44 protein-coding genes and 1 tRNA gene (1 of these 45 only partly in view) are annotated in these 43,815 nt (G+C 64.6%); 11 read left to right on the top strand and 34 right to left on the bottom strand.

Annotated features, from left to right (window positions below):
* Positions 1-86: 86 nt before the first annotated feature.
* The 7 genes from ACIQLF_RS15760 to ACIQLF_RS15730 all read right to left on the bottom strand — a co-directional run bounded on the left by ACIQLF_RS15760 (position 87) and on the right by ACIQLF_RS15730 (position 6,909).
* Positions 87-1,253: an RtcB family protein gene (locus ACIQLF_RS15760; protein ID WP_400300316.1), complete on the bottom strand. Its 1,167-nt coding sequence runs from the start codon at positions 1,251-1,253 to the stop codon at positions 87-89.
* Between the two features lie 434 nt (positions 1,254-1,687).
* A tRNA-Met gene (locus tag ACIQLF_RS15755) sits at positions 1,688-1,761 on the bottom strand.
* A 401-nt stretch (positions 1,762-2,162) separates the two neighbouring features.
* The gene (gene ccsB / locus ACIQLF_RS15750) at positions 2,163-3,197 is read right to left on the bottom strand and encodes a c-type cytochrome biogenesis protein CcsB (protein WP_400300314.1); all 1,035 of its coding nucleotides are present in this window, start codon (positions 3,195-3,197) and stop codon (positions 2,163-2,165) included.
* 8 nt (positions 3,198-3,205) lie between these two features.
* On the bottom strand, positions 3,206-4,825 hold the full coding sequence (locus tag ACIQLF_RS15745) for a cytochrome c biogenesis protein ResB (protein WP_400300312.1): 1,620 nt from the start codon (positions 4,823-4,825) through the stop codon (positions 3,206-3,208).
* Positions 4,825-5,550, bottom strand: coding sequence for a cytochrome c biogenesis CcdA family protein (locus ACIQLF_RS15740; RefSeq protein WP_400300328.1), 726 nt, complete (start codon positions 5,548-5,550; stop codon positions 4,825-4,827). The genes ACIQLF_RS15745 and ACIQLF_RS15740 overlap by 1 nt, the downstream gene beginning before the upstream one ends.
* A 65-nt stretch (positions 5,551-5,615) precedes the next feature.
* On the bottom strand, positions 5,616-6,242 hold the full coding sequence (locus tag ACIQLF_RS15735; protein WP_400300309.1) for a TlpA family protein disulfide reductase: 627 nt from the start codon (positions 6,240-6,242) through the stop codon (positions 5,616-5,618).
* A gap of 4 nt (positions 6,243-6,246) precedes the next feature.
* Complete coding sequence (locus tag ACIQLF_RS15730; protein WP_400300307.1) at positions 6,247-6,909, bottom strand: histidine phosphatase family protein; 663 nt, start codon at positions 6,907-6,909, stop codon at positions 6,247-6,249.
* 268 nt (positions 6,910-7,177) lie between these two features.
* On the opposite strand from ACIQLF_RS15730, the gene ACIQLF_RS15725 reads away from it, so the two are divergent.
* On the top strand, positions 7,178-7,954 hold the full coding sequence (locus tag ACIQLF_RS15725; RefSeq protein WP_400300305.1) for a hypothetical protein: 777 nt from the start codon (positions 7,178-7,180) through the stop codon (positions 7,952-7,954).
* 106 nt (positions 7,955-8,060) lie between these two features.
* Here ACIQLF_RS15725 and ACIQLF_RS15720 read toward each other — a convergent pair whose 3' ends face one another.
* On the bottom strand, positions 8,061-8,756 hold the full coding sequence (locus ACIQLF_RS15720) for a redox-sensing transcriptional repressor Rex (protein WP_400300303.1): 696 nt from the start codon (positions 8,754-8,756) through the stop codon (positions 8,061-8,063).
* Positions 8,757-8,854: 98 nt separating this feature from the next.
* Positions 8,855-9,109 (bottom strand): glutaredoxin family protein, encoded by a 255-nt coding sequence (locus tag ACIQLF_RS15715; RefSeq protein WP_400300300.1) that lies wholly within the window; start codon positions 9,107-9,109, stop codon positions 8,855-8,857.
* Positions 9,110-9,159: 50 nt separating this feature from the next.
* Here ACIQLF_RS15715 and ACIQLF_RS15710 point away from each other — a divergent pair, with 50 nt between their 5' ends.
* Entirely contained in the window at positions 9,160-9,975 is an 816-nt protein-coding gene (locus tag ACIQLF_RS15710; protein WP_400300297.1) for an HAD family hydrolase, read from the top strand.
* Positions 9,976-10,099: 124 nt separating this feature from the next.
* Here the strand turns inward: ACIQLF_RS15710 and ACIQLF_RS15705 are convergent, their stop codons facing one another.
* The 6 genes from ACIQLF_RS15705 to ACIQLF_RS15680 all read right to left on the bottom strand — a co-directional run bounded on the left by ACIQLF_RS15705 (position 10,100) and on the right by ACIQLF_RS15680 (position 15,424).
* Positions 10,100-10,198: a 30S ribosomal protein bS22 gene (locus tag ACIQLF_RS15705; RefSeq protein WP_003792170.1), complete on the bottom strand. Its 99-nt coding sequence runs from the start codon at positions 10,196-10,198 to the stop codon at positions 10,100-10,102.
* 144 nt (positions 10,199-10,342) lie between these two features.
* A complete protein-coding gene (locus ACIQLF_RS15700) occupies positions 10,343-10,555 on the bottom strand; it encodes a helix-turn-helix domain-containing protein (RefSeq protein WP_209999048.1) in 213 nt (70 codons plus the stop codon).
* 194 nt (positions 10,556-10,749) lie between these two features.
* Positions 10,750-11,862 (bottom strand): 3-deoxy-7-phosphoheptulonate synthase, encoded by a 1,113-nt coding sequence (locus tag ACIQLF_RS15695; protein WP_400300294.1) that lies wholly within the window; start codon positions 11,860-11,862, stop codon positions 10,750-10,752.
* 379 nt (positions 11,863-12,241) lie between these two features.
* Positions 12,242-13,585 carry an NADP-specific glutamate dehydrogenase gene (gdhA, locus tag ACIQLF_RS15690; protein WP_400300291.1) on the bottom strand — a complete coding sequence of 448 codons (1,344 nt, stop codon included), beginning with the start codon at positions 13,583-13,585 and terminating at the stop codon, positions 12,242-12,244.
* 182 nt (positions 13,586-13,767) lie between these two features.
* Positions 13,768-14,220, bottom strand: a complete 453-nt coding sequence (locus tag ACIQLF_RS15685; protein WP_400300288.1) for an ArsR/SmtB family transcription factor — start codon at positions 14,218-14,220, stop codon at positions 13,768-13,770.
* Between the two features lie 55 nt (positions 14,221-14,275).
* The gene (locus tag ACIQLF_RS15680; protein ID WP_400300325.1) at positions 14,276-15,424 is read right to left on the bottom strand and encodes an acetoin utilization protein AcuC; all 1,149 of its coding nucleotides are present in this window, start codon (positions 15,422-15,424) and stop codon (positions 14,276-14,278) included.
* A 279-nt stretch (positions 15,425-15,703) separates the two neighbouring features.
* Between ACIQLF_RS15680 and ACIQLF_RS15675 the strand changes: the two genes are divergently transcribed.
* The 3 genes from ACIQLF_RS15675 to ACIQLF_RS15665 are packed head-to-tail and all read left to right on the top strand — an operon-like array spanning position 15,704 to position 18,632.
* A complete protein-coding gene (locus tag ACIQLF_RS15675) occupies positions 15,704-17,137 on the top strand; it encodes a TrkH family potassium uptake protein (RefSeq protein WP_400300286.1) in 1,434 nt (477 codons plus the stop codon).
* Positions 17,130-17,801, top strand: a complete 672-nt coding sequence (locus ACIQLF_RS15670; RefSeq protein WP_400300283.1) for a potassium channel family protein — start codon at positions 17,130-17,132, stop codon at positions 17,799-17,801. Before ACIQLF_RS15675 ends, ACIQLF_RS15670 begins: the two co-directional genes overlap by 8 nt.
* 24 nt (positions 17,802-17,825) lie before the next feature.
* Entirely contained in the window at positions 17,826-18,632 is an 807-nt protein-coding gene (locus ACIQLF_RS15665) for a DUF2278 family protein (protein ID WP_400300280.1), read from the top strand.
* Positions 18,633-18,667: 35 nt separating this feature from the next.
* Here the strand turns inward: ACIQLF_RS15665 and ACIQLF_RS15660 are convergent, their stop codons facing one another.
* The 7 genes from ACIQLF_RS15660 to ACIQLF_RS15630 form a co-directional block, all read right to left on the bottom strand.
* Positions 18,668-19,141: a hypothetical protein gene (locus ACIQLF_RS15660; protein WP_400300278.1), complete on the bottom strand. Its 474-nt coding sequence runs from the start codon at positions 19,139-19,141 to the stop codon at positions 18,668-18,670.
* Positions 19,142-19,180: 39 nt separating this feature from the next.
* On the bottom strand, positions 19,181-20,053 hold the full coding sequence (gene proC, locus ACIQLF_RS15655; protein WP_400300275.1) for a pyrroline-5-carboxylate reductase: 873 nt from the start codon (positions 20,051-20,053) through the stop codon (positions 19,181-19,183).
* A 33-nt stretch (positions 20,054-20,086) separates the two neighbouring features.
* Positions 20,087-20,926, bottom strand: coding sequence for a sugar phosphate isomerase/epimerase family protein (locus ACIQLF_RS15650; protein ID WP_400300272.1), 840 nt, complete (start codon positions 20,924-20,926; stop codon positions 20,087-20,089).
* A gap of 22 nt (positions 20,927-20,948) precedes the next feature.
* Positions 20,949-21,974: a Ppx/GppA family phosphatase gene (locus tag ACIQLF_RS15645; RefSeq protein WP_400300269.1), complete on the bottom strand. Its 1,026-nt coding sequence runs from the start codon at positions 21,972-21,974 to the stop codon at positions 20,949-20,951.
* A gap of 42 nt (positions 21,975-22,016) precedes the next feature.
* Positions 22,017-24,800, bottom strand: a complete 2,784-nt coding sequence (gene topA / locus ACIQLF_RS15640) for a type I DNA topoisomerase (RefSeq protein ID WP_400300267.1) — start codon at positions 24,798-24,800, stop codon at positions 22,017-22,019.
* A 143-nt stretch (positions 24,801-24,943) separates the two neighbouring features.
* A complete protein-coding gene (locus tag ACIQLF_RS15635) occupies positions 24,944-25,579 on the bottom strand; it encodes an ArsR/SmtB family transcription factor (protein WP_400300265.1) in 636 nt (211 codons plus the stop codon).
* Positions 25,580-25,590: 11 nt separating this feature from the next.
* Positions 25,591-27,267, bottom strand: coding sequence for a methyltransferase (locus ACIQLF_RS15630; RefSeq protein WP_400300262.1), 1,677 nt, complete (start codon positions 27,265-27,267; stop codon positions 25,591-25,593).
* On the opposite strand from ACIQLF_RS15630, the gene ACIQLF_RS15625 reads away from it, so the two are divergent.
* From ACIQLF_RS15625 to ACIQLF_RS15615, 3 genes are all read left to right on the top strand, one after another.
* Positions 27,257-27,838: a GNAT family N-acetyltransferase gene (locus ACIQLF_RS15625; RefSeq protein WP_400300259.1), complete on the top strand. Its 582-nt coding sequence runs from the start codon at positions 27,257-27,259 to the stop codon at positions 27,836-27,838. The genes ACIQLF_RS15630 and ACIQLF_RS15625 overlap by 11 nt on opposite strands.
* 84 nt (positions 27,839-27,922) lie before the next feature.
* Positions 27,923-28,591 carry a SatD family protein gene (locus tag ACIQLF_RS15620; protein WP_400300256.1) on the top strand — a complete coding sequence of 223 codons (669 nt, stop codon included), beginning with the start codon at positions 27,923-27,925 and terminating at the stop codon, positions 28,589-28,591.
* Positions 28,588-29,352, top strand: a complete 765-nt coding sequence (locus ACIQLF_RS15615) for a hypothetical protein (RefSeq protein ID WP_400300254.1) — start codon at positions 28,588-28,590, stop codon at positions 29,350-29,352. Before ACIQLF_RS15620 ends, ACIQLF_RS15615 begins: the two co-directional genes overlap by 4 nt.
* A 173-nt stretch (positions 29,353-29,525) precedes the next feature.
* Here the strand turns inward: ACIQLF_RS15615 and ACIQLF_RS15610 are convergent, their stop codons facing one another.
* The 4 genes from ACIQLF_RS15610 to ACIQLF_RS15595 all read right to left on the bottom strand — a co-directional run bounded on the left by ACIQLF_RS15610 (position 29,526) and on the right by ACIQLF_RS15595 (position 33,815).
* A complete protein-coding gene (locus ACIQLF_RS15610; protein WP_400300251.1) occupies positions 29,526-31,037 on the bottom strand; it encodes an aldehyde dehydrogenase family protein in 1,512 nt (503 codons plus the stop codon).
* Between the two features lie 66 nt (positions 31,038-31,103).
* Complete coding sequence (locus ACIQLF_RS15605; RefSeq protein ID WP_400300248.1) at positions 31,104-32,117, bottom strand: alcohol dehydrogenase catalytic domain-containing protein; 1,014 nt, start codon at positions 32,115-32,117, stop codon at positions 31,104-31,106.
* Positions 32,118-32,123: 6 nt separating this feature from the next.
* Positions 32,124-33,557 carry a purine-cytosine permease family protein gene (locus tag ACIQLF_RS15600; RefSeq protein ID WP_400300245.1) on the bottom strand — a complete coding sequence of 478 codons (1,434 nt, stop codon included), beginning with the start codon at positions 33,555-33,557 and terminating at the stop codon, positions 32,124-32,126.
* A 57-nt stretch (positions 33,558-33,614) separates the two neighbouring features.
* Complete coding sequence (locus ACIQLF_RS15595) at positions 33,615-33,815, bottom strand: hypothetical protein (RefSeq protein WP_400300242.1); 201 nt, start codon at positions 33,813-33,815, stop codon at positions 33,615-33,617.
* 256 nt (positions 33,816-34,071) lie between these two features.
* Between ACIQLF_RS15595 and ACIQLF_RS15590 the strand changes: the two genes are divergently transcribed.
* Entirely contained in the window at positions 34,072-35,670 is a 1,599-nt protein-coding gene (locus ACIQLF_RS15590) for a PucR family transcriptional regulator (protein WP_400300239.1), read from the top strand.
* A gap of 193 nt (positions 35,671-35,863) precedes the next feature.
* Here ACIQLF_RS15590 and ACIQLF_RS15585 read toward each other — a convergent pair whose 3' ends face one another.
* Positions 35,864-36,784 carry a rhodanese-related sulfurtransferase gene (locus tag ACIQLF_RS15585; RefSeq protein ID WP_400300236.1) on the bottom strand — a complete coding sequence of 307 codons (921 nt, stop codon included), beginning with the start codon at positions 36,782-36,784 and terminating at the stop codon, positions 35,864-35,866.
* 137 nt (positions 36,785-36,921) lie between these two features.
* Between ACIQLF_RS15585 and ACIQLF_RS15580 the strand changes: the two genes are divergently transcribed.
* Both ACIQLF_RS15580 and ACIQLF_RS15575 read left to right on the top strand, forming a co-directional pair.
* Positions 36,922-37,590, top strand: a complete 669-nt coding sequence (locus ACIQLF_RS15580; protein WP_400300233.1) for a GNAT family N-acetyltransferase — start codon at positions 36,922-36,924, stop codon at positions 37,588-37,590.
* 101 nt (positions 37,591-37,691) lie between these two features.
* A complete protein-coding gene (locus ACIQLF_RS15575) occupies positions 37,692-40,019 on the top strand; it encodes a DEAD/DEAH box helicase (RefSeq protein ID WP_400300230.1) in 2,328 nt (775 codons plus the stop codon).
* Positions 40,020-40,038: 19 nt separating this feature from the next.
* Here ACIQLF_RS15575 and ACIQLF_RS15570 read toward each other — a convergent pair whose 3' ends face one another.
* The 7 genes from ACIQLF_RS15570 to ACIQLF_RS15540 all read right to left on the bottom strand — a co-directional run.
* The gene (locus tag ACIQLF_RS15570; RefSeq protein WP_400300227.1) at positions 40,039-40,452 is read right to left on the bottom strand and encodes an Rv3654c family TadE-like protein; all 414 of its coding nucleotides are present in this window, start codon (positions 40,450-40,452) and stop codon (positions 40,039-40,041) included.
* The gene (locus ACIQLF_RS15565) at positions 40,449-40,793 is read right to left on the bottom strand and encodes a TadE family type IV pilus minor pilin (protein WP_400300224.1); all 345 of its coding nucleotides are present in this window, start codon (positions 40,791-40,793) and stop codon (positions 40,449-40,451) included. The genes ACIQLF_RS15570 and ACIQLF_RS15565 overlap by 4 nt, the downstream gene beginning before the upstream one ends.
* A gap of 11 nt (positions 40,794-40,804) precedes the next feature.
* Positions 40,805-41,005: a DUF4244 domain-containing protein gene (locus tag ACIQLF_RS15560; RefSeq protein ID WP_400300221.1), complete on the bottom strand. Its 201-nt coding sequence runs from the start codon at positions 41,003-41,005 to the stop codon at positions 40,805-40,807.
* A gap of 195 nt (positions 41,006-41,200) precedes the next feature.
* Positions 41,201-41,734, bottom strand: a complete 534-nt coding sequence (locus ACIQLF_RS15555; protein WP_400300322.1) for a type II secretion system F family protein — start codon at positions 41,732-41,734, stop codon at positions 41,201-41,203.
* Entirely contained in the window at positions 41,734-42,477 is a 744-nt protein-coding gene (locus ACIQLF_RS15550; protein WP_400300219.1) for a type II secretion system F family protein, read from the bottom strand. Before ACIQLF_RS15550 ends, ACIQLF_RS15555 begins: the two co-directional genes overlap by 1 nt.
* Positions 42,471-43,694: a TadA family conjugal transfer-associated ATPase gene (locus ACIQLF_RS15545; protein WP_400300216.1), complete on the bottom strand. Its 1,224-nt coding sequence runs from the start codon at positions 43,692-43,694 to the stop codon at positions 42,471-42,473. Before ACIQLF_RS15545 ends, ACIQLF_RS15550 begins: the two co-directional genes overlap by 7 nt.
* A protein-coding gene (locus ACIQLF_RS15540; RefSeq protein ID WP_400300213.1) for a hypothetical protein crosses the window boundary here: on the bottom strand, positions 43,691-43,815 show its final stretch. It continues 1,126 nt past the right edge of the window; 125 of the gene's 1,251 nt are visible here — the last part of the coding sequence; the start codon falls outside the window, past its right edge; the stop codon is at positions 43,691-43,693. Before ACIQLF_RS15540 ends, ACIQLF_RS15545 begins: the two co-directional genes overlap by 4 nt.

Raw genomic sequence — 43,815 nt, 5'->3', positions numbered from 1 at the left:
ACCGCCGGGGCATGAAGAAAGCGGCTTCCGGAAGTTTGATTTCCGGAAGCCGCTCATCTCTGACTCTTGACAAGCCTTCTCACATATCAGTCGCCCTTGACGTTGATGATCTGGCGCAGCTTGTGCCGCACGCTCACCAGGTCGCCGGCATCCTCCATGACCTGGTCGATGGGCTTGTAGGCGCCCGGGATCTCGTCGATGAACGCGTCGGTGTCGCGGTACTCGATCCCCTTCATGGCCTCGCGCAGCTGCTCGATGCTGAAGGCCTTCCGGGCCGCAGTCCTGGAGTACTCCCGTCCGGCGCCGTGTGGCGAGGAATCGAGCGAGACGGGGTTCCCCTTGCCGACCACCACGTACGATGCGGTGCCCATGGACCCGGGGATCAGGCCCGGATCGCCCTCGCGGGCCCGGATGGCGCCCTTGCGGGAAAGCCAGACCGACTTCCCGAAGTGCGTTTCCTTCTCCGTGAAGTTGTGGTGGCAGTTGATGCGCTCCAGCTCCTCGACCGGTCCCCCGACCCAGTCGGTGAACTGGCGGATCACCCGGTCCATCATTTCCTCCCGGTTCAGCAGGGCGAAGTGCTGGGCCCAGCGCAGTTCACGGATGTACGCGCTGAACTCGTCCGTCCCCTCAACCAGGTAGGCGAGATCCGGATCCGGCAGCTCGATCCAGTTCTTCTTGGCGACCTGCTGTGCGACCTTGATGTGCTTGGTCGCGATCTTGTTGCCGATGCCGCGCGAGCCGGAATGCAGGAACAGCCAGACCGAGTCCTCCTCATCCAGTGACACCTCGATGAAATGATTGCCCGAGCCCAGCGAGCCAAGCTGGTGCGCCCAGTTCCCCGCGTAGCTTGCCGGGTCGAAGCCTGCCTTCTCGGCCAGCTCCTTGAGCTCCTTGATCCGGGGAGCCGCCGTTGCAACGATCTTGTTGTTGTACTTTCCGGCCGACAGCGGGATTGCGCGTTCGATCTCTTCGCGAAGCGGCTTGCGGTCCTTCGGCAGGTCCGAGGCCTTGTACTGGGTCTTCACGGCGATCATGCCGCATCCGATGTCCACGCCCACTGCCGCGGGGATGATCGCCCCGAGCGTCGGGATCACCGACCCCACGGTGGCGCCCTTGCCCAGGTGCGCATCCGGCATCAGCGCCAGGTGGGGGAAGATGAACGGCATCTTCGAGGTGGCGATCGCCTGCTCCCGGGTCTTTTCATCCAGGATGGACGCCCAGTTCTTGAGCCGGCTGTTGATGGTCTCCACGATTTCTCTTTCTGTGATGTGGTCCTCGCCGCGCGGTCCGCGGAAAGGCTGAAAGATTCGGGGAAACGATCGGATCCAAAAAAGTAACCCCGAACCGGTGTGCGGTTGCGGGGCTTGGAGTCCTACTGGCGTGCAGGGATCTACAAAAGGGGCAACCGACGGTGTGGTTCTTGCTCGTACTGGCGCTGAAAGGAGCGCAGGGACAAGTCATTTAGTTGGGTTGCTTTGAAATTCAACATGGCCATGTCCTTTCCAGTAGTTGCAGACCGGTTCCCGTTTTCGGGATCTTCACGTGCCGCCTCCGGTGTGGAGCCGACAAGAGGCGAGCCTAACAGCCGCATCAAGGTCCGGGCAAGCCCAGGGCAGGATCGGGCTTGTCTTGTTAAAGAGAACAACCCACGATCCAGAAGCAGGATCGTGGGTTGTTCTCTTTGTGGCGGGGACAGGATTTGAACCTGTGACCTCCGGGTTATGAGCCCGGCGAGCTACCGAACTGCTCCACCCCGCGTCGGTATGTACTAACCCTAACAGTGGTTTGGCCACACGCCTAATCGAGAGGTTGCTTCATCGAATATCTCCCGATTTGCCGAGTATTCGGGCGCTTCAGGGGCCACCGCCGCCCCGAATGGGGCAAAACCCGGCCGAACACAGAATTCTTGCACGTGAGTACCATCACGTGCCCTGAGGTGTTTTTTCACTTTTCGCGCTGTCCGACGCGTCGGGCACCGACCACGCCCCGCTCACACAGCCATCGCCGCCAAAGGGCCTACTCCCACGCGCCAACTTATTGGACCCTGGGGTGGTCCCACGTCTGCCCCCGTGCCCGAACCGCTCGCACCGGGAGGTTAACGCAATGATGGCCCGCTGCTTGCAAAGCGAAGCAGCGGGCCATCATTCGGCATTTCGGGCCTACAGTCCTGCGTAGGAGTGCAGTCCGTTGAAGTAGATGTTCACGACGGTGAAGTTGAAGACGAGGCAGAGGTATCCGATGATGCTCAACCAGGCCGAACGGGCGCCGGTCCAACCGCCGGTTGCCCGGGCATGCAGGTAGCCCGCGTAGACGACCCAGATCACGAAGCTCCAGACCTCCTTGGTGTCCCAGCCCCAGTAGCGTCCCCATGCGGCCTCGGCCCAAATGGCGCCGGCCATGACGGTGAAGGTCCACATGACGAAGGCAACCGCGTTGATGCGGTAGGCGAAGTTCTCCAGGGCACCCGCGCTGGGCACGACGCCCATGAAGGGGAACTTGTCGGACTTGCCGGCAGCCAAGGCCTCGACGCGGGCATGCTGCACCAGTTGCAGGACGTTCATGGCGAAGCTGATGGTGAACAGTGCGGAGGCCGACACCGCGATGGATACGTGGATGATCAGCCAGTAGCTCTGCAGTGCGGGCACAAGGTGCGCGACCGGAGTCGGGAACCCCATGGTGGCGCCACAGAGCATTACCGTCACCAGGCCGATGACGAAGGTGCCCATGAAACGCAGGTCCTTCTTGAGCAGCACCACGGAAAAGACGAAAGCCACAATGAAGGAGCCCGTGGAAAGGAATTCATACATGTTGCCCCAAGGCACGCGGCCCGCCGCAATGCCGCGGCTGACGACTGCAAAGCCGTGGATGAGCACGCCGAGCCAGGTCAGCGAGACAGCGACCTTCGCGGCCATGCGCTTCTCCGACGCCGGGACGTAGTCCATGGAATCGTTGACGAGCTCCTCGCCGGGCGTGGTACGTGCCACCGGCGCCGATTTTCCGGCTCCGGCCGCCACTAGGACTTTCTTTTCGGCCTCCAGGGTTGCCGCATCGATTTCCCTGATCAGCTTGCTGGACTTTGCCAAGTCCCAGGCGAAGGCGATGAACGCCACCGCATAGACGAACGCTGCAAGCAACATGAACAGATCACTGTATTGCCCCAACGTCTCGTTGATGGTGGGCAAGTTGTTTCCCATAAGTTCTCCTAGACTCCGGCTCGCACGACGGCGGGCCACTGCTGCTCAAGAAGCTTGCGCAATTCCTTCGCTTCAGACTCCAAGCGAGGGTCTTCACCACGGGCCAGCAATCCGTATTCGATTATCCGCTTTTCACGTCCCGAATCGTCAACCGAGGTCTTGATTTTCACCCAGACCCGGCGACGCGGCGTAAAGAGGGAGATGGCCAGGCCCAGGAGGGCCAGACCGGCAAAGATGGCTACCGGACGCTTGCTCGGGTCGTAGTTGATGTCCAGCCCGACAAAGCGCTTGAGTCCGTCAAAGGAAATGCTCCCCTTGCCGTCCGGCAGTTTGTACGATTCCCCTGCGCCCAAGACGATGCCGCCGGCTTTGAGTTTTCGGTTGTTCAGCTCCTGGAGCTGATCCGTTTCCAGCACGTAGACGTTCTGCGGGTTCCCGTCGTCCAAACCGAGATTCCCGTAGTAGGAGTTCAGCTGCAGCTGGGGGTTGACGGCGTTGGGGTCGCCGGAAATGGCAAAGCCCGTCTCGTCGGTCATCGCCGTGGGCAGGAGGAACCCCTGGAAGCCCAGCTGGTCCGGTTTTGCGTCCGGGGCTTTGATGACAAGCAGCGAGGTGTACATGCCGTCTTGGGGAACCGAAACCACGGGACCGCTGAAGGCTACGTTGCCTTGTCCATCTCGGACCGTGACAACGGGGGCATACCCATTTCCGACGAGGTAGACGTCGGCGCCGTTGATCCGCAACGGGTGGTTGACCCGAATGGTTTCCTTTTGCACCGGCGCATCCGGGCTGCGGCGTGTTTCGACCTCGGCGGTGAAGTCGATGGGCTGTCCGAAGTGGGTCGTGGATTCGCGGTCGAACGTGATGTTGAACTTGTCCAGCTTGACCGAGTACGGGATCAGCGACTCTTCCTTGAACCAGGTGCCGGGCTTGAAGGAGTCGTAGGAAACGAGGGAGTTGACGAAGGTCTCCCCCTCAACCAGGACGCGCTGTCCGCCGTAGCCGAACGAGCCGCCGACTGCGACGGAGGCGAGGATGCCGACCAGGGAAATGTGGAAGAGCAGGTTGCCGACTTCACGGCTGTAGCCACGTTCGGCACCCACCGAGGGGCTGTCGCCTTCCGGGCGTGCCTCGGCACGGTAGCCGCGCTTCTTCAGCAGCGTGGCTGCGTCGGCAACGATCCGCTCGTTGCTGATTCCCGAGGCTTCGGCCGATTCGATCTCGACCGTGCCGTTCTGCGGCAGTCGGTTCAAGCGCGAGGGGGTGCGTGGCGGCGGGGTGCGCAGTGCCTTTGCATGCTTCTTCACGCGCGGCAGGATACAACCGATCAGTGAGATGAACAGCAGCAGATAGATTGCGGAGAACCAGGCCGAGGAGAACACGTCGAAGAGCTGGAACCTGTCAAGCCATGCACCAAGGGTGGGCTTATTCGTCAGGTACGCCGCAACTTGTTCCGGGTTGACTGCGCGCTGTGGGAAAACGGATCCCGGGACGGCCGCCACGGCCAGCAACAGCAGCAGGAACAGGGCCGTGCGCATGCTGGTGAGCTGGGCCCATGCCCAGCGAAGCATACCGATGAACCCGAGGGCCGGAACCGCAACGTCTTTTTTCATATCTTGCTTTGCCATTAGATGGGCAACCTGACTTCGTTGGCGAACCAATCTTGCAATTGTGTGACCCAGATGCCCCACAGGCCCGTGGCCATGAGAACACCCAGGAGGATGAGCATCCCGCCGCCGAATCGCATGATTGCGAGCTGGTGCCGACGGAAGAATTTCATTGCGCCCATGCCACGACGCAGGCCAAGGGCGATGAAGAGGAAGGGCAAGCCCAACCCCATGCAGTAGAAGAAGGTCAGCAGCGCACCCTTGGAGACGCTCGCGTCGGGTCCCGTGCTCATGGCAAGCACGGCTGCAAGTGTGGGGCCGATGCATGGTGCCCAGCCCAGCCCAAAGGTCACGCCCAGGACGGGAGCCCCCCAGAGACCGGCTGGCGGTTTGCGATGGATCTTTGCTTCGCGTTGCATGAAGGAAAAGCCGCCCATGAACACGACACCCATGAGGATGACAACCGCGCCAAGGACCTGGGTAACCCAGGCGCCCTCAAACCTCATCCAGTACGCAAGCTGGGAAAATATGCTTCCCGCGAGCACGAAAACGGCCGTGAACCCCAGGATAAAAAGGCCGATGCCGGTGACCATGCGGCCGCGCTTTTGGTCGGCCAAGTCGGCCCCGGAAAGTCCCGTGACGTAGCCCAGATACCCGGGAACCAACGGCAGTACGCAGGGGGAAAGGAAGGATACAAGCCCGGCAAGGATTGCTACGGGCACCGCAAGAAGCAGCGAACCGTCCATGATGATCTCGGCAAAGGGATTTCCCTGGGCCGGTACCGCCAGAGCAGCAACGATCGTCGGGGCTATCACAACGACTCGGTGAGGGCCGTGTTGATCAGGGCCTTGAGCGTTGTCTTCTCCGCAGCACCAAGGATGCGGGCCGATACGCGTCCCTGCCGGTCGAGAACCAACGTCGTGGGCACGGCCTGCAGCGGAACGTACTTGGTCATGGCCAGCTGGATTGCGCCCTGGGTATCCTGCACCGACGGGTACTTGACGCCGAAGGTCCGCTCGAAAGCTTCGGCGGCGTCCTTCTCGTCCCGGACGTTGATGCCGATGAAGCCGACCTTGTCCTTGAACTCGTCGCTGAGTTCAACCATGTGCGGTGCTTCGATGCGGCACGGCGCGCAGGCGGCATACCAGAAGTTCAGGACCGTCACTTGGCCGGCGAATTTGGCGGAATCGATCGTCGACCCGTCGTAGGCGGTGGCGCTGATTACCACCGGCTCGGTTCGGGACTTCGGGTCGTATTCCTGAACCGATCCGTCGCCGGCGATGTAGTTCTTGTTGTTGCCTTCGCGGGCCTGCTTTGCCAGCGGGTCTTCTTCGCCAACACAAGCTGCCAGCGGCACCACTGCTGCGGCGAGCATGGCTGCACGCAAGAAAGTGCGTCGTCCCAAACGCGATGGTTGGGACGAAGTGGGATCGGTCATGATCTCAGGCTCCAGGAATGTTCGCAGCGTTGACCAAGAGGTCAACACTGGGTTCTGCATAGCGGACGGCGACCAGACTTTCACCTTCAAAGTCCAGGCTAGTCACGGAGGTGAGAGTGCATTCGCGTTTCCGCGGGTCGTGCCAAAGGGCTTTGCCTTCGGCAGCGCGGCGCGTGACCCAAATCGGCAGCTGGTGGCTGACCAAAATGGCTTGCGCTCCGCTGCCGCCAAGTTCAACCGCGCGATCACGGTGTTCAACGATGGCGGCCATCATTCGTTCTACCTGGTCCCGGTAGGGCTCCCCCCAGGAAGGACGAAAGGGATTGACGACGTAGGACCAGTATTTTGGTTCCTTCAGTCGTTGCTTGATCTGTGAGAGGCCTTGGAATCGGTTCGCGGCCTCGATGATTCGATCATCTGTCACAATGTCCAGCCCCAGCGCCTTGGCTGTCGGGTTGGCGGTTTCCTGGGCTCGAACGAGCGGAGACGAAACCATGTGGGTGATGTTCGCACCGGCCTCTTGCTGGGCCGTGAAGTACTCTGCCGCGCGCTGCGCCATTTCATGGCCAAGGTCGGAGAGATGGAATTCGGGTAGCCGACCGTAGAGAACCCTGTCCGGGTTATACACTTCGCCGTGACGCAGAAGGTGAACGGTAGCAGTCGACATGCCTTAAGTGTCTCAAAACTTTGGTGGGTTACCTAAACAGGGAACTTGATCCCCGCCACGCCCGGGCACACGAGTTGGGCCGTCGTTCCGCAGTTTCACGGCAACCGTGCAGCCAAGATCCCGCGGCAGCCCGGTTTGTTCCTTGCGCAACAGCGAACTTTTGTCGGAGTCGGCCCGGCGCAAAAACCATCCTTTGGGAGGGGATAAAACCAGATGGCAGCAGATATTGTGATGCGTAAGACGTATTTTCAATCCGAAGGAGCAGGCCATGTCGACACCTGAGAACGAACCTGAGAACCCGCAGACGCCGCCGGTCAATCCAGCGCCGCCACAGTATGGGCAGGTCGCTCCGCAAGACCCGAACGCCCCGGTTCCTCCTCCATATGGCCAGGCCCCGCAATATGGCGCCCCGCAGCAGAATCCGTACGGGCAGAACCCCGCCCCCTACGGGCAAAATCCGTACGGGCAGAACCCCACGCCCTACGGGCAGAACCCCTACGGCCAGCCGCCCCAGGGTCAGACGCCTTATGGGCAGCAGCCGTACGGCATGGGATTCCCGATACCTCCGCAGGGCAATTTCCCGGCGCCCCAAATGCCGACCGAACGCCCCAAGGAACTCGACATCGCGTTCTGGGCCATCATCGCCGCCGGCGTGCTGTCGTTGATGGCCGCGGTCTTCGGCTTCGACACAGCCCTGATCCGTCAGCAGCTTGCCACGACGCCGGAGTTTGACGCGATGTTGCAGGACACCGGGATGTCGCTCGATGCATTCCTCAGCGCCATGCACACCATGGTCGTCATCGTCACGGCCATTTCGCTGGGAATCTACGTATTGCTGGCGTTCATGATTCGCAAGGGAAGCAACGTTGCCCGCATTTTCGCAACGGTTTTCGCCGCCCTTTCGGTCTTTGGCCTCTTCGGCGGAACGCTTCTGTCGATCCTGTCCATCCTGGCGGGCGTGGTCGGCGTCGTGTTCGCCTGGCTGCGTCCGGCCAGCGCCTACATCGCCGCCCGACGCGCGGCACGTGCAGCAGGCTACCGCTAGGAATCACATACGGCCGAGGGTTCTTGAGCGTGGGGAAACCCGCGTTCGGGAACCCTTTGCCGGTTAAGGGCCCGGCCGTTTCCTTGCAGCGCACACCGCTGAAGCCCTAAACGATGTTTTGCGCGTGGTAGGCCAAGATCTGCAACTCCGTTGCCAGATCCACCTTTCGGAGGTTGACTCCCTCAGGCACCTGCAGGACGACGGGTGCGAAGCTCAGAATGCTGCGCACCCCGCATTCAACGACCTTGTCGCACAGGCTCTGCGCCGCTGCGCCGGGAACCGACAGCACCGCAATGTTTGCCTCGGTGGAAGCGAGAACCATAGCCAGGTCTTTGGTGTCGGCAACGGTCAGCTCTCCGACCTTGGATCCGATGACATCCGGCGCCGCGTCCAAAAGCGCAACAACCTCAAATCCCCTGCTGCGGAACCCTCCGTATCCGGACAACGCGCGCCCCAGGTTGCCGGCGCCGATGATCGCAACACGCCATTGTTGGGTCAGCCCCATGGCCTTTGAAATGTGTTCGGCCAGCTCCGTGACGACGTATCCCACTCCCCTGGTCCCGTATGACCCCAACTGGGAAAGGTCCTTTCGAAGGATCGAGGGATTGACGCCGGCCTCCGTGGCCAAGAGGCCGGACGAGGTTCTTGTCTGCCCTTGGGATTGAAGCGTGTTCAGGGCCCGCAGGTATTGGGTCAGCCGTGCCAGGGTGGCCTCGGGAAGAATCCGCTCGAGGGAACCGGTCATGGGGTTTGGCGTCGGCTCGACTCCATCGTCTGCCGGGGGGTGTTGCGGGGTTGGCATCGTGCTGTGACTCATTCCTTGGGTCTTTTCATGACCCTACGATCTATTCCTTGGCGCAGGCAAGCGAGTTCCAGTGGTTGGAACGACACCGGTCTCGATCAGTTGTTGAGCAATGATTCCAAGCGCTGGGGATCAATGACCCAGAAGTCCCGCACTTTCCCGTCGATCAGGAGCACCGGCACTTCCTCGGAATGCCTGGCCAGGAGGTCGGCGTGCTCATCTATGTCAACGCTCTTCCAGTCGTAGCCCATCCGGGTGGTGACTTCGTCCAGCGTTTCAATGGCTGCATGGCACAGGTGACACCCGGAACGGACTAACAGTGTGATCTCATGGGGTGTCTTCGCAGTGCTCATGAATCTAACGCTACAGCTCCGCGACAAAATGCGTGCAATAGACTTCAGGGATGCCCGCCACACAAACCCATGTACTGCCCGACGACCAGGAAACGGAGAAGTTGCGCCCTGCGGCCGCCTTCTTTGACGTGGACAACACCATGATGCGCGGCGCATCGCTCTTTCCGCTTGCCCGCAAAATGTACAGGCACAAGGCATTTTCGCTCCGCCAAATTCTGTGGTTTCTTCTGCACCAGTTGCGTTTCGCCGCCCGCGGCGAACACCTCGGGGACATCCGGGCGATCCGGGATCGCGCTCTGACGTTGGTGGAGGGTTTTCCCGTCGCCGAAATGCAGTCCCTTGCGGATGAAATCTACGATGAATTCATCGAATCCAAGATTTGGCCGGGAACCCGGGCCATCGCCGAACAGCACCTGCATGCCGGGCGCCAGGTTTGGTTGGTGACGGCAACACCGTTGGAAGTCGCCTCGGTCATGGCGCGCAGGCTGGGGCTCAGCGGAGCGCTGGGCACCTCTGTGGAACACATCCAGGGGGCATACACCGGCAGACTGGTCGGCGAGATCTTGCACGGGCCTGCGAAGGCCAAGGCCGTCCGGGAGCTGGCAGCGGCAGGCGGCCTGGATCTGGGCGATTGTTGGGGCTATAGCGACTCCCACAATGACATCCCGCTGCTGGAAGCGGTGGGGCATCCCGTGGCGATCAACCCGGATGCCAAGTTGCGCCATCACGCCAAACGCCGAAAATGGCCGATCTATGACTTTCGCACGGGACGCAGGGCTGCAACGCTCGGCTTGAAAGCCGCGGGCGTCTCTGGAGCGCTCTGGGGCCTGTGGCGCAGCTTTGGAACGGTTCGACGCCGCCCCTGACTCCGGGGGCTGGCGGCGGCGCCCGGAGTCTATCGGCCTGCCGTCACACGCAAAAAGGTGCGTTTCCCCGAAGGGAAACGCACCTTTTTACATGCTCAGCATCCGGATAAACCGGAACCGGCATTTACTTCTTATTACGACGCTGGTGGCGGGTCTTACGAAGCAATTTACGGTGCTTCTTCTTGGCCATACGCTTGCGGCGCTTCTTGATAACTGAGCCCATAGTGGTTCCTCACAAACTGATTCGATTGCCGACTACAACTTCTTCGGCACCAAAGCACCAGAATGCAGTCAACTGGACGTTAAACGTTCCTTAACAGATTACCTGCTTCTCGGGCAGGTTCTGACCACCATGCAAGGTAGAGGCCTATCCGGCGCCAGAAATGTTTCCAAGACCGGCGGCACGCAGGTAATCTTCCACCGCATTTTCGGGCACCCGGTAGGATCGGCCGAAACGCACGGCAGGCAATTCACCCGAATGCACCAGGCGGTAAACCGTCATCTTTGAAACGCGCATCACCTCGGCGACTTCGGCCACCGTCATGAATTTCGCATTGGCAAAGTGTTTCGCTTCAACCATGACCCGATGCTCCTGACTTTCCCAATGAAGGAGTCATGACGGTTTGAATCGCCGTCGTCGTTCCTTGCTACAGCAACGCTCCTAAGTACTTTTAGTTCCCCCTCCACCCACATTAGTGGCTAAAGTGACCAAAGTGAACGGCAGGTATCCGTGTATTGCATTGACGCCATTGAGGCGATTCCAGGCCCTATCCTTTAGCCCCACGAGGCGCGAACCGCTCCGGCCAGCTCCTCTAGTGCGGCGGCGCTGGCTTCCCAACCCATGCAGGCATCGGTGACCGACTGGCCGTAGGTCAGCTGAGACAGCACGTCCGTGCCCACCTCCACCGAATCCGGGTCGTGCTTCTGGGCACCGGGCAGCAGGAAGCTTTCGGCCATGATGCCGGCGATGGTCGTGTCCCCGGCGGCGATGCGTGCCGCTAGTTCCGTGATCACTTCTGCCTGGCGGACATGGGACTTGCCCGAGTTTGCATGGCTCGCATCGACGATCACCCGCGGGTTCATGCCGGCCTTGGCCATTGCGTCCGATGCGGCGGCGACATCGCCTTCCTGGTAGTTCGGCCCGGCCGCCCCTCCGCGCAGGATGAGGTGGGCGTCCTGGTTGCCCGCAGTGTGCACAACGGCCGTCCGGCCCGACTCATCGATTCCCATGAACGACTGGGCCGCAGAGGCGGCCTGGCATGCGTCGATGGCCACCTGCACCGATCCATCCGTGCCGTTCTTGAATCCGACAGGCATGGACAGCCCGGAGACCAGCTGGCGGTGGGTTTGGCTTTCGGTGGTCCGTGCGCCGATTGCGCCCCAGCTGATCACGTCGGCGAGGTACTGGGCGCTAAGCGGTTCCAGGAATTCAGTTGCAAGGGGCAGGCCCAGGGCGCTGGCAGCGAGCATGAACTCGCGTGCGGTCCGGAGTCCCGCACCCATGTCGTGGCTTCCGTCGAGGTGGGGGTCGTTGACCAGGCCCTTCCAGCCAACCGTGGTGCGTGGCTTCTCGAAGTAGCTGCGCATGACGATCAGCAGTTCGCTCTCGTGCTTTTTTGCGGCTGCGGCAAGGCGCGCTGCGTATTCGAGTCCGGCGGCAGGATCATGGATCGAGCACGGCCCCACGATGACCAGCAGTCGCTGGTCCAAGCCCGAAAGCACGGCGCCCACTTCTTGGCGGGCCCGGGTGATCCTGTAGGCCTGGGCATCGGTGGTCGGGAGTTCGCTCAGCAGTTCGGCGGGGCTCGGCAACTCGGTGAAGGAAACCACCCGCTCGTTGGTGTTGGCGCGGGCCGGGGCGTCTGCGTTCAGGATGTTCGGGTTCATGGTGGGCCTTTCGATTCCGGCCCTCCAACCGAGGGCCTAGCGTTCGATGCGGCCCCGACAATCGCTGCGTATTTCTTCAGGGCCGCTATGGTGAAAATAGCGAAGGGCCCACAAGCAATAGCTTGCGGCCCTTGTCGGCTCTGAAGGTGGGTATGCGAAATTATCGCGTCTTAGGCCCCTCCAGAGCCGACACAAAATACGCATACCAACGATTAGTCATGGTGATCAATGTACAGAGAATCTGCCGCGATGCCCAATTCCATGACGTATATGACATGTTGAAGAACGCCAAACCACCGGATACGACAGGGGGCGCCGTCGCGAAGGGGATGTGTTTCCCCTTCGCGACGGCGCCCCCTGGGCGGTGCAAAATACCCGGTTAGATGAGGCCCTGGGCCAGCATCGCGTCGGCGACCTTGACGAAGCCGGCGATGTTTGCGCCGGCAACGTAGTTGCCCGGCATCCCGTATTCGTCGGCCGTCGTTGCACAGCGGTCGTGGATGCCGACCATGATTTCGGTCAGTCGGCGTTCGGTGTGCTCGAAGCTCCAGGAGTCGCGGCTGGCGTTCTGCTGCATCTCCAGCGCGGAGGTTGCAACGCCGCCGGCGTTCGCAGCCTTGCCCGGCCCGAAGAGCACCCCTGCGTCCTGGAACAGCGCGGTGGCTGCGGCGGTGCACGGCATGTTGGCGCCCTCTGCCACGGCAATGACGCCGGAGGAGATCAGGCGCTTGGCGTCGATCTCGTCGAGTTCGTTTTGCGTTGCGCACGGCAGCGCCACGGTTGCGTCCACGTCCCAGACGTTGCCGCCCTCGACGTAGTGCACCTTCTTGGAACCCGCGCGCTCGACGTATTCGCTGATGCGTCCGCGTTCGACTTCCTTGATCTGGCGCAGCAATTCAACGTCCACGCCGCGCTCGTCAACGATGTAGCCGGCGGAGTCCGAGGCGGCAACAACCTTTGCCCCCAGGAACTGGGCCTTTTCGATGGCGTTGATTGCAACGTTGCCCGAACCCGAAACGACAACGCGCTGGCCGTCGAAGCTGGCACCGCGGGTCTTGAGCATTTCCTGGGTGAAGATCACCGCGCCGTAGCCGGTGGCCTCCGGACGAACCAGGGACCCACCCCAGCTGATGCCCTTCCCGGTGAGCACACCGGATTCGTAGCGGTTGGTGATGCGCTTGTACTGGCCGAAGAGGTAGCCGATTTCGCGGCCGCCGACTCCGATGTCGCCCGCCGGGACGTCGGTGTATTCACCGATGTGGCGGTAGAGCTCGGTCATGAACGACTGGCAGAAGCGCATGACTTCTCCGTCGGACTTGCCGCGCGGATCGAAGTCCGAGCCGCCCTTGCCGCCGCCGATCGGCATGCCGGTCAGGGAGTTCTTGAAGATCTGCTCGAAGCCAAGGAACTTGACGATGCCCAGGTAAACGGAGGGGTGGAAGCGGAGTCCGCCCTTGTACGGGCCCAGTGCGGAGTTGAATTCCACACGGAAACCGCGGTTGATCTGCACACGGCCCTGGTCGTCGGTCCACGGGACACGGAAGATGATCTGGCGTTCCGGCTCGCACAGACGCTGCAGGATCGCAGCCTCGGCGTACTCGGGGTGCTTGCGGGAAACCGCCTCGAGGCTTTCAAAAACCTCGGTAACCGCCTGGTGGAATTCTGCTTCACCGGGATTACGACGGAATACTTCATCGCGGATGGTTGCTAAATGCTGGTCCAAGTCTTATCTCCTTCATCACTTGGGGCAGGCACGGGGGCAAGCTACCGCCATGTCCGGCGACGCTGCCCCACAACCTGAGAATGACATGCACCACACCCGGCAGCCCAACCGGACGTAATCAAAGAACCAGCCGCGCGTAACGTTTCAACCCCGTCCAGCGGGCGAAAGCCCGCCGAACCGCACTACCGCTTGCGACCGAATTTGGGCTTGGGAAGGCGTTCCAGGAAGTCCTGGGCGCGTCCGGTGACCTGCTCCAGGCCCCTGCCGACGGAGCGCCCCAATTGTTGCGCGGCCGCGGTCGCCTGGTGCGAGACCTCGCTGTGGGTCGCGTCCTGCTCCGCACCGGTGGCGGGGACCAGCGCCAGGGCCGGAGCCGGCGGCAGGAAGGCCTCAAGCCATTCCTGCAACGAGGTGAAGGTGGGGTGTTCAAGGGCGTAGTACCGGCGCTGGCCGTCGGCGCGCATGGAAACCAGGCCCGCCTCGCGCAGCACCTTCAGGTGCTTGGAAACCGTCGGCTGGGAAACGCCGAGCGATTCGACAAGGGAACCGACAGAGCGCGATTCGGAGCGCAGGGATTGAAGGAGTTGGCGCCGGGTGGGGTCTGCCAATGCGGAGAAAATATCGTCGTGAGCCACCGGATAACCCTAACCGTATATACGCGTAATGGCATCTTTGCCATTCCCGTCCAGGTCAGTCGAACCATGGATCCAGGCCGAAGAGCGGGAAGATTTCCTTGCGGGTGGCCATGATGCTGCGGTCGACGGGGTCCGCGGGGTCGTAGCCGACCTCCCAGGAGCGCCACCACAGTTCCGCGTCGTCGCCCATGGTTTCCGGGGTCCAGACCCCGTACCGTTCATGCACGTATTCGCGCCAGGGCCGCGGCACCGGGGTGCGCAGCGGCACGGGCTTGCCCGAGGCGATGGCCACCAGGTGGCTCCAAGCTCGGGGCACCACCGAGGTGGTGTTGTAGCCTCCTCCGCCGGTGGCGATCCAGCGCCCGCCGCAGAGTCGTTGGGCAAGCTCTGCGATGTCCAGCGCGTTCTGGCGCTGTCCGTCGATGCTCAGCCGCAGGTTGGACAGGTCGTCGTCCTTGTGCCCGTCGCAACCGTGCTGGGAGACGATGGCCTCCGGGCCGAACGCGGCGGCGAGCTGCGGGACCACGGCGTGGAAGGCGCGCAGCCAGGCGGCATCCCCGGTGAACGGGGGCATGGCGAGGTTCACGGCGGTGCCCTCCGCGTGGGGCCCGCCGATCTCGTTGGCGTACCCGGTACCGGGGAACAGCGACATCCCCGTTTCGTGGATGGAGATGGTCATGACCCGGGGGTCGTCCCAGAAGATGGACTGGGTGCCGTCGCCGTGGTGGGCGTCGACGTCGATGTAGAGGACCCTTTGCACGCCGCCTGCCAACAGCCGTTCGATGGCCAGCGCCGCGTCGTTGTAGATGCAAAACCCGCTGGCCTTGCCGGCCGCCGCGTGGTGCATGCCGCCACCGAAGTTCACGACGTGGAGCGCACGTTCGCCCAAGATGGCTTCCGCGGCGTCGATGGAGCCGCCGGCAAGCCGTGCGCTGGCCTCGTGGATGCCCGCATAGGCGGGGTTGTCCTCGGTGCCCAGGCCGCGGACCTCGTTGGCGACGTCTGGATTGGCGCTGACCTCGTGCACCGCGGCGATGTAGCCGCGCTCGTGCACGGCAGCCAGTTCGTCGTCGGAGGCGACGTGCGGTTCGACGACCGTGACGTTTTCCCTGTCGAAAAGTTCGAGTTCCCGGCACAGCCGCGCGGTCAAATCCAGGCGAAGCGGATGCATGGGATGGGTTTCGCTGAAGCGATAGGCCATCATCTGCTCGCTCCAGACCACCTGGGTCGGCGGCAAGGTTCCGGTTACGTCTAGCACCCCCTTAGGCTACGCGATCGGCATCCCCGCCGTGTGCCGGGACACTTCATGTATCCGTCGCATTCGTCCAAGACACACGCCCTCCGGGGGCGCATGGCCCCGACGGCGGGTCGGTGCGGCGGCGGGGCAACGGGCGCGGATGCGACGCCATGGTTTATTGTGGGGTGTTGCGGGAAAGATCGCCCGCACCTCGTTTTTTCCGAAGACCGGGAGCCGCGCCACACCATGGGAAACATTCCCTCCTTCGAGTCCGCGGGACGGCAACGCGCCGCCGCCCCGGTTCGATGGCGTACGCGCCTGGACCAGTGGCGGCGGGCCTCCGCCGAATTCACGGTCCGCTCCCCCGCACGCCTGGCTCTCTTCACCTTTGCGCTGGTCATCGCGATCTTCACTTCGCTGCTCTCGCTTCCAGCGGCCACCGCCAGCGGCCAGCACACGCCGCTGCACGACGCCCTGTTCACCGCGGTCTCCGCCGTGTGCGTCACCGGGCTCACCGTGGTCTCCACGGCAACCCACTGGTCGTTCTTCGGCCAGCTGGTCATGATCATCGGCGTCTTCGTCGGCGGCTTGGGCATCCTCACGCTCGCCTCCGTGCTGTCCCTTGCCGTCTCCAAGCGCCTCGGCGTGCGCGGCAAGCTGATGGCGCAGAACTCCATGAACACCTCGGCGGCCTCCACGCTGGGCGAGGTCGGTGCGTTGCTGCGCATCGTCATCACCACCTCGGTGGCCATCGAGGTCGCCCTGATGCTGATGCTGACCCCGCGCTTCCTGATCCTCGGCGAGCCGTTCGGCCAGGCGCTCTGGCACGGGATCTTCTACTCGATTTCCGCGTACAACAACGCCGGATTCACCCCGCACTCCGACGGCCTGGTGCCCTACGAGACGGACCTGTGGATCCTGGTCCCGCTGATGCTCGGCGTGTTCCTCGGCTCGCTGGGCTTCCCCGTGGTGATGATCCTGATCGCGCACCGCTTCAACACCAAGAAGTGGACGCTGCACGCCAAGCTCACCCTGCTGGTCACCAGCATCCTGCTGGTCGCGGGCACGCTGCTCTGGGGGCTGGCCGAATGGTCAAACCCCGGCACGATCGGCGGCATGAGCACCGGGGACAAGGTCATCCACTCGGTGTTCGCCTCCGTGATGACGCGATCGGGCGGCTTCAACCTGGTGGACATGAACGAGATGAACCAGGTGACGATGTTGCTCACCGACGCACTCATGTTCGCCGGCGGCGGCTCCGCCTCCACGGCCGGCGGCATCAAGGTCACCACCATCGCCGTGATGTTCCTGGCGATCTTCGCCGAGGCCCGCGGCGACACCGATGTGCGGGCCTTCGGCCGGCGCATCCCGGAGGGCACCATGCGCGTGGCCATCTCGGTGATCGTGCTCGGCGCAACGCTCGTCTCGCTGGCCACCGCCGCGCTGCTGGTCATCAGCGGCACGTCGCTGGAAAGGGCGCTCTTCGAGACGATTTCCGCCTTCGCGACCGTCGGGTTGAGCACCAACCTCAGCGCGGAGATGCCGCCGAGCGGGAAGTACGTCCTTTCCGCCCTCATGTTTGCCGGGCGCATCGGCACCATCACCCTGGCCGCGGCCCTGACGCTGCGCCAGCGAAACCAGCTGTACCACTTCCCCGAAGAGAGGCCGATCATTGGCTGACAAGAAATCCGACCACAACGCCCCGGTCCTGGTCATCGGGCTGGGCCGCTTCGGCGCCGCCGTGGCCGAGCAGCTGGTCCGCCAGGGACGCGAGGTGCTGGCCATCGAGCGCAACCAGGAACTGGTCCAGAAGTGGGCCTCGGTCCTCACCCACGTGGTCGAGGCCGATGCCACCAACATCGACGCCCTGCGCCAGCTCGGCGCCCAGGACTTCTCCTCCGCGGTGGTCGGCGTCGGCACCTCGATCGAGTCCTCCGTGCTGATCACCGTGAACCTGGTGGACCTGGGCATCGAGCACCTGTGGGTCAAGGCCATCACGCCCTCGCACGGCAAGATCCTCACCCGCATCGGCGCGAACCACGTGATCTACCCGGAGGCCGACGCCGGCGTCCGCGCCGCTCACCTGGTGGGCGGCCGGATGCTCGACTTCATCGAGTTCGACGACGGGTTCGCGATCGTGAAGATGTACCCGCCCAAGGAAACCCAGGGCTTCACGCTCGGCGAGTCCCAGGTGCGTTCCAAGTACGGCGTCACGGTGGTGGGCGTGAAGTCCCCGGGCGAGGACTTCACTTATGCGCAGCCCGACACCAAGGTCACCCGTCGCGACGTGCTGATCGTCTCCGGGCACGTGGACCTGCTCGAACGCTTCGCCGCCCGCCCCTGATCCGGGCTGCCCGCTGATCCGTCATTGACGCCGAAAAACCCCGGGCGTACCATCGCCGCACCCGGCCGCCATGCGCCGGGGCGGGCGATCCCGCGGCTGCCCGGCGCGGACGCGTCCGCCATCGCCATCGGGCGGAAGGCCGGGTTCCGCCATGGGGCTGGCCAACGGTTACGGGTGCTGGTCGGGACGCGCGAGCGCTACTACCGGGACCCAGTCAACGACTACGGGCGGTATTTCCACGCGAACATCCTCGTCGGCAAGCCCTCCGGGACGTTCCACTGCGCCATCGACGTGGACAGCCACCAAGTGCCCAACGGGGTGCCGTGGCGGGTCGTGTCGTTGTGCCCCTCGGCGCTCAAGGGCGTCGACGCGCTGGGCGAGGGCTGGCACCCGCTCGCGACGGATCCCGTGTCCGGGGCGCTGGATGCGATCCGCAACCGGAGGCTGCGCCTCCCGGCCCGGTGCGCGCGGCTGCTTCCGGCTCTCCCGTTTCCCTGGCCCCGCCTGCCCCTCCCGCCCCACCGGCCGTTCCTGGAGCTGCCGTGGAAGTCGGGGGTCAGCACCGACGCGCTGGCGGACCTCGAACCGTTGGTTGCCCGCGCCCGGAAGGTGCTGGTCTTCGGGGAACCCCTCAGCGACGGCGGACTGGGCGTCCACAACATCCACCAGAACCAGGGCGACCCGGTCGGTTCCCAGTTCGCCGCCGAAAACGGCATCTGGCAGGACGGCGCGACCATCATCCAGCTCGAGGACGGATGCTGGCGGGGCTTCTTCAACAAGTTCTCGACCCAGGCCGACAGGACCGACGGCAACGGGCGGCCGCTGCCCTGATACCGGTTCGGACGCCGGCGCGGACAGCCTCGGCCTCAGGGTGCGGTGGAGTGGACCGTGAACGGTTCGCGTTCCAGGGAGCAGGCCCCGGCGACCTTCAGCGCTGCCTCGTTCAGGGGCGCGAATCCGCCGCCCAGGTCCACGCTGTCGCCGACGTCGTAAGTGGTGTTTCCGATGCGCAGGGACGGGACGTCCCCGTCGAGAACGGTGGAGCCCGCAGGAAGCACCAGCCAGTTCGAGGTCCCGGTTGCGTCAAGGACCTCGAAGCAGCCTCCCGGGCCCAGGACAAGTGAACCCGTCAGCTCGGCGGTCGCCGAGTTGCCGGTGGCTGCCTCCGTGCTCACAACCGCGGAGTACCCGGCCTTGGAGGTGGAAAGGATGACGCCCGCCTGCTCCGGTGCGGAGCAGCCGGACAGGATCAAGGCCAGCGGCAGGACGGCACCGGCGAGGGCCAGGGAGCGGAGCCTTGCCGCGGAAAAGACCGTGCCGGCACGGGTCGTTTGCGTCATGCCCACCATCCTATTCCGGCGCCGCGGCGCCGGCCGGTGTCAGCCGGCCAGTTCACTGCTGATCTGCGCGGCGCGGGCGGCGGCGGCCGCGGTGGCGTGCGCCATGATCTGCGGCAGGCCCTCGGCGTCGAAGGTCGCGATGGCGCGCTCGGTGGTGCCGTTGGGGCTGGTCACGGCCCGGCGCATGGCCGCGGGGTCCGCCTGCGGGTCGGCAAGCATCTTGCCCGCCCCGGAGACCGTGGCGCGCGCCAGGTCCATGGCCAGGGCCGGGTCCAGGCCCAGCTCGACGCCGGCCTTCGCCATGGCCTCGACCAGGTAGAAGGCGTAGGCGGGTCCGGATCCGCTGATCGCCGAGACTGCGTTCTGCTGGGATTCGGGCACCACGTGCACGATTCCGGAACCGGAGAGCAGCTGGACCACCTCGGCCAGGGCCTCGGTGGTGACGGTGTCCCCGGCGCTCAGGCCCACGGCGCCGGCGCCGACCATGAGCGGGGTGTTGGGCATGGAGCGCACGATCGGCTGGCCCGGGTTCAGGTGCTCCGCCATCATGTCGATGGTGATGGCTGCGGCCACCGAAACGACCACTGCCTGCGGGGAGAGCGAATCCCTGATCTCGTCGCAGAGTGCCTGGATGCCCACCGGCTTGACGCCGAGGAAAACGATGTCGGCACCGGCAACCGCGTCCTTGTTGGCCTCGGGGTTCTCGGAGGCGACCAGCACGTTCACGCCGGTGTCCGCGCGCAGGGCCTGGGCTCTGGCATCGGAGCGGACCGTCGCGTTGACGGCTTCCGGGTTGTGGCCCGAGGCGATGATGCCACGCAACACCGCCCCGTTCATGGAACCGGTGCCAAGGAAGGCGAGTTTGCGTTCGGTCGGGGAGGCGGAGGCAGGCGCAGAAGTCATGTGGACCATTCTGTCACGGGCGCGCGGGCTGGATCGAGCTGGCTAGATCGAGTGGGTTCCTGCCTCGGCCGGCTTGACGACGGGTGCCAGGTGGCGGCGGGCGAACTCCAGCGTCTCGCCCAGCCAGGCTTCGCGCTCCCCCGCGCCGCGGGCCTTGCGGGTGGAGACCTCCACGGCAACCACGCCGTCCCACGCCGAATCGCGCAGGAACTCGATGGCCTCGACGACCGGCTGGGTGCCCTGGCCGGGCACCAGGTGTTCGTCCTTGCCGTTGTCCTTGCCGTCGCACAGGTGCACGTGGCTCAGCCGCTGGCCGAGGTCGCGGAACGCCGTCGCCGAGTCCATGTCGGCGATCGCCGAGTGGGAGAAGTCCCAGGTGACGAACTCGTAGGGCTCGGGGATCGGGTTCCAGTGCGGCAGGTACATCTTGGCCTCGCGTCCGCGTGCGCGCCACGGGTACATGTTTTCGACGGCGATCTTCACGCCGTACTGTTCCATGATCCGGCGGATGCCGCTGGCGAATTCCGTGGCGTAGGTGCCCTGCCAGCGGAAGGGAGGGTGGGCGACGACCACGTCGCAACCCACCTCCACGGCCATCGCCGCGGAGGCCTCGATCTTGTTCCAGGCGGTCCCCCACACCTGCTGGGTCAGCAGCAGCGTGGGCGCGTGGATGGCCATGATGGGCTGCTCGTAGCGTTCGGCCAGGCGGTTGAGCTGGGCGGCGTCCTGCGAGATCTGGTTTCCGGTGACCAGCACCTCGATCCCGTCGTACCCCAGGTCGTGGGAGACGGCGAAGGCGTCGTGCACGTTCAGCGGGTAGACCGAGGCGCTCGAGAGGGCAACGGGGATGGGGGCTTTGCTGTTGTTGCTGGACTCGACCATGGACGTGGCCCCTTATCTTTGGCTAACGAACGTTGCTGCCCTGGGACATCGAAATCACCGAGGATTTGCCCAGTGCTACCTCTCCGACTCCCACGCTACTACTGAGTGGGGCGCTGGAGTCAAAAAGGACATGCTCAAAGCGCCGCAGCATCAATCCTTCGCGCAGCGCCCACGGGCAGATGCGCAGGGACTTGATCTTCAGGGCGCTCATGGCCTCGAGTGCGACGATCGCGCCGGCCAGCAGCTGCGGGGCGCGGATCGCCGAGACTCCGGGAAGCTCGGCGCGTTCCTCCCAGTTCATGGCGGTCAGCCGGTTGGTCCAGAGCTTCAGCGAGTCGGCACGCAACACGCGCTTGACGTAGGGGCCGTCCGCGCTGGGGGCCGCACCGGTGATCCGGGCCAGCGACCTGAAGGTCTTCGAGGTTCCGGTGACCAGCGTGGGCTTGCCGAACTGGCGAAGCTCCGCGACGGGGTCGGCCAGCAAGTCGCGCACGTGGTTGCGCAGGGCCTTGACCTCCTTGATGGAGGGCGGGTCATGCGGCAGCCATTCGCGGGTCAGCCGTCCGGCGCCCAGCGGCACCGAGTGGGCGAGGGTCGGGAACTCGTCCTGGCCCAGGGCCATTTCGAAGGACCCGCCGCCCATGTCGAGGTTCAGGATGGCATCCGAGCTCCAGCCGAACCAGCGGCGCACCGCGTAGTACGTCATGCCGGCCTCCTGCTCGCCGGTCAGCTCGGTCAGCCGCACGCCGGTTTCGCCCACGACGCGCTCCAGGACTTCCTCGCCGTTTGCCGACTCGCGGATGGCCGAGGTGCAGAAGGCCAGCAGGTCCTCCGCATGGTGGTTGGACGCGAATTGCGCGGCCTCGTGCACGAAGTCCAGCAGCTCGGCCTGCCCGGCCTCGTTGATGGCGCCGTTCTCGTCCAGGTACTGCACCAGCGACAGCGGCCGCTTGTGCGAGGCGAAGGGCACCGGGCGGGCGCCCGGGTACGCGTCGACCAGCAACAGGTGGACCGTGTTCGACCCGATATCCAGTACGCCCAGCCTCATGGTGTGCCCCTCGCCTTGTGTTCCGCCGCGCCGTGGGCGCGGCTACTTGCTCGTCTTGGCGGCCGCTGCCTTTTTGGCGGGAGCCTTCTTGGCCGGCGCCTTCTTGGCGGTGGTCGTCGTCGCGGTCTTGCGCTTCACCGGGCCCTTGGCGCGCTTGTCCGCCAGCAGCTCGATGGCGCGCTCGCGGGTCAGCTCCTCAAGGGTGGTGTCGCGCGGGATCGTGATGTTGGTGATCCCGTCGGTGATGTACGCACCGAAGCGGCCCTCCTTGACCACGATGTTCTTCTCCGAGACCGGGTCCGGGCCGAATTCGGCCAGCGGCGGCACCGCGGCGCGGGCGCCACGGACCTTGGGCGTCGAGTAGATCTCCAGGGCCTGCTCCAGGGTGATCGTGAAGATCTCCTCTTCGCTGCCGATGGAACGCGAGTCGCTGCCCTTTTTCAGGTACGGGCCGAAGCGGCCGTTCTGCACGGTGATCTCTTCGCCCTCGGCGTCGGCACCCAGCACGCGCGGCAGCGAGATGAGCTTGAGCGCATCCTCGAGCGTGACGGTCTCGACCGTCATCGACTTGAAGAGCGAACCGGTGCGCGGCTTGGCCTTGGTCGGCTTCTTCGGCGGCTTCGGCTTGCCGTTCTTGTAGTACTCGACCGGCAGGGCCGCGAGTTCCTCTTCGGTCGGCTCCACGATGACCTCGGTGACGTAGGCGCCGTAGCGCCCGTCCTTGGCCACGATGGTGCGGCCGGTTTCCGGGTCGACGCCCAGCACGCGCTCGGAGGGGCCCTGGTTTTCCATGAGCTCGATGGCCTTTTCGGCTGTCAGCTCATCCGGTGCCAGGTCCTCGGGAACGTTGGCGCGCTGCGGCTCGGTGCCCTCCGGGGCGTCGGCCGGCAGCGGCTTTTCCAGGTACGGGCCGAACTTGCCCACGCGCAGCACGATGCCCGGGGCGATTTCGATGGAGTTGATGGCGCGGGCGTCGATGTCGCCCAGGTTCTCCACGACGGACTGCAGGCCGGGCTCGCCGGATTCCTCCGAGCCGAAGTAGAAGTCCTTCAGCCAGGCGCTGCGGCCGCGCTGGCCGTGGGCGATCTCGTCGAGGTCGTCCTCCAGGCGCGCGGTGAAGTCGTAGTCGACGTACTTGGCGAAGTGCTCCTCCAGGAGGCGCACCACCGAGAACGCGATCCAGCTCGGCACCAGGGCGCCGCCGCGCTTGGTCACGTAGCCGCGGTCCATGATGGTGGAGATGGTCGGGGCGAACGTGGACGGGCGGCCGATTTCGCGGGCCTCCAGCTCGGCGACGATCGAGGCTTCGGTGTAGCGGGCCGGCGGGGTGGTCGTGTGCCCGATGGCCTCGACGCCGGTGCCTGCCAGAGGGTCGGAGACCTTCAGCTGCGGCAGCCGCGCTTCCTCGGCTGCTTCCGCCGCCTCGGCCTCGCGGGCCGCGTCGCGGCCCTCCTCGTAGGCGGCCATGAAGCCGCGGAAGGTGATCACGGTGCCGGAGGCGGAGAACTCCGCGACCTGTCCCGTGGTTGCCGTGCCGGCCAGCTTGATGGTGGCGGTGAAGCCCTTCGCGTCGGACATCTGGGAGGCGACGGTGCGCTTCCAGATCAGCTCGTAGAGGCGGAACTCGTCGGCCGAAAGCTGTGCACGCACCGTGGCGGGGCGGCGGAAGGAGTCGCCGGCCGGGCGGATGGCCTCGTGGGCTTCCTGCGCCGAACCGGACTTGGCCTTGTAGACGCGCGGCTTCTCCGGCACCGATTCGGTTCCGTAGAGTTCTGCTGCCTGCTTGCGCGCCGCGTTCACTGCCTCGTTGGAGAGGAACACCGAGTCGGTACGCATGTAGGTGATGTAGCCGTTTTCATACAGGCGCTGGGCAACCTGCATAGTCGACTTGGAGCTCCAGCGCAGCTTGCGGGAAGCTTCCTGCTGCAGCGTCGAGGTGGTGAAGGGCGCGGCCGGGCGACGGGTGTACGGCTTCTCGTCGACGTTGGTGACGGCGAAGTCGACGTCGGCGAGGCCGGCGGCAAGTTCGGAGGCCTTGGCTTCGTCCAGGTGCGCGACGGCACCCGACTTGGGGCTCTTCAGCTCGCCGCGGTCGGAGAAGTCGCGGCCGGTGGCCACGCGGGCGCCGTCGACGGACGCCAGCTTGGCGCCGAAGGTTTCGCCGTTGGCCGTCGAGAAGGTTCCCGTCAGGTCCCAGTAGGAGGCGCTGCGGAACGCCATGCGTTCGCGTTCGCGCTCGACCACCAGGCGGGTTGCCACGGACTGCACGCGGCCGGCGGACAGGCCGCGGGCCACCTTGCGCCAGAGCACCGGGGAGATCTCGTACCCGTAGAGGCGGTCGAGCACACGGCGGGTTTCCTGGGCATCGACGAGGTCGGTGTCCAGTTCCCTGATGTTCTCCATGGCACGGTTGATGCCCTCTTGGGTGATTTCGGTGAAGGCCATGCGGTAGACCGGGACCTTGGGCTTGAGCACCTGGAGCAGGTGCCACGCGATGGCTTCGCCTTCGCGGTCCGCATCGGTTGCGAGATAGAGGGCGTCGGCGTCCTTGAGCTTGGCCTTCAGCTCGGCGACGCGCTTCTTCTTGTCCGGGTAGACCACGTAGTACGGCTCAAAGTCGTTGTCGATGTCGACGGCGAACTTGCCCAGCGAAGTCTTCTTCAGTTCCGCCGGCAGCTCCGAAGGCTGCGGCAAATCCCGGATGTGTCCCACCGAGGCGTCGACTTCAAAGCCCTCGCCCAAATACTTGGCGATGGACTTGCTTTTTGCCGGGGACTCCACGATAACGAGTTTTTTTCCGGTCTTTTCTTTGGCCTTGGCGGGCACAGTACTCCTATTAGCAACCAGTGGTGCGTCAAAGTGGGCGCACAGCACATTCCCTGCTCTAGGTTAGCCGCATTCTGGCGAACCTAGGCAAGTGCCCGCCGGAAAGCGGGCGTTTTTCCGGTCCGTGAGGGCCCCCCGGAGTCTTATTCGTCCCGGATTTCCGGCAGGAAGGAAAGCATGTAGTAGAGGCGTTCCCCGTCGACCCCGCGTTCCTCGGGTTCGGCCTTCGCTTCGTATTCATAGAGCAGGTTGTAGACCCGGGCGATGAATTCCTTGCGATGCTTCTCCGAGAGGAAGACCATGCCGGTGGTCAGCATCGGGGCGCGGTCCGGATCCGGCATGATGCCCGCGATGCGTTCTTTGTCACGGCGGGCGATTTCCGCCGAGAGCCTGTCCCTGAACGCATTGAGCTGCACGTTCAGGTAGGCGTTTTTGGCCGAGGCCGAATCGGCGAGCGATCCGAGCACCAGCTCGTCTCCGGCAGCCTTCCAGCGGCGCTCGCGTCCGTCGCCCTCGCTGGCGGCCCGGATGACGTAGCCGTATTTCTCCAAGGCACGCAGGTGGTAGCTCATGGCGCTGGGCGTGAGGTTGCAGCGCGAGGCAAGCTCTGTGGCGGTTCGCGTCGACTGTGACGCGAAAAGCTCCTCAAGTACGGTAAGCCGCGCTTCATGAGCGAGCGCACGAATGGCTTGCGGGTCGCTAATCGTCACCGATTTGACGGGCATGTGGGTGACCGGCGCGCTTTTTGCCGCGTCGTCCCCGGAGGTGTTCTGGCTCATGTGAAAAAACTTTAGCGGTTGTTTCGCATCTCCAACAGAAAGCCCCGTCTAATAAGTCGTATTACCCCTTCATTAAGTCGCGCGGAAAATTCCGGGTCGCCCTCGCCGAGCAGCGAATCAAGGGCGCCGACCAGTGCCGAGACGCTCAAATCCCCGTCGCAGGCCGAGACGAACCCGGCCAGGGCCGTGTCCATGAGTTCTGTGCGGCGCAGGCCCGCACCCTGGCGCAGCAGGATCACCCCGGGGTGCTCGGCGCCCGGGCGCTGGTGGCGTTCCTCGGTGACGTCCTCGGCAACGAGCAGGTGCACATCCCCGAGGGTTTCAAGGTCAAGCGCGTCGGCGGTTTCGATGGCCCGGCCCAGGTACGGGCCGATGGGCTGTTCGATCGGGTAGGTGATCTCCTCGTACAGCCGGCCCACCGGCTGCTTCGACGCATCGGCCGGGCGGCGCAGCCACACCATGCCGAAGCCGATGGCCGCAACGTCTCGGGAGGCGAAATCCTCAAGGTACGCGCCGTACTGGTCCGCGAAGGCCTTCTGGTCGCGGGACTGGGAGGCGTCGCGCAGCCAGGTTTCGGCGTACTGGGTGGGGCTGACCGATTCGCGCTGGATGAACCAGGCCTCGGTGTCCTCCGTGAGCCAGGAGCGCGGCCCGGCGCTCCACTCGAGCCCCGCCTCGGGGTCCGCGGGCTCCGTGATCTCCCAGTTTGCGAGCATCTGGGCGGTTCCGCCGGGGGCCAGGATGCCGGGCAGGTCCCGCACCAGCGTTGCCACCAGCGTGTCGCCGGGCATTCCGCCGTCGCGGTAGGTGAAGCGGTCGTCGGCGTTTTCATCGGCCCGGCGCGGGGTGATGACAAACGGGGGGTTTGAAACGACCAGGTCGAACGTCTCCCCCGCCACCGGTTCCAGCAGGCTGCCCAGGCGCAGCTGGACCCGGTCCTCGAGGTTGGCCGGATCGATCCCCAGCGCGCGGTGGTTGAGCAGCAGGTTGAAACGGGTGAAACCCAGGGCGCGTTCGGAGATGTCGGTGGCGACGACACGGCGCACGTGCGAGAGCAGGTGGAAGGCCTGGATGCCGCAGCCCGTTCCCAGGTCCAGCGCGGTCTCCACCTGCGGGCGGATGGTGGTTTGGGCCAGCGTCAGCGATGCCTGCCCGATGCCCAGCACGTGGTCGTGGCGCAGCACGCCGGGGCGCTGGTGCGCGCCAAGGTCGCTGGCGACCCAGATCTCCGCGTCCGCGTCCGAGGCGTGCGGGCGCAAGTCCACGAGGGCATGCCACCTTCCGATGGCCCCCGGAGCGGCTTCGAGCAGACCCAGTTCAACCAGGCCGGACAGTCCGAGTGAGGGGAAGGCCTCGGCGATGTCGGTTTCGGTGGCCTCGCCGCCCAGCATGAACAGGCCGAGCATGGTGCCCAGGGCCGTCGGCCGCGGCAGCGAACCGAGCAGGCGCAGTGCCGGAATCAGCTGGTCCCGCAGGAGTGCCTCGTGGGCCACCTCGCCCAGGAACTCGATGATTGCCTCGTGGGCGAATTGCCCTCGCTCCAGGTCTTGGGCGAATGCCGCCAGGAGTTGCGGGTCGTCGCTGCGCGGGGCGTCGGGAACGTGGGCGTAGTTTGCGGTGGAAGTCACGCCCACAAGTCTATCCAGCCCGGGTAAGGCCAGATGGAAAGAACCTAAAATGGAATCCATGATTGAGGTCACCACCACGCATTTGCAGCAGCTCTCCGCTTCGGAGTTGGTTTCGTCCTCCCGCCCGTTGCCGGACCACGCCAGGATCGAATTGGCGCCGGGGATCACCCCGGAGTTCAGCAAGTTCCTCTACCAAGGGGTGGGCAGCGAATGGAACTGGGCGGACAGGCTCACGCTGACCCGAGCCCAATGGGATGCCTTGCTGCGCACGCCTGGCACCGAGACCCATGTCCTCTATGTCGACGGGGCGCCCGGCGGCTACGTGGAGCTGCTGGCCCGTTCCGCGAACGGGGGCACCGAGGTTGAAATCATGTACTTCGGCCTTTTCCCCCAGTGCATCGGCCAGGGGCTGGGCGGGGCACTGCTCACGGAGGGCATCGCCCGCGCTTGGGACATCGATACCCGTTGTGAAGGTTTCGCACCGGTGACACGCGTCTGGGTCCACACGTGCTCCCTCGACGGCCCTGCCGCGATCGCCAACTACGAGGCACGCGGCCTCAGCGCCTTCCACACCGAGACCGAAATGCTGGTTCCCGGCGACGGAACCGCCGGGATGTGGCCGGCGGGCTAACAGCCGACGGGTTGCCGACTGATACCCACCCGCCTATTAGCAAAAGTCTTATATTGGCGCGGGTATTAGCAGTATCCTCTTTCCATGAGATCGATTGATGTTGTCGTCCCGGTCATCATGGACATCGTGGACTCGAGAAAGCTCGCGGACCGCGAGTCGGCCCAAGCAGCCATCGAGTCCGTCTGCGCGCTGGTCGAACGGCACCGGCCCGCGCTCCAACCATGGCAGGCCACCGTCGGGGACGAATTCCAGGCGGTGTATCCAACACTGAACGAGGCCTTGTGCGCGACGGCCCTGCTGCGCCTGAGCTTGCCCGCGGACATCGACTGCCGGTTCGGCATCGGCCGTGGATCCATCAAACCGGTCTCTTCGATTTCCGCAGCCCGCATCCAGGACGGATCCGGTTGGTGGGCGGCCCGGGCGGCCATCGATGAAGCAAGGCAACGCGAAAAGGCGAAGAACCCCACGCTTCGTTCCTGGTTCCACGACGCCAAGGCCGGCGACGACCAAACAGCCATCGCCAATGCGTACCTGCTGACCCGCGACCAGCTGATTTCCTCGCTGAACCCCAAGACCCGCCGCTACGCATCCGGGTTGCTCCTGGGCCAAACCCAGAGCTCCATCGCCCGCGCGGAGGGCGTCACCCAGTCCGCCGTCTCCCAGGCACTGAAAAACTCGGGCGCCGGCACGTTGATCGCCGCCATGGAACTGCTCGAAACGGTGCCCGAGCCCCGGAACCGGGTGCAGCGATGATCACCGTGGCACTCCTGCTGGCCATGATCGGCATTGCGGACCTGACCAGGTCGATAGTGCGCGACGGGTCCGGGGGTGAAGACGCCGGCGGCAAACGGACCATGGCACTGGTCATCGGCGCCTTCTGGGCGATCATGCTGGCCTCTTCCATGTTCTTGTTGGGCCTGGGCTGGCGGTGGGCCCTGGCCGCAACGATCCTGGCCGCAGCCTGGCTGGCCACCACCACCAGCCGCGAGAACGCAGCCGCCCCGCTGCGCCTGTGGCCGGCGTTCGGAGTGCTGCTGGGCACCTTCGCCTTCGCCGTCCTTGACACCACGGATCCCTCCGCCGGAACCCCGGCAGGCAACTGGCACGGCACCGTGGCACCGGAATGGATCCGCGGGATTCCGCTGTCATCGATCCTCGTGGCCGTTGGCGTGGGGCTGTTCCTCATCGAAAGCTCGAACATCGTGGTGCGCAGCGCCCTGCGTCCGGGCACCATCCGCCGGCGGGGAGCCAGGGGCGAAGCCCCGGTGCGGCTGCCGGACCTGCGTGGCGGAAGGCTCATCGGCCCGCTGGAACGGCTCGGCCTGCTCACCCTGACACTCGCGGGGATGTTCACCATTGTCGGGGCGTTGATCGCGGCCAAGGGCATCGTTCGGTTCCCCGAAATATCCAACGACGGGGCCACCGGCTCGAAGGCCGAGTACTTCCTGGTGGGCAGCCTGTTCAGCTGGGGCCTGTCGTTGCTGGGGGTCGGGCTCATCCGCATCTCGGGATAGCCCCGCACTGCGGTTTCCGGCCGATGCCGCGCATGCAAACAGGCGGTGTTTCCCCAACATTGTTGGGGAAACACCGCCTGTCGCAGGAGGGAACCGGGGGACTCAGCCATTCGTCGGCGGCGACACCACGTCCGGGCGGTCGCATGCCGAGGCAGCCAAGTTCCTGGCGCCGCCTATGAGAGCGTGATCCAGACGGTCTTGGTCTCCGTCACCGAGTCCAGCTGCTCCGGTCCCAGGTCCCGGCCGAAGCCCGAGTTCTTGAACCCGCCAAAGGGCATCGCCGGGTCGATCGAGCTCTGCGCATTGACATAGACCGAGCCCGCCTTGAGCACCTTTGACAGGCGGTGCACGCGGTTCAGGTTCTGCGAGTAAATCGTTGCGGCCAGACCGTACTGGTTGTCGTTGGCCAGTTCGATGGCCTGTTCCTCGGTGGTGAAGCGCTGGGCCACCAGAACCGGGCCAAAGATCTCTTCCTGGACGATCGTCATCCGGTTGTTGCAGTCGCCGAAGATGGTCGGCTCGATGAAGTAGCCGGTGCGGTCCAGCCGATTGCCGCCGCACAACAGCGTGGCACCCTCGTCGATTCCGGTCTGGATGTAACCCATGACGGAGTTGCACTGGTTTTCGGAGACGACCGGGCCAATGGTGCTTTCCGGATCGAGTCCCGGGCCAATGACCCAGCCCTTGGCGTTCTCGACGAGCTTGCCCATGAACTCGTCGTAGATCGCGTCCTCCACGTACAGGCGGGAACCGGCGTCGCAGATCTGTCCGGCGTTGAAGAAGATGCCCAGGGCCACTTCCTCCACGGCCTTCTCCAGGTCCGAGTCGGCGAAGACCAGGACCGGGGACTTGCCCCCGAGCTCGAGGGTCATCCGGGTCATGTTTTCCAGTGCCGCGTGGCCCACCGATTTGCCCGTGGGCGTTGAACCGGTGAAGGTGACCTTGTCGATCCCCTTGTGTCCGGCCAGCGCCGCGCCGACGGTGGATCCCTTGCCCGTGAGAATGTTGACAACGCCACCGGGGATGCCGGCCTCTGCCACCAGCTCGGCGAAGCGAAGGGTGGTCAGCGAGGTGATCTCCGGCGGCTTCACCACGGTGGTGCAGCCCGCGGCAAGGGCCGCGCCCAGCTTCCAGGCCAGGGTCTGCAGCGGGAAGTTCCACGGCACGATGACGCCCACGACGCCCACCGGTTCCTTGCGGGTGTAGGTGACGTAGTCCCCGGGAAGCCCCGCGGCTTCGCCGCTGCGGCCGGAGATCTTCGAGGCCCAGCCGGCAAAGTAGCGGTAGGTGTCGATGGTGCCCTGGATGTCCATCTCTGCCTCGGCCAGCGGCTTGCCCACGTCGATGGATTCAAGCACCGACAATTCAGCGGTGTTGGCCTCGATCAAATCGGCAAGCTTGTGCAGCAGGCTCTCGCGTTCCAGCGGGGTGAACCGGCTCCAGGAGCCGCCGTCGAATTCGCGGCGGGCGGCGGCAACGGCCTTGTCCAGGTCGGCCACGGTGGCGCTGGCGATGTTGGAGATCGTTTGGGTGGTTGATGGTTCGGTGACGGGCACGGTGGCACCGTCGGAGGAATCCACCCAGGCGCCGTCGATAAACAGCTTGTGTGACCTTGCCAGGAAGCTGCGTACCGAAGCCGGAACCTGGTAGGTGTCAAAGTAGGTTTCAGCGATGTCGATGCTCATCTGAAGTCCCTCTCGGTTTTGTGTTGGAAAAGATGCTGCTTGTGCGGCGTTTTGCATGTGAAGGGCCTAGAACTGGACGACGAGGCGGCCGTCGGCATCCCCTGCATCCAGACGGCGGAATGCCTCGTTGATGTTGCCGAATTCCATCGTCTCGACGTTCGAGTGCACCAGGCCGTCCTTGGCCAGCTGCATGATCTGGTCGCGTTCCAGGCGGGTGCCGTCGGCGCTGCCGATGATGGTGATGCCCAGGTCGATCAGTTCCGCCGCCTTGAACGTGAACGGGTTGTTCGGAAGCGCCACCTGGATGAATCGGGCGGTCGGGGCCGCCAGGGTGAACATGTTCCGGAACACCTGAGGCGAGGGCGCGAAGCTCAGCAGGGCGTCGGCGCCACCGAGCTCGTGGATTGCCTTTTCGGCTTCCTCTCCCGGTGCGTAGGCGGCATGGGCGCCCAGGCGCTTGGCGGTTTCCAGCTTCTTGGGATCGAGGTCGATGCCGACGACCTTGGCGCCGAAGAGCTTGGCGAACTGGATAGCGTACTGTCCCAGGCCGCCCAGGCCGAAGACGACCACGACGGACCCGGGCTCGATGTTGGCCTTGCGCACCGCGCTGAAGGCGGTGACACCGGCGCAGAGCAGCGGGCAGGCTTCCTCCGAGGAGAGCTCTCCCGGGATGTGGGTGACCCAGTCGGCGGGGGCAACGATGTACTGGGCAAAGCACCCGTCGACGTGGACGCCCGTGGCCTGGCTGTTCTGGCAGTAGGTCTCCAGGCCCTTGCGGCATTCGCGGCAGTTGCCGCAGGCGGAGTAGACGAAGCCGACGCCGACCCGTTCTCCCGCGGTCAGTTCCACGCCGTCGCCGACGGCAACGATCGAGCCGACACCTTCATGGCCCAGGATCGCCGGCTTGGGGCGCGGAAGCTCGTCCTCGCCCTTCCAGAAGTGCACGTCCGTGTGGCAGACTCCGCAGCTTTCCATCTTGACGAGGACCTCGCCTTTGCCCGGCTGCGGGATGGCGGTCTCGCGGATTTCCAGGGGGCTGTTGTCTTCGGTGAAGTAAGCGGCCAACATGGTTTCAGTCATCGTAATTCAGCTCCTTGTGAGGGTTTTGGCGCGGGAGGTCGGGTAACCGCCCAGGCCACGGGGTACAACGATTAGTACGGACAGTGCCCAGTAGATGAGCCCGGCTGCGACGGCGGCGAGCAGCGAGGCAGTGGTGTACCGGAAATATCCTGTGTGTTCAAAACTCAGCGGGTTGAAGGTGACGGTGAAGATCACGATGCCGATCACCGTTGCTGCCATCGCTGCGATGTTGTAGCCGCCGGTGAAGTAGTAGACCGACGACTTGTCTTCGATGAAGAGTTGTTTGAGGTCCACCCGCTGCCGGCGCAGGAGGAAGTAGTCGACAAGCATGATTCCGGTGAGGGCGCTGTAGATGGCCGCGGTCCACACCAGGAATGTCATGAATCCATCGTAGAGACCCGGAATGGCGAACATGACAATCACTGGGACAATGCAGAATCCGTAAACGAGCCACTCCCAGGACACGTTCCTGAGCAGCGCACCGAACATCTGGCGCAGTCCCACGACGGCCGTGTAGAGGATGTTTGCCATGCTGGTGATGTTCGCGAAGGCGATGAACACCAGGACGATGGCACTCATCCACAGTCCCCCGGTTTCGGCCATCCACTGTGTCGGGTCGGCGTTGCCGTACTTGATTGCCCCGATGAGGCCCACGGCTTCACCCAGGCTGGCGGCGAATCCGATGCCGATCAGGTTGGGCCAGAAGGCTGTGCGTTCGTTCTTGGTGATGCGTGACAGGTTGCCGATGTACGGCCACCAGGAGAAACCGGCGGCAATGTTGATTTCAACGGCGATCATGAAGTTCACCGCGTTCGAATCGAACGGACGGGCGAGCGCATCAAGGGCAAGAAGATCCGAGAGCGAGGAATCCGAGAGGAACAGCCAGATCATGAAGCCCATGACCAGGATCAAGGCGGGGGCGACAATGACGTTGAACAGCTTGATGGAGGTCGGGCCCTTGGCCACGATGTAGGCCGTCAGCGCGATGGCAATGATCGTAATGACATAGATGTACGGTGCGTTCGGATCCGGTTCCCGGTCGCTGACAACGCTTATCGCGGAGTCGATCGAACGGCCGAACATGGTCCCCAGGACCACCAGCCAACCGACCGTCAACAGGATCATGGCCACCGTGTAAATCACCCGGCTGCCGTTGTGGCCGAACACGCTGCGCATGAACGTGTATTGCTCGGTGCCGTACTTGCCGGCGCTGACGGATACGGCGAGCCCCACCAAAAGGACGCCCAGGACGTTTCCCAGGATGATGGCGACGAGACCGCTCTTCACGTCGACGACGAGCGCCAGCGATCCTCCGATGAGAAAGCCCCAGGTCGCAATCGCGAGTGCCGCATTGGCCCACGTGTATTCCCAGAATCCCCACAGCCGCTTTGACGGCGGCAACGGGGCCCTTCCTCGTTCTGCTTCAATGGTGTAATCCATTGGGAATCCTCTGTGATCGGTACCCCTTAGTCAGGGGTTTTGGGCAGTGAAGGTTGCTTACTGAAAAACCAGAACCAAGGCATACGTCGCGACGAGCAAGACGCCCACAAAGATGTACTCGGCCTTGGTGAGCTGCCCGGGCTGCCGCTTGCCTTCGCGCTCGGCAAAGTAGGCGCACACCTTGTCACGTTCCGCTTCAAAGCCCGCGAGATCCAGCTCGGCCCCGACTCCATCAACTTCTTCGCTTGTTTCGTTCATTTCTCGCCATTCCTTCGCTTTATTGCCTGAATACCAAGGACAAGTTCGATCACCCGACTAGATTAATGGGCAGCGGCATCCACGCGCTCGTGGGCCAGCGGGAACTTGGTGAGGCATCCAGATTCAACGGTTTTTAAGGCTGCGGCCTCGGCCAACTCGTGTTCTGTAGGTCACATTCCAATCGTGGCCCCACCCTGTGACCTGCACAACATCAATACTGTAATCACCTCGATTTTGCCGCTGTTACACTTTGTAAATGACCTTAACGATTCGCCGAGTTCTAGGGGTTTCGGCGGTCAGCGACGGACATCCGCGGGTACTCGGCCAGGCTCGGCTCCTGGATTCCCCGGTACGCGGCATCCACGTCACGGAGTCCGCGGATCTGTCCGGGCTCCTGGAAGGCGGGGAGCTCATCCTCAGTTCCGGCCTGTCATTGACGGCAGCACTCGAGCCCACACGGGCCTTCTTGGACGGCCTGGCCGCAGCGGGGGCGGCGGGCGTGATTTTTTCTTTCCTTTCCGACGCACCCGAAGTCAAGAAGTGCCTGGAAGTTGCTGCCGCAACGGCGCAGATTCCCGTGATTTTGCTGGATGACAGGGTCCGTTTCGTGGCAGTCACCGAAACCGTGCATCGGCTCATCTATTCCGCAGCCAGGGGGCTGAGCGGGTTGGACGCGGTATCGAATTTCCTTTCATCGACAGCCGCCTCGCATCTGGACCTGCGGGAGCTTTTCTCCGCGATCGCAGACATGCTCGACGCACCCCTTGTCCTCGAGGACTCGCTGTCCGCAGTCGTCATCCACCAGGGCCTGGACCCGGAGCAGATGCGACGCTTTATCCATGCGCCCACCGCTTCGAAGAACCTGGGTACAGGTGTCCGTGTCGTGGGCGACGAGAACTGGCTGGTCTACCCGGTCATCGGCCACGGCCGGAAGGTGGGACAGCTGGTTTCAACGGTTGGCGCGGGGAACCCGCGCGCTTCCCTGGGCATGCAGGAGGTTGGTGCGTCTTTCGGCGAACTGCTGCCCCACAGCTCCACAGACTTGGCATTGGCCCGGCAGGAGTCGCTGTCGACCATGGTCAAGGACGTACGCTCGGGCGAAATCCAAGGCGAAAAGGAATTGCTCCTGCACGCGGCAATGCTGGGCGTGGCATCCGTCGACCTGTTCGTGCCCATCGCCATCAACTTCAAGCAGCGCGGCAGCGCCGTGCCGCTTTCGACAAGCCTCGACCTGGCAGCCATTACCGCCACGCTCCAGGACACGCTTCGCGGCTCGCGCTACCCGGCCTTCGCATGCGATTCCGGCGCGAACGGGGTGGGCATCGTTCTTTGCCTGCCCTCGGCAGCCGATGTCGAGGCTGCCCTGTCCGCCGTCCATGACGGCATCGGCACGGCACTCAGCGCCCATGGCAACGAGCGCTCGTGGACGATGGGCGTGGGAACCGCGAGCCACGAGTTGGGAACCACCGCGCTGAAGGGCTTGGACGAGGCGTTGCGCGTGGCGCACTCGGCGTCGACCATGGACCATTCCGGGGCCCCGTACCACCGGGCCAGCGACCTCGGCTTCCGCTGGCTCATGCAAAGGCTGCTGGATGTGGAGGAAAGCCGCACCTACGTGCATGACCAACTAGCGCCGTTCCTTGACGAGCCCGAATACATGGACTTCATCGAGACCTATCTGCAGACCAACGGCAGCATCGCGGAGTTGTCCCGGGCACTGCACTTGAGTCGGCCAAGTGTCTACGCGCGGCTGCGGAGGATCGAAAAGGTCCAGGGTCGCGAGCTGACCGACGCCGACACCATGACCTCCCTGCACCTTGCAGTAACCCTGTACCGACTGGGTATCCGGGGATAGAACCCTGCCGCGCACCGGGAACCGGCCGCGGGTGAAGATCCCGGGTCCCGGTGATTCCTGCCGTTCCTCGCCGCCGCGGGCGACCAGCAAACCTCGTCGGCCACCGCATGCCCACCGGGGAAGTTCCCCGTAAATGCAGTACGACCCGCCCGGAACATTCGGGCGGGTCGTACTGTCTGCTCGTGCTGTGGTGTTACAGCTTGACGCTTTCAAGGGCCTCGACGGACCCGACGCAATCCGTGCAACGACGCAGTTCGTCCTTGGCGGCGCAGTCCGCGCAGAACAGTCGCAGGTTCCGGCAGGAAAGGTTCGAGCAGTTCTCAAACTTGTTGGTTGGCGCCTCGCAGCAAACGCACTTACCGATGGTCACGGCGTCGTCGCTGAACTCCATGTGCATGCGCTTGTCGAAGACATACAGCGAGCCTTCCCAGAGGCCCTTGTCGCCAAAGGTCTCTCCGTAGCGGACGATGCCGCCCTGCATCTGGTAGACCTCGGTGAAGCCGCGGTTGACCATGAGAGATGAAAGCACCTCACAGCGAATACCGCCTGTGCAATATGTCACAACAGGCTGGTTTTTCATGTCATCGTATTTGCCGGATTCGATTTCGGCGATGAAGTCGTGAGTTGTTTCGACGTCGGGAACGATCGCGTTCTTGAACTTGCCGATCTGGGCTTCAAAGGCGTTTCGGCCGTCGAAGAAGTGGACCTCCTGGCCTGCAGCCTTCTTCGCTTCAACCAATTCGTGCAGGGCCTCGGGCTTGAGGTGCACGCCACCGCCGAGCACGCCGTTGTCGTCGACCTTCAGCTCACCCGGAGCACCGAAGGACACGATTTCATCGCGGACTTTCACGGAAATACGCGGGAAATCCTCGGCAGATCCCTCGGACCACTTGATATCCATCTTCTTGAATGCCGGATACTCGCGGGTGGCCTTGACGTACTGCTTGACGGCAAAGATTTCGCCCCCGACAGTTCCGTTGATGCCGTCCTTGGAGATGATGATGCGTCCACGAAGACCCCACCTCTCTAGGAGCGTTCGCTGCCAAAGGCGCACGGCCTCGGGGTCGGCGAGTGGGGTAAAGGCGTAATACAAGACAATTCGGTTCTGCGACACGCTGTTAAGCCTAGGTGCAAAATCCAATTTAAGGCATCCGAAGTGTCAACCGTCACCGGGATGTTCGAGTGTTTCAAGCGTGCAACAGTTCACCTCAATGCAACCCATCGGGCCGCTTCACGGGGTAGGGTCGAGCTATGGGATCTACTGCAAGTGATGAACTAATTGGTACTTGGGTTACCGGCTGGGCTGGTGCGCGAGGTTATGAGAACCGACACGAGGGTCGGGTCCATGCCGCCCTGCGCCACGATACTTCAGGCGACTGGGAGTACGTTATCTATGAGCCGTCCAATGAAGAATTGGTGGCTGTCGCCGAGACGCTGCACAAGCACCCGAAGCGTCGCCTGACGGCATTCGCCAACGAAATTTCCTCGCTCATCGAAGCGGCCCAGGCTGCCGGACTAAACGTGGTCAATTCCGAAGAAGTACTCATGGTCACCGAGATGAGTGGCCACGATGTCGAGGAACCGCGGCCGGCGGAAGGGTTCGCCTTCCAGATCGAACGCGACAACACCCACGCCTATGTCTCAATCCACCCCGTGGAAGACCCCGAGGTTGTTGCCGCCAGCGGCCACGTGTCCGCAGTCGATGGATATGCGATCTTCGACCGCATCATCACCGCCCCGGACTTCCGCCGTCGCGGACTGGGAAGCCTGATCATGCGCGCCTTGGTCTCCCTTGCGTTGGAGCACGATGTCGAGGAAGGCTTGTTGATCGCCTCGCTCGATGGCCAGAAACTCTACCAGTCGCTCGGCTGGACCAACCTGGGCAACGTCGTTCTCTTCGAAGGCAAGCAGGACGCCTAGCTTCAAAAATCTTCATTTGGTGGTGGGTCTTGCCTTGGCGAGGCCCACCACTTTTTGTCACCCGACCAGCAGCTGACGCCCCAGGATGCCACAATGATTCGGTGAACGCTTATTCGGAACAGATCGCCTTGTTGGGCCACGGGCCAACCCCCTCGGCACTGCTCCATTCCCGCACCGTCCAAGCCCGCGAAGCGCTCAACGGACCGTGGCCCGATTGGGTCCATCCGGAGGTTCGCGAAGTCTTTGAACGCACAGGCGTCAGCGCCCCATGGCTGCACCAGGTCCAGGCGGCGGATCTTGCCCACCAAGGCAAACACACGATCATTGCCACCGGCACGGCCTCGGGCAAGTCATTGGCCTACCAGTTGCCGGCCCTGAACGCCATCCACACCTCGTCCCTGGGGAACCAGGCAAGCCTGGTTCCCCAGGACGGCACAGTGCTCTATCTGGCTCCCACCAAGGCCCTTGCAGCGGACCAGCTCTCCGCGATTACGGGTTTCGGCCTCTCGAGCGTGCGGGCCGCCAGCTACGACGGCGACACCGAAGTCTCCGCCCGACGCTGGATCCGCGACCACGCAAACTTCATCCTCTCCAATCCCGACATGCTGCACTTTGGCATCCTGCCGAACCACACCTGGTGGGCACGGGTCCTGCGCCGGTTGCGCTATGTCATCATCGACGAAGCACACTCCTACCGCGGCGTCTTCGGATCGAACATCGCCAACCTGCTGCGCCGGCTGCGCCGGATCTGCGAACACTACGGGGCAAATCCGGTCTTTATCGGAGCCTCGGCCACCAGCGCCGATCCCGCCGCATCATTCTCCAAGCTCATTGGCGCCACGGCGCAGGAAGTCACCACCGATTTCTCGCCCAAGGGCGCATTGACCATCGCACTGTGGGAACCCCCGCTTACGAACCTGCATGGTGAAAACGGGGCCCCCACCCGCCGCACGGTCGTAGCCGAAACCTCGAACCTGCTCGCCAACCTGGTCTGTTCCCACGTGCGAACGCTCGCCTTCATCAAGTCCCGGCGTGGAGCCGAAACCATCGCCACGATCACCCGAAGCATGGTCGACCAGGTCCACCCCTCGCTGCCCGATCGCGTCGCGGCTTACCGCTCCGGCTACCTGCCGGCCGAACGGCGCGAACTCGAGGAGCAATTGCGCAACGGGACGCTTCTGGGCGTGGCCTCAACCTCCGCACTTGAACTGGGTATCGACGTGGCCGGCCTCGACGCCGTGTTGGTGGCGGGTTGGCCCGGCACCAGGGCCTCGTTTTTCCAACAGATCGGCAGGGCGGGGCGTGCCGGGCAGGACGCCTTGGCCGTGCTCGTGGCGAGCGACGACCCCCTGGACACCTATTTGGTCAACCACCCCGAGGCCATCTTCGAAGCCGGCGTCGAGGCGACGGTGTTCGACCCCGAAAACCCCTATGTGCTTTCCGGCCACCTCTGCGCGGCTGCCGAAGAGCTTCCGTTGCGGCCGGAAGACCTTGCGGCGTTCGGTCCATCCGCCCACGGTTTGCTTGATTCGCTGGTCGCGCGCGGCTTCCTGCGCCGGCGCCCCGCAGGCTGGTTCTGGACGCATCCGGAACATGCCGCGTCGATGGTCAATCTGCGCGCCGATGGCGGCGGACCGGTGAGCATCATCGAATCCGACACGGGCGCTCTTCTGGGAACCATGGATTCGCCGCAGACCCACTATCAGGCGCACACCGGCGCCATCTACGTCCACCAGGGTGCCAGCTACGTGGTGGACGAACTGAACGAAATGGACCACTGCGTCATGGTGACAAGGGCCAACCCTGATTTCTACACCCAGGCGCGCGACATCACCACGGTCGAGGTCAAGGACATCGAACGTAGCGTGCCATGGGGCCCGATCACCGCGAACTTTGGCGACGTGGTGGTCACCACGCAGGTGGTGTCGTTCCAGCGAAAGTCGGTGATGAGCAACGAAATCCTCAGCGAGGAGCCCCTGGACCTGGAGGCCCGCGACCTGCACACCAAGTCCGTGTGGTTCACCATTCCCGAGAAGCGGTTGATCGCCGCCGGGATCTCCCCCGAGGAATTCCCGGGCGCACTGCATGCCGCCGAGCACGCAGCCATTGGATTGCTGCCGCTGGTCGCATCCAGCGACCGCTGGGACATCGGCGGGGTCTCCACCGCGCTCCACATGGACACCTCCATGCCCACCATATTCGTTTACGACGGCCACCCCGGCGGAGCCGGGTTCGTGGAGCGCGGATACGAGAAGGCCACAGCCTGGCTGGGTGCCACGCGGGATGCAATTGCCGCCTGTGAATGCGCCAGCGGGTGCCCGTCCTGCGTCCAGTCCCCCAAATGCGGGAACAAGAACAACCCGCTGGACAAGCACGCCGCGATCCGCCTGCTCTCGGCCATCCTCAGCGAGGCGGCCCGCTCGGTCTGAGGCTTCCCTTCCGGGTGGTCTACGGTGCCATGCGCCAGGGTTGCGGCGGCGGTCCCGCACGCGCCACGGCAACGGCATGGCCGAACGGCGGAAGCCAGCCAACCATCGCGACCGGAACCTTGACGGAGATTTTCACAATCTCGCCGCTGGTTCCCTGTCTGCTGCATTCGGTGAGTATTGCCTGATTGGTCCGGGCCGTTTGCCTGGCAACGGCACATGGTTCCCCCGGAACCAGGAAACGTGCGGCATCGGCGCCGGCCAGCGCCGCAAGGTCCGCGGCCGTGGCTGCCTTCGACGCCGCGTGGCTCGTGGCGGACAGCATGAGCACCACCACCAGCGCGAAGAACGCCAGGAAGACGACCGAGACCATCAGGACCGTCCCGTTGCCTGCCTCCGCATCGCCGCCGGCCACGGAAACGCATGTCCGCTTCACGGTTCGTTCTCCTTCCTGGCCGAGGCCTCCGCGGTCAACCGGATTTCCCCCAACAGCGGCAGGGCCACGCCGGAGGTGACAGCAACCGTTTCGTAGCCGGCCTCCGACCCCAGGGAGACGTGCAGGCCGGCTCCGCCGATACGCAGGGCCGTGGCAATGGCTTCGCCCTGGTCGGTTCCCCTGGCCAGCTCCCTCGCCGCCGCGCTTGCGGCCTGCTGAATCCGAACCTGTGCCCCGCCAAGCATTCCCGCCGCGGCCACCACCGTGAGCAGGAGAGCAACGCCCGGCAGCAGCACCGCGATTTCCGCGGTGCTGCTGCCGGCTTCCGGATGCGTTGGCATGCCCATGGTCCCTAAAAGGACAGCGCCTGACGGATCAGCCCCATGAGCATTCCGCGCACGTCGCCGCTGGAGAGAATGCTGACCAGCAGCCCGGCAAAGGCCACGGCCGCCAGCGTGACAATGGCAAATTCCGCCGTGGTGCTGCCCTCTTCGTCCCCGATGGCCCTCAGATCGATGTGCCCCGGCGATACCAGCTCGACCTCGTGTTCCATGTGCTGCCTGCCTTTCCTTGCTGATTATCTTGGGTGTGTTGCTTGTTCACGAGCGTTCCGGCCGTTGGGCCCGGATTGGCTCCCCTTGAGTCTGGCTCCGCGGCATCCGGACGGGGCCCCGCAGGTGCGGTGCTGGGGATAACCGGGAACGAGGTCGCGGCACATGCACTGTGCGGGGAAGCCATCCGAGGCACATCAGAAGTCCGGGAGCAGCGAAATGACGATGGGAACCACGCCAAGGCAGACAAAAGCCGGCAGCGCGCACAGCCCCAGGGGAATGACCAGCTTGATCCCGAACTCCGCACCGCGTGCCTCCGCCTCCCGGATTTCCCGCTTGCGCCCCGAGGCCGCCGCCGAACGCAGGAGCCTGGCCGCGGGTGCCCCGCTGAGCTGGGTGAAACGCAAGGACGGTTCCAGTTCCCGAACCGTTTCGGGCACCTGGCTCCACGCCCGGTCCCAATCAACGTTCAACTCCAGCGCCCGGGCAACGCGCGTCAGCGGCCCATAGCCGGGCACGTACCCGCCCACGATTTCCAGCACTGACCGCACCGGCAGCCCGGATTCCAGCAACGTCGCACACATTTCGAGCACCATCGGCGGCGATTCACGCTTTTCCGCGGGTGGCGCTTCGGGCCGGGAACAGCCGGCGGACGGGGACCGGACGGACGGGCTCCCCGACCACATCCAAACCGCCAGGCCCGCCAGCAGCCCCGCCACCAGGTAAGCCATCACGAGGGAACCTGCCTCACGATCTTCACCAGCATCAGGTGGCACCACCAGCGGTTCGCCAGCCACAGCAACACCCCGGCGAGCAGCGCCAGCCTGCCCACCGGATGCGTAGTGAGCACCGCCAACGGGTTGATGCCCAGCAGCTGACCCAGGCCAAGCCCCACCAGCGGCAGGAAGGTGAGCAAACGGCTGGTGGCGCGAGGTCCGGCGAGCGCGGCATCCAGGGCCCGGCGAATGTCGGCCGAGTTCTCGAGTTCCGCCGCCAGCTGGTCGAGCAGATCGGCCAGCGCGGCACCTGACTGTTCCGAGATGGCGAAGCACCAAGCCAGGCGTGCCCACAGCCGGGAATGGTGTTTGCTGGACGCCGAGTGTTCGGCCAGTCCCGTGCGCAGCGTCCCTCCGGTGCGCATTTGGGTCAGTGCCCTGGCGCACCCGGCATGGATGTCGGCCCCGGCGCTTCCCGGGGCGTCGGCCCAGATTTTCTCCAGCAGCTCCAGGGCCGCGGCGTTGGAGCATCCCGCACGCAGCAACGCCGAAAGCTGGCGGATGAGCTTCCCGTATTCCTCCGCCTCGTGTGCCTCGTCGCGGGCCGGACGCCGGAGGGGGAACCGGGTTCTCCCGGCACGGGCGACGGAGCCTGCCCGCGCCCCGCGGCCGGGTCCGCCCGGTCCCGCGTTCCCCGGACGCCGGAAGAGCCAGATGGCAAGCCCCGTCAACGCCGTGGCGCAAAGGATCGTCACCATGGGCTGGCCACTCCCCTGGACTGCAGCCGAAAGCGGAACCAGTCAAGCGCCTCGGATTCCCGGGCGGCCTCCCCGAGCTCGCAGATGACCTGTACCTCCAGCGCCCCGGCGGGGTTGAGCACCAGCCGCCCCAGCTGCACGGGGTGCCGGAGGCCCGTGCGTGCATCCCTGGCCACATGGATGAGCAGGTCCAGGGCGCTCACCGCCTGCAGCGTGGTGGCCTGGGGATCCATCTTCGCCAGCGCCCCCATCGCGAGCAGCCGGGCCGGCACGGCCTGGACGCTGTTGGCATGCACCGTCCCCGCGGCCCCCTCGTGCCCGGTGTTCATGGCGCCCAGGAAATCGCCGATCTCCGCCCCCCTGCATTCGCCGACCACCAGCCGGTCGGGCCGCATGCGCAGGGACTGGCGCACCAGCATGTTCAACCCGACTTCCCCGGCGCCCTCGACGTTTCCGCCGCGCGCCTGCAGGCCGATCAGGTGCGGGTGTTGCGGGGTGAGCTCCGCCGAGTCCTCGACCACGATAATGCGTTCGTTTGCAGGCACCCCGGCGAGCATTGCCGCCAGCAGCGTTGTCTTGCCGGCGCCGGTTCCGCCGCTGACCAGGAAGTTCAGCCGGGCGGCGACGATCGCCCGCAGCGCCTGCAGCCAATCGGGGCGGGCCGGGTCGATCAGGCCGGCCAGCTCCGGGCGCGCTGTCCGCTTGACGCGCACCGAGATCAACGTGCCGCCGGTGGAGATCGGCGGCAGCACCGCATGCACCCGGTAGTTGCCCAGGGTGAGGTCGACGAAGGGCTGCGCGTCATCCAGCCTGCGGCCGGCGGCCGCCGCAAAGCGCACGGCCAAGGCCCGCAACGCGGCGGGGTCGGCGAAGCCGGATCCGCTGGGTTTCAGGCCGTCGGCCCCGTCGACCCAGATCCGGCCCTGTCCGTCGACCAGCACGTCGGTGACCCCGGGCTGCCGGGCGAATTCCTCGAGCATCCCCAGCCCGTGGATGTCCCGGCTGAGGTTTTGCACCATTTCGGTGGTGGTGTGCGAACCGATGACGCTGCCGGTGGCCTGGACGGCCGAGGCCAGGTCGACCTCGCTCAGTCCCCCGTCCCTGCCCAGGGCGCGCATCCTCACCTGTTCCAGGACCTCCGGGCTGGTTGCGGCCTGCCCGGTCCCCGGCCCTTGTTCCCAGCGGCGGCGCCCGGTGCGCCGCTCCGGGGCGTTCATGCCGCCCTGCCCGTGGCCGCCTGCTCCGGGGCGCCCAAGGAGGCGATCCTGCGCCGAAGGGCGGTGCGGGCCAGCACGCCCATCAGCCGGCCCTCCGCGGCCGCGCGTTCAACGGGCTTGA

Origin of the sequence: Paeniglutamicibacter sp. NPDC091659, from assembly GCF_044756805.1 — a bacterium.
Lineage (GTDB): Bacteria > Actinomycetota > Actinomycetes > Actinomycetales > Micrococcaceae > Paeniglutamicibacter.
This window is presented reverse-complemented; position numbering and strand designations above follow the sequence as displayed.

Coding starts and splice junctions, on each gene's coding strand:
- ACIQLF_RS15745 (WP_400300312.1), bottom strand. CDS start 4,825: ATGGCAAAGCAAGATATGAAAAAAGACGTTGCGGTTCCGGCCCTCGGG.
- ACIQLF_RS15725 (WP_400300305.1), top strand. CDS start 7,178: ATGTCGACACCTGAGAACGAACCTGAGAACCCGCAGACGCCGCCGGTC.
- ACIQLF_RS15680 (WP_400300325.1), bottom strand. CDS start 15,424: ATGATGGCCTATCGCTTCAGCGAAACCCATCCCATGCATCCGCTTCGC.
- ACIQLF_RS15710 (WP_400300297.1), top strand. CDS start 9,160: ATGCCCGCCACACAAACCCATGTACTGCCCGACGACCAGGAAACGGAG.
- ACIQLF_RS15625 (WP_400300259.1), top strand. CDS start 27,257: ATGGAATCCATGATTGAGGTCACCACCACGCATTTGCAGCAGCTCTCC.
- ACIQLF_RS15720 (WP_400300303.1), bottom strand. CDS start 8,756: ATGCCAACCCCGCAACACCCCCCGGCAGACGATGGAGTCGAGCCGACG.
- ACIQLF_RS15560 (WP_400300221.1), bottom strand. CDS start 41,005: ATGGAACACGAGGTCGAGCTGGTATCGCCGGGGCACATCGATCTGAGG.
- ACIQLF_RS15600 (WP_400300245.1), bottom strand. CDS start 33,557: ATGGATTACACCATTGAAGCAGAACGAGGAAGGGCCCCGTTGCCGCCG.
- ACIQLF_RS15630 (WP_400300262.1), bottom strand. CDS start 27,267: ATGGATTCCATTTTAGGTTCTTTCCATCTGGCCTTACCCGGGCTGGAT.
- ACIQLF_RS15730 (WP_400300307.1), bottom strand. CDS start 6,909: ATGTCGACTGCTACCGTTCACCTTCTGCGTCACGGCGAAGTGTATAAC.
- ACIQLF_RS15675 (WP_400300286.1), top strand. CDS start 15,704: ATGGGAAACATTCCCTCCTTCGAGTCCGCGGGACGGCAACGCGCCGCC.
- ACIQLF_RS15590 (WP_400300239.1), top strand. CDS start 34,072: ATGACCTTAACGATTCGCCGAGTTCTAGGGGTTTCGGCGGTCAGCGAC.
- ACIQLF_RS15555 (WP_400300322.1), bottom strand. CDS start 41,734: ATGGCTTACCTGGTGGCGGGGCTGCTGGCGGGCCTGGCGGTTTGGATG.
- ACIQLF_RS15735 (WP_400300309.1), bottom strand. CDS start 6,242: ATGACCGATCCCACTTCGTCCCAACCATCGCGTTTGGGACGACGCACT.
- ACIQLF_RS15580 (WP_400300233.1), top strand. CDS start 36,922: ATGGGATCTACTGCAAGTGATGAACTAATTGGTACTTGGGTTACCGGC.
- ACIQLF_RS15740 (WP_400300328.1), bottom strand. CDS start 5,550: ATGGACGGTTCGCTGCTTCTTGCGGTGCCCGTAGCAATCCTTGCCGGG.
- ACIQLF_RS15715 (WP_400300300.1), bottom strand. CDS start 9,109: ATGAGCACTGCGAAGACACCCCATGAGATCACACTGTTAGTCCGTTCC.
- ACIQLF_RS15615 (WP_400300254.1), top strand. CDS start 28,588: ATGATCACCGTGGCACTCCTGCTGGCCATGATCGGCATTGCGGACCTG.
- ACIQLF_RS15650 (WP_400300272.1), bottom strand. CDS start 20,926: ATGGTCGAGTCCAGCAACAACAGCAAAGCCCCCATCCCCGTTGCCCTC.
- ACIQLF_RS15660 (WP_400300278.1), bottom strand. CDS start 19,141: ATGACGCAAACGACCCGTGCCGGCACGGTCTTTTCCGCGGCAAGGCTC.
- ACIQLF_RS15620 (WP_400300256.1), top strand. CDS start 27,923: ATGAGATCGATTGATGTTGTCGTCCCGGTCATCATGGACATCGTGGAC.
- ACIQLF_RS15595 (WP_400300242.1), bottom strand. CDS start 33,815: ATGAACGAAACAAGCGAAGAAGTTGATGGAGTCGGGGCCGAGCTGGAT.
- ACIQLF_RS15705 (WP_003792170.1), bottom strand. CDS start 10,198: ATGGGCTCAGTTATCAAGAAGCGCCGCAAGCGTATGGCCAAGAAGAAG.
- ACIQLF_RS15550 (WP_400300219.1), bottom strand. CDS start 42,477: ATGGTGACGATCCTTTGCGCCACGGCGTTGACGGGGCTTGCCATCTGG.
- ACIQLF_RS15545 (WP_400300216.1), bottom strand. CDS start 43,694: ATGAACGCCCCGGAGCGGCGCACCGGGCGCCGCCGCTGGGAACAAGGG.
- ACIQLF_RS15605 (WP_400300248.1), bottom strand. CDS start 32,117: ATGACTGAAACCATGTTGGCCGCTTACTTCACCGAAGACAACAGCCCC.
- ACIQLF_RS15635 (WP_400300265.1), bottom strand. CDS start 25,579: ATGAGCCAGAACACCTCCGGGGACGACGCGGCAAAAAGCGCGCCGGTC.
- ACIQLF_RS15645 (WP_400300269.1), bottom strand. CDS start 21,974: ATGAGGCTGGGCGTACTGGATATCGGGTCGAACACGGTCCACCTGTTG.
- proC (WP_400300275.1), bottom strand. CDS start 20,053: ATGGTCCACATGACTTCTGCGCCTGCCTCCGCCTCCCCGACCGAACGC.
- ccsB (WP_400300314.1), bottom strand. CDS start 3,197: ATGGGAAACAACTTGCCCACCATCAACGAGACGTTGGGGCAATACAGT.
- ACIQLF_RS15695 (WP_400300294.1), bottom strand. CDS start 11,862: ATGAACCCGAACATCCTGAACGCAGACGCCCCGGCCCGCGCCAACACC.
- ACIQLF_RS15700 (WP_209999048.1), bottom strand. CDS start 10,555: ATGGTTGAAGCGAAACACTTTGCCAATGCGAAATTCATGACGGTGGCC.
- ACIQLF_RS15565 (WP_400300224.1), bottom strand. CDS start 40,793: ATGCCAACGCATCCGGAAGCCGGCAGCAGCACCGCGGAAATCGCGGTG.
- ACIQLF_RS15610 (WP_400300251.1), bottom strand. CDS start 31,037: ATGAGCATCGACATCGCTGAAACCTACTTTGACACCTACCAGGTTCCG.